The sequence below is a fragment of the Mesorhizobium sp. B2-1-3A genome, assembly GCF_006442655.1.
In the GTDB taxonomy this organism is placed as follows: Bacteria; Pseudomonadota; Alphaproteobacteria; order Rhizobiales; family Rhizobiaceae; genus Mesorhizobium.
Window position 1 is genome coordinate 505865 of sequence record NZ_VFWK01000005.1, and the last position, 55803, is coordinate 561667.

The window sequence follows — 55803 nt, forward strand, 5'->3', positions numbered from 1 at the left end:
AGTTCCGCTGCATATTCAATGGCGTTGACGGCAGTCGGCGCGAGGCTGGAATGGGCGCTTTTGCCGGCGATCGTGGCCCGGAACATGCCGCCGCCCTTGTGGCCGATCACGACCTGCATGCTGGTCGGTTCGCCAACGATGCAGAGCGCCGGCTTGATCGGCATGGCGGCGATGCGGTCGATCAGGCTGCGAACGCCCGTGCAGCCGAACTCCTCATCGTAGGAGATCGCGATATGGACCGGAACCTTGAGGTTGCGCCGCACCAGACCGGGAACGGCGGCGAGCACGATACCGATGAAGCCCTTCATGTCGCAGGCACCCCGACCGTAGATGCGCCCATGCGCTCGGCTCAGCACGAACGGATCACTTGTCCAGGCCTGCCCGTCGACCGGCACCACGTCGCTATGCCCCGAAAGGATGACGCCCGGCACATCGGCCGGGCCGATCGTCGCCCACAGATTGCCCTTGGTGCGGTCGTCGTTCCAGATGATGTCGCAGGCAATCCCGTGTCGCGCGAGATACGCCTCCACATAGAACAGAAGATCGCGGTTGGGATCGCGCGACACCGTCGGAAAGCCGATGAGGTCGCCGATCATGGCGATGCTGTCGTCCACGGCGCCGGCGACAATCGTCATCGCATCACCCGGCCGAAAGCCTGAAGACGGGAAGCGGCGGCAACCCGTCGCGCCGCCGCCAGGCGACGGTCACGCGGTCGCCGATCCCTGCGCTTTCCGCCTCGATATTGGTCAGCAGCCTCGGCCCCTCGTCGAGATCGACGAGTGCGAGAAGGTAGGGAGGCGCCAGATCCTCGCTGACCGGTATGCGGACCGTGGTAAGCGAATAGATCGTGCCGCTTCCCTTGGCGTCCACCCATTCGAGCCCGGTCGCCTCGCAGGAAAGGCATAACGGTCGCGGATAGAACTGATGCGACCCGCAAGCAGTGCAACGCTGCACGGTCAGACGCCTTTCCACGCAGGCCTGCCAGAACGGCTCGGTGGTCGGGTCGGCCGCGCCGAGATCGGAGAAGGAAAGATCGTCAGTCACGCGCGAGCACCACGGTCGAGGCTGTCGAGAAGGCAAGGCCACCGGTGCCATGCGCGACCGCGATTTCGGCACCGGGAACCTGACGGTCGCCGGCTTCGCCGCGCAACTGGTGCACCGCTTCGATCAAAAGGAGAATCCCAAGCGCACCCGGATGGCAATAGGAAAGGCCGCCGCCGGAAGTCATGCTGGGCAGGCTGCCGCCGGGCCTGAGGCGGCCTTCCGAGACGAAAGCACCCGCCTCGCCTTTCCCGCAGAAGCCGAGATCCTCCAGATAGAGCAGCACGGCGTGGGTGAAATTGTCGTAGGGCTCGAACACGTCGACATCGCCCGGTTTCACGCCGGCCATTGCGAAGGCGTCACGGCCGGAGGCCACACCCGGCGTCACCGTCAGGTCGGGGCACTGCGCGACGTGCCACTGGACATGGCTCTCGCCGGCACCGAGGACGCGCACTGGCCGTTTGGCGGCATCACGCGCCCGGTCCTTGCGCGCCACCACGATGGCGCCGCCGCCGTCGGTGACCAGGCAGCAGTCGAGCTTGCGCAACGGATCGCACAGCATGGGCGAAGCCATCACCTCCTCGATGGTGAGGGGATCGCGGATCCAGGCCTTTGGGTTGAGCCCGGCCCATTGCCGCGCCGCGACGGCGATCTCGGCCAGATGCTCTGGCGTGGCGCCGTACTGGTGCATGTAGCGCGCCGCGCTCAGCGCATAGTGACCGATCGGAAAATGGATGCCGTACGGCGTCTCGAACTGCGCGGAGAGCGAACCATCCAACGCAGCAGCCGCCTTCTTGCGGTTTCGCCGGCTGCGCTGACGCGAGGCATAGGCGATGAGCGCGACATCGCACCGGCCGGTCGCTATCGCCGTCATGGCATGGTGTACGAAAAACTCGAAAGAGGCACCACCCATATCAGACGATTCGGCGTAGCGCGGCCGCACCCCGAGATATTCGCCAAGCTGGACGGACCCCTCCTCGCCCATATAGTTGGTGAAGAGCGCATCGACGTCGCGCAGGCCCAGCCCGGCTTCTCCCAGCGCCTCCTTGGCGGCCAGCGCCACCATCGACAGCTCGCTCTGATCCAACACCTTTCCAAGGGGCGTCTCGGCGGCACCGACGATATAGACGGGTGAAGCGGTCAAGATGTGAGACATGGATCATCCCAATCCTGGAGACAGGGGCTCGCCATGCGAACGACGTAAAGCGCTATTTCAGATCCGACGTCCAAGGAGTTGTCCTCCAACCTTTTCAGCCTTCAGCCGCTGATGCACATCGCGGACGGCGCCTAAAAAATGAGGCCGCGCTGGCTCACCGCTTGCACGCGGCAGCGAAATCAGAAATCATACAACATGAATATGAAGTCAATATCAATTTTTATCGTGACTACTCGATCGCGCTGGATGGACTCTCGTGTGGTTTTGGATTTTGAAGCTCTTGAACGCTGATCCCGTCAAACAACAGGGACTTCAAATCCACCACACCAGCGCCGAATAATGATAAACGGACACGCTGGCGCAACACCACCGGGCAGAGGATGATCGCATGGCAGTGAAGGCGCAACAAAAGGCGGCGCCGGCCGGTAACGGCAGCAAGGCCGAGAAGTATGCCGAGCATCTGGCCGTAGGGATGACCTCGCGGTCTTTCGCATCGAAAGGCGACAGGACCAAGTATCGATTGAAGATTGCCGCGGCGCAGGCGCTCGAGGAGATCGGCTATCAGGACGTGAAGGTCTCGGACATCTGCACTTATGCCGACGTGGCATTGGGAACCTTCTATGTCTATTACCGCGACAAGAACGAGATCGCCATCGAGGTGGTGCTGGACTTCGTCGAGCATTTGTATGATCGCGCACGCCAGGTCGGACGCGGCACCGGCGAGTTCGACGCGATCTTGAACACCAACAGGTTCTTTGTGGCCGCCTATCGCGTGAATGCGGGGCTTATGCAGTGTCATCTGCAGTTGCAGAGCCAATTGCCGGAATTCCGCCAATTGTGGCGGCCGCGGCACCAGACGTGGATCGAAAATCTCGCCCGGTCGATCTCGCGACGCGGCAACTACAAGGAAGACATGCCGGGATCGGCGGTCGCGGTGGCGCATGCGCTGGAGGGAATGGTCTTCCACTACCTCTATGCGGTGATTGTCAGCCGGGACTCGCTCTTCGACCAGGAAGGCCTCTCCGGTGACGAAGACCTCGCGCTCATGCTGTCGACGCTCTGGTACCGGGCGGTCTATTGCAAGGATCCGCCCGGGCGCTGATCGTTCGCCGGACGAACGCCTGTTTGTCCAGTCACGGTCAGTGGTTTGACACCAGGTAGCGTTTGACCGCTGCCGCAAGCCGTGAAACGCCTTCCTCGAGCACCGCCGGCGCACTTCTGGTGAAGTTCACGCGCATCGCCGATCGGAGTTTCGCCGCCGGATCGAAGACGCTGCCCGGCACGAACGCCACCTTGGCGTCCAGTGCAAAACCATAGAGGGCGTCGGTGTCGATCGCCCCATGGCGCCCGCACATCCACACGAACATGCCGCCGGGAGGCATGTCCCATTCGAACCACTCGCCAAGCTCGGCATTCGCCGCCGCGCAAAGCGCTTCGCGCCGCTGTCTGTAGTGGCGCACGATCGACGGCACGTGATGGGTCTCGAAACCGGATTCCAGAAGTTCCAGCGCGATCGCCTGCGTCAGCATCGAACTGCTGATGTCGGACGATTGCTTGGCGAGCGTCAGCGCCTGAATCATGTCGCGCGACGCAATCGTCCAGCCGACACGCAGTCCCGGCACGATGCTTTTCGACAGCGTTCCGAGATACACGACAGGCCCCTCGTAAGGTCCGTCGCGCTCCATCCGCCCATGCAGCGCAAGGATGCTCGGTCCGGCTGCGCCGTCAAATTGCAGCGGCAGGTAAGGATCGTCCTCGACGAGCCAGATCCCCGCCTGCATCGCCTTTTCCAGCAGGGCCTGTCGCGCCGCCGTTGATACCAGGGCACCGGTAGGGTTAGAATAATTCGGCACGGTATAGATGAACTTCGCCAGGCGCAGCGCATCGACACCGGTCCCTCCCGGCGCAGACCAATCGAGTGGCTCGTAGACGGGAAGCCGCGGGCGCCAGGCATCGAGCGCACCGACATAGGTCGGGAATTGCGCAACGACCCGGTCGCCCGGATCGATTAGTACCTTACCGAGAAGATCGAGCCCCTGCATGGCGCCGGTCGTCAGAAGCACGTTCTCGATCGTGAAGGTGCGGCCCGCCTCGCGGCTGATGCGCTCGGCGATATGCTGGCGCAGCGCCGGAAACCCTTCGATCGGACCATATTCCAGCGCCATGGAGCCCGAGCGTGCCATGGCCTTTTCGCTCGCCTCGGCAATCGCTGCGGCCGGATAGAACTCGGCGGCCGGCAAGCCGCCGGCCATGCTGATGAAATCCGGCTGGATCCCCATCGCCATGAATTGCTGGGTGATGCTGTTGCTTTGGGAAACCCACCGAGCGAATGCGGGACGCGGCGAAGAAGCTGCGGTGCGAGGTGCCATCTGTCGCCATCCCTGCCACGACTTTCACTCTTCCGCGATCAGACTCGGGGCAGAGATTTGTCGATAAAAATGATATTGACCTCATATTCATTTTGATGTCTGTTGTCAAACATTGGACGTGACAAGGGCTGCGGGAGGGTGAGTGCCGGACCATTCAGTTGGTCAGGCGCCGGAGCGACCTTTGCAGACGACAAGCGAGGTGGACGTGCGCGATCAGATGGCACCTTTTTTCTGCGAACGCGCGGTGGTCGCGGCATCATCGGACAGGCTGTCGTAATGACGAAGCGCCGGCTTGAAGGACGAATCGCGGTGGTGACTGGCGGGGGTCGGGGTCTTGGCCGCTCCTATGCGCTTGCGCTGGCCAGGCACGGAGCAGCGGTTATCGTCAACGATCTCGGTGCCGACCTCCACGGGCAAGGGCGCGACGTATCCCCCGCCAACGCGGTGGTCGCCGAGATCATCGCGGACGGCGGTAAGGCGATGGTGAGCGGCCACGACGTCGCGGACTGGAGCGAGGCCCAGGCGCTGATCGGGATGGCCGTCGAGATATTCGGCGGGCTCGACATCCTGGTAAACAATGCCGGTATCCTGCGCGACCGTCTGTTCGCGAACATGTCCGAAGACGAATGGGACGCAGTCATCCGTGTCCATCTCAAGGGCCATGCGGCGCCGGCGCGCCACGCCATGGAATATTGGCGCAACGAGACCAAGGCCGGCAGACAGGTCGCCGCGTCGATCGTTCACACGACCTCGCTCGCCGGGCTGGTCGGGAGTTTCGGCCAGGCAAACTATGCGTCGGCGAAGCTCGCGGTGATCGGACTGTCGCGCACGCTTGCGCTCGAAGGCATCAAATACGGCGTGCGCTCCAACGCCGTTTCCCCTTCGGCCCGCACGCGCATCGAGACGTCGCTGCAAGCGCCGCCAGACGGCGTGTTCGACGTCTTTTCGCCTGACAATGTTTCGCCACTGATCTGCTGGCTTGCGCTGGAAGACTGTCCAGCGACCGGACAGGTTTTCCAGGCCTATGGCAATCGCATCGAGGTGATTGCGCCAAGCGCCATCGAGATCGATCTGCGCACGGATGGGCGCTGGCAGATCGAGGATGTCGAGAAGGCGTTGAACCACAGACTACCCAAGCTTCCGCAACTGGGTGATTTCGTCGAAGGACTCCCGTTATGAATTCAGGCTCCCCAGGGCACGTCAAGACCAAGGCACCGCCCATAGGCATGTCACGTGACTCCGAGGAGTTCCGCACCAGCAGCCACAGGCTGGCGCAGTTCGCACGCTCGGTCGATGACGAAAACCCGCGCCATCTGGCAGGTGAATTCGCGCCGCCCGTTTTCTCCCATGTGCCCGTCATGCAAAGCATGGTCGAGGTGCTGGACAAGCTGACCGGCGACTTCGTCCTGCATGGCGAGCACGATTTCTTCTTTCATGCGCCGATCGTGCCCGGACTGCGGCTGCTCACCGCCTCGACGCTGACGAGCGTGCGCGGCACCCGTGCCGGCACCACCTTCGTCATTCGTTCCGAAACCGTGACGCACGACGGCAAGGCGGTCTGCACCCAGTACAGCACCTGCCTTGTCCGCGGAGAACCTTCCGATGCGGCACATGGCGAGACGCCACCTGCGCGACCGGTGATCGCAAAGACGCAAGGGGCCTCGGTGCAATACGGCCTGACGCCCGACCAGACCCGCCGCTACGCCGATGCGGCGCGTGATTATTCCGCCTACACGATCGATCCGGCCGTCGCGGCCAAGGCTGGATTTCCGGCACCGATCGTGCACGGAATGTGCACCTTGTCCTTCGCCGCCCGCGCTGTCGTCGACGACCATTGTGGCGGGCAGACGCCGAGGCTGAAGCGGCTCGGCTGCCGCTTCGCCCATCCGCTTTTCCTGACGCCCGGCCAATCGATCACCGTCGACCACTGGGCCGGACAGGACGGGCTTGTCGGCTTTGAGGCTTCGGACTCCGCCGGCAACATCGTGATCAAGAACGGCTACGCACAGGTGTCTTCATGAGCGGCCCGATCGCCACACAAGCAGCGCGCATGGAACTCGGCGTCTCCAACATTCCGCCGCGACCATCGACCTGGATCGGGCACGAGAACGTCGCACCGGAGTGGAGCGGCGTTCCCCATCAGACGGTCATCGAGATCGTCTCAAAGGGCTGCCTTGAAGATCCCGAGCGTCCCGCGATCATCATCGATGGCGGACCGATCATGACCCGGCGAGAATTTCTCGACCGCTGCCAACGATTTGCCGGATATCTGAAACCGCATGTCAAGGCTGGCGACCGCGTCGTCATCATGCTCGACAACCGGCTCGAATTCATGATCGCGCTGTTCGGCATTATAGCCAACCGCTGCACCATGGTGTCGATCGCGCCAACCGCGATGCAATACGATGCGGGCCACATCGTGACGGACGCCGCGCCGACGGTGGCGATCGTCGGCAAGCCGCAACTGCCGATCATGGAGGCCGTGCGCGGCAATTCGCCGGCACTGCGCCACATCGTGTTGGTCGAAGGCGACGAACCGGACGGCCTTGCAGCGTATGAAAACGCGGCCGAGCCCCTGGATTTCGCCACGGTCGAATGCAAGCGCGAAGACATCATCACGGTCTACTATACATCCGGCACGACCGGCGCGCCGAAAGGTTGCATGCTGCATCACGGCTGGTGGCTGCGCGTCATCGATGTCGACCTTCGACTTTTCCGGCGCGGCTGGCAGGACCGGCAGCTCTGCTGCCTGCCGTTCTATTACGCGGATCCCGCGATCCAGCTTCTCACCTCGCTCGCCTCGCGCGGCACGATGGTCGCGATGCGCCGCTTTTCCGTATCGCGCTTCTGGGACGTGGTGACGACTTATGACGCCACCGAAATCCTGTCCATCGCATCCATTCCCGCGTTGCTGATGAAGGGTGAGCCCGGACCGGCCGAGCTGGACCACCGCATTCGGCTCGCCATCCATGCCGGCCTGCCCAAGGAGCTCCATGCCGAAATGGTGAAGCGCTATGGCTTCCACTGGCACAACCAGTACGGCAGCACCGAGGGTGGCGTGATGAGCCGCGTGCCCGACCACATGGCGGACGAACTCGTCGGCACCGGCACGATGGGCGTCGAGCCGCCGGGCGTGACGATCCGGCTCGTCGACGACGAGGACAATGACGTTGCCGAAGGCGACGCCGGCGAATGCCTGATCGGTGGACCGGATCTCTATGCCGGCTATCTCAACCGGCCGGAGACCACTGCCGAGGCCAATCGTGGCGGCTGGTATCATTCGGGGGATGTGGCGCGCCGCGACGAGCGCGGGCTGCTCTACTTCGTCGGCCGCAAGAAGGAGATCATTCGCCGCTCTGGCGAGAACATTTCCGCGGCCGAACTGGAAGGCGTCCTGCGCTCCCACCCCCAGATCATAGACGCGGCGGTCGTACCCGTGCCCGACGAGCTTCGCGGCGAGGAGGTAAAGGCATACGTTCAGGTGAGGCCGGGCGATGACCTGTCTCCCGAGACGATCGTCGAGTTCTGCCGGGCCAATCTGGCGGCCTTCAAGATCCCGCGCTTCATCGAGATTCGCGACACCGACTTCGAACGAACCCCATCGATGCGCGTTCACAAACAGTCGCTGCTCAAGGAAAAGCCGGACCTGCGTGTCGGGTCGTGGGACCGGGAGACCGGGAAGGTGCAGATATGACGACACCTCCCGAACCCGGCGCCCCGCAGCCCTGCGACCTGCTGATCACCCACGGTTATATCCTGACCATGGACAAGCAGCGAACGGTCTATCCCGATGGCGCGGTCGCGATCGTGGGAAACAGGATTGTCGCGGTCGGCACGACCAACAAGATCGAGACCGAATGGACCTCCAGCCGCAAGATAGACGCGGCCGGCGGCGTGGTGCATCCGGGCTTCATCGACGGACACTATCACGCGGGCCTGCATCTCAGCCGCGGTTCGATCACCGACAATCCCAATCCACCGAGGGAGGAAGGCGGCGCCGGGACCGGCGTGTTCACACGCTGGATGAACGCCGTCGAGGACGAAGACGAATATGCCAGCGCCCTGATGGCCGCCGCCGAAATGGCGCGCAACGGCTTCACCGGCTTCGTCGATGCCGCAACAAGCTATTCACCGGACGCCATCGTCGAGGGTGCGCAGGCCGTCGGCATCCGCTGCTCGGTTTCCGACTGCATGCTGTGGGACATCGTCGGCGGCGAGCCGATGGCGGCCGATATTCCCCGCGCGCCATGCGATGCGAAAAGGGCGCGCGAGGGACTGGGTGGCCAATTGAAGCGCAACACGGACGAGGACGGTTTGGCGCGCGGCCACGTCGCCTTGTACGGCTGCGGCAGCGCCTCCGAGGAATTGATGCAGGCGGCGAAAGCGCTCACCGATCGCAGCGGCGCGGTCTTTCACCAGCACCAGAATCTGATGGTGGCGGATGCCGACTACGACAAGGCACGCTTCGGCAAACCGGCTCTGGTCCATTTCGCCGAAAAGGGCCTGATCGGCCCCAACAGCTTCTTCACACATATGAACATTCTGGAGCCGAGCGAAGTCGACGCGATATCGGCGACCGGCATGGGGCTGGTCTGGCATCCTGGCAATTTCATGTATTACGGCATCTCGCAGACCGGTCGAAGCCGCTTCCCGAGCCTGCACAAGTCGGGCACCTCGATCGCCTTCGGAACCGACATTGCAAAGGCATGGGCGTTCGGCGATCTCGGTTTCATCGCCTATCTCGTCAGCCGCGAATGGGGTGAGTATCTGCCGTCGCAGTCGATCCTGGAAATGTTCACGCTTGGCGGCGCGCGCGCGCTCGGACTGCCTTCACAACTCGGCAGCATTGAGGTCGGAAAAAAAGCCGATGTCGTCGTGCGCAGCAACGATCTGCCGGACGCCCAACCCAACGTCGACGTTGTGCGCCAGCTCGTGCTCATTTCGCGAACCAAGGCGGTCGACACAGTCGTCTGCAACGGCGAGATGATCGTGCGTCATGGGCGGCTGGTGAAGCTCGACGAAATCGAGATCTACAGGCTGGCAAGACACTCCGCCGAGCGTGTGGCCAAGCGCGCCGGCATCGCACAACGAGCCGTCTGGCCGCTTGTCGCATGAGGCATTGAACAGTGATCCGCCGCAACCGAACCTGAAATCCAAGGCAAGATGACCCTCGTCCGATTCTCCAACGTCACGAAATCATATGGCCTAGTCAGGGCCATCGACGATGTTTCGGTCACGGTGAATTCCGGCGAGTTCACGACGATCCTCGGGCCTAGCGGTTCCGGCAAGACGACGATGCTGTCGCTGATGGCGGGGATTTCGGTCCCGACGTCGGGCCGTATCGAGATCGGCGACCGCGAGATCACCTTCGTGGCCCCGGCGCAGCGCAACATCGGCCTTGTGTTCCAAAGCTATGCGCTCTTCCCCCACATGACGATCTTCGACAATGTCGCCTTTCCTTTGCGCGTGCGCGGCGTGGGGACCTCCGAGCTCCGCGACCGCGTCGCTGACGCGCTGCGGCTTGTCCGGCTGACGGATTTCGGATGGCGAAAGCCGCACCAATTGTCGGGCGGCCAGCAGCAGCGGGCGGCGCTCGCCCGCGCGGTCGTGTTCCGGCCGGACATCCTGCTGCTGGACGAGCCGCTGGCCGCCCTCGACCGCAAGCTGCGCGAAGAGGTCCGATCCGAAATCCGCGACCTGCAGCGCAGTCTCGGCATCACGACCATCATGGTGACGCATGACCAGGAAGAGGCGCTGTCGATGTCGGATCGCGTCGTCCTGCTTGCCAACGGCCGGGTCGAGCAGACCGGAACGCCCAGCGAAATCTATCATCGGCCGACAACGCGTTTCACCGCGGGCTTTTTAGGCATGGCGAACTTCCTCGAAGGCCGGTTGCGGGCGGACAACGAGATTGTCGGCGACGACGGCAGCCTCTTCCCGTGCGATGCGCCGGCCGGACGGGTGCGGGATCGCGTCTGCGGCATGATCCGTCCTGAAGACATCCGCGCCGACAATGACAGCGGTTTCGTCAACGGTACGGTCAGGGACGTCGTCTTCCTCGGCGAGACCGTCCGTTACGATGTCGAACTCGATAATGGGCGCCGCATGAAGGCAAGCCTGGCGGGTTCGCGCGGACCGAAGCCCGAAGGGTCCAAGGTGTGGCTCTCATGGGATCCGGCGAGCGTCTGGATATTGCCTGAAGGCACGGGAGGTGTCGCAGCGCAATAGAAGTCGCCGTGACAGAGCGGCTCGATCTCATTCCATCTCTGTCGATCCAAACGGAACAAAGGTGATGAAAATGAAAAAATTATTGGGGAACATCTCACTTGTTTGTGCCATCGCGTTGATCACCTCGACGCAGTCCATGGCGCAGACCAGGGAACTTCACATCATGAATTCGGGCGGCGAGTATGGCGACGCGCTCGACAAATGCGTCAACGGCCCGCTTCTCAAGGACGCCAGCATCAAGGTGATCACCGAGACTCCCGGCGGCTATGCAAAGATCGCCGCACAGGCGAAATCCGGCGTCATCACCAACACGGTGACCGACGGCTCGACCGGCGACATGTATCGGCTGGCCGCCGAGGGCCTGCTCGAGCCGATCGACTGGGCGAAGCTCAATCCCGAGCCCATGTTCGACGAAGCGAAGAATGCCAACGGCTTCGGGGCCAGCTACTACTCAACGATCATGGCCTGGCGCAAGGACGCCAAGGCACCGCAGAACTTCGTCGACTTCTTCGACACGGAAAAATTCCCCGGCAAGCGGGCGCTGCCGGACTATCCCGAATTCGTTCTTGCCTTTGCGGCCATGGGCGATGGCATGACGCCCGAGGACGTGCAAAAGGGTGTCGACCTCGATCGCGCCTTCAAGACCCTGGAGCGGATCAAGAAGGATACGATCTGGTGGCAGTCGGGCGCTCAGCCAGCCCAGTTGCTGAAGGACAACGAGGTCCAGTACGCAATCGCATGGTCGGGCCGCGTGCTCGGTCAGGAAGGCGTGGAGTCGACCTACAATCAAGGCATGCTGGACATCTCGTGGTGGATGGTGGCCAAGGGCATTTCGGAAGAACAGCGCGACATGCTCTATGCCTGGATGAAGTTGCAGAGCAACGCCGAGGTGCAGAAGTGCATACTCGACTTCTTGCCTTATCCCGGTCCAAGCCCGCAGCTCGAGAAGATCGTGACACCTGAAGTGCTCAAGACCTTCCCGACATCAGCCGAGAACAAGAAGGTCCAGTGGCTGATCAATGGCCAGTGGTGGTTCGACCACGCCGCCGAGGTCGAGAAGCGCTGGAACGAATTCAAGTTGGCGCAGTGACGAAGACCGCCGCGAAGTCATCCATGTCCGATGCTTCGATCGCCCTCGAGGACGCGACGACCCGAAAGGTCGCCGCGCCCTTGCGCTCGTTTTTCCGCTCGAAACTCGATCTCGTCGTACTCCTGGCGCCGATGGCGCTGCTCATCCTGGCGGTCTTCGATCTTCCGTTGCTGAACACCGCCTACTGGAGCATCGACGATTCGAAGACCGGCACGCTGACCACCCGGTTCTATAGTGATTTCGCGCAGTCGAACGTCTATTCCCACGTCATCTGGCGCACGCTCGTCGTGGCGCTCGAGGTAACGATCGTCACGGTACTGCTCGGCTATCCCCTCGCCTATTGGACAACCAGGCTCCGGCCTCGCCTGCGCATGCTTGTGCTCGGCATCGTCGTCATGACCTTCTGGGTCTCGATCCTGGTGCGCACCTATGCCTGGATCGTGATCCTCGGCAATGGAGGGCTCGTCAACAAGACGTTGCTCAGTCTCGGGCTGACCACCCGCCCCGTCGAATTCCTCTACAATGAGATCGGCATCCTGATCGGCATGGCGAACGTGCTGCTGCCTTTCCTCGTCCTGCCGCTCTATGCGGCGATGATCAAGGTCGACGGGCGGCTCATGCAGGTGGCCGAAACGCTCGGAGCAAGCCGCACGCGGATCTTCTGGCAGATTTTCTTCCCGCAGACGCTTCAGGCGCTTGCCGCTTCCGCCATTCTCATCTTCATTCTCAGCCTCGGCTTCTACATCACGCCGGCGGTTCTCGGCGGCGGTCGTTTTCCATTGATCTCCAACATGATGGACCTGCTCATCAATCGCTTCGCGCAATGGGAAATCGCGGCGGTGATCTCGGTGGTGCTGATGACGATCACGCTTTCGCTCTATGCCGTCTACCAATGGCTTCGCGAGCGAGGTCAGGTATGAAGCGTACTTCCTTCTCAGATCTCTGGCTTGGGGTTGTCGGATCGGCCGTCCTGATGTTCCTTTGCCTACCGGTGCTGATCGTCGCCCCGATGTCTTTTTCGGACGCGAAATCACTGGAGTTTCCGCCGGCGGCGCTGTCGCTGCGCTGGTACGAGAGCTTGTTCGGCAATCCGGTCTGGATCGAGGCGGGTACGAATTCGCTCGTTCTCGCAACGCTTTCCAGCAGCATAGCGCTCGTCTGCGGAACGCTCGCTGCCTATGTCCTGGTACGCGGCGATTTCCGGGGCAAACGCTTTCTCGAAGCGAACTTCATGGCGCCGATGATCCTGCCCTCCATCATCACGGCGGTCTCGCTTTACATCTTCTTCGCGCGGATCGGCCTGCTCGGCACGTTCTTCGGCCTCGTGCTGGGCCATACGATCCTGGCGGTGCCTTACGTCGTCCTGATCATGCAGGCGGCGTTCAGGAGCTTCGATGTCCGCATCGAGCAGGTGGCGGCAACGCTCGGCGCCTCGCAGCTTCAGATCCTGACGCGGGTCGTGCTGCCGAACATGGCGCCTTCGGCGGCGGCGGCGTGGATATTCTCCTTCGTCATGAGCTTCGACGAGGTGGTGGTGACGCTATTCATCGCGGGAACCCACATGACCATCCCGAAGCGAATGTTCAACGAATTGGTCATACAGATCAATCCAACGATTACGGCCGTTGCGACGCTGCTGATTGCCTTCAATATTCTGGCGCTGGCGGCGCTCTTGCTGCTCACCCGTCGCAACAGCGCCTTGCGGGAGGGCATGACATGATCGTGGCCGGCGATATTCTGGAAGAATGGGATTTCGTTGTCGAGGCCGGCAAGGTCCACGAGTTCGCGCGCGCGGTACAGGATGTCCATTCGCAGAATGCCGACATTGCTCCGCCGACCTTTCCGGTGGTCGCCTCGGCGGATTTCGTGGAGAGACTGATCACCAGCATGCTCGGCCTCGATCGCTCGCGAACGGTTCATGGCGGGCAGGATTACGAATATTTCGAGCCGATGAGATCCGGCGACCGGCTTCGCTGTCGTGCTCGCATGATGAGCGACGAGACCAAGACGGGACGCCGCGGCGGGTCGATGCGGGTGATAACAACCGAGGTCGAGTTCATGTCCGCGGCAACCGGCAATCTGGTTTGTCGCGAGACCATGACAACGATCGAAAAAGCGGCGATCGAAAAGTCAGGAGAGCAGGCGTGACGCTGCGGCCGCGCGAACCCGTCGTCTACGGCCCGCTGACACGCAGCGACCTTGTTCGCTATGCAGGCGCGTCGGGTGATTTCAATCCACTGCACCACGACCATGAGTTCGCGGCGAAAGCCGGACTGCCAGACGTCATGGCGCACGGCATGCTGTCCGCCGGAATGTTGGCCTCCGCGCTGACGAAGTGGTTCGGGCCTGGCAGCGTCCGCCGCTATACGGTTCGCTTCCGCAGCCCCGTGTGGCCGGGTGACGTGCTGACCGCCCATTGCCGATCCATCGATGTCCTGGCGGGAGGGACCGGTGGGCAGACAGCGGACCTGGTTGTCGAGTTGCAACGAGGCAACGGCGACGTCGTTCTTTCGGGAACGGCACGCGTGCTGACCGCCAATATTGTTGGCGATGCGCCTCAGGCATGTTCAGAGCAAGCGCGCTCGGCGCGCGTGGAAAGTCAGGAAGGTACATGATGACCGTCAGCGCCATATCCGTGCGGCCCGCACAGGCCGAAGATCGCGCGGCATTCCTGAACATGTGGCGTGACTTCGTCTCGCTCGCGCCGGGCGAGCCCGGCAATCATGCCATGGGCGAGTGCAACTGGGGCCGGATCATGGACCCCGCCTCAGGCCTTCGCTGCGTTGTCGCGGTGGACGCGCAAGACGTACCCACAGGCTTCACCCTCTTCTTCGCCTTCCCCTTCACCTGGAGCAATGGCGACGCCTGCTACCTGCAGGACATCTATGTGGTTGCCGAGAGCCGCGGCCAGGGCATAGCCCAGGCGATGATCGCCCATCTTCGTCAGCTCGGGCTGGATGCCGGCTGGTTCAAGATCTTCTGGATGACCCAGTCGGACAACCATGCGGCCCAGCGCCTCTATGACAAGGTGGCCAAGCGCATGGATTACCTGCGCTATGATCTGAATGTGGGCGATCCGTGAGCGCTGCGAGGCACATCTGACCAGGGGTCGGATCCGCTATTGAAAGCAGGCGCCGGAATGGCGAGAATGAGCATCAAGAGATCGAACAGGGCGACCAAGACCTAACAGAACCAAACCGAAGAAATCGATGAACATCTGGCAGAATCAGGATCTCTTCTCCGCGAGGCTTCGCGAAGCCTGTGCACGCCATAAATCGATCTCGAAGGTCTGCCGCGATCTTGGAATAAACCGCCAGCAATTCAACAAATATCTGTCGGGGTCCTCGTTTCCCTCGGCAAACAATCTCGTCCGCATCTGCGGCTATCTGGATATCGACGGCTACGGCAGCGGCTTGGCGACATCGTCGAGGCGCCAAGCGCCGGGCGGTCACGGCACCTCGGGTCAATTGCTGCTGGGATCTTTCCTGGAGCGGATAAACGAAGCCAATCCCGATGCGCGCCGCAGGATCGAGCGTTATGCGGGCTACTACCATTCCTATTATCTGTCGCCTGCCTATCCGGGGCAGATTCTCAAATCCATTTCGCGCATCCATGAGAAGCAGGGGCTCTTCTTCGACAAGACACTGGAGCGGATAGTCGACAGAAACGACCCTTACAAAAAACTGCGTTCCCTGCACAAATACAATGGCGATGTATTGCATACGAATGATCGCCTCTATGTGCTGCACCAGACCATCGGCATCCATCAAACCCTGTCGATGGTGGCATTCTATCCATCCTATTCCCCGACCCCGCGGATTCTGTCCGGTGTCTTCGTCTCGGTATCAAGCGGGCCTGGACGCCAGCCTTTCGCGTCGCGCGTCGTCTATGAATATTGCGGCATCGCTCCCGATTTGCGCAGGATGATCTCGGCCTGCGGGCTTTACCCGGTCGGCAGCGGCGAGATCAGCGACGAGATCGCCAAACGGCTGGACAACCATGTCGATGCGCACGACACCGTGCTGCGCGCCATGGAATACTGACTGCCTGTTCCAGCCTTCCCGCGGCCCTTCGCTTGTTTGAGCGAATGTGAGCGAGCGAATTGCGCCGACTAGCGAAATTGTGCGGCGCACAAGCATTCGATACCGTCCGATCCGCAACTGACCTCGACCGGAAGGGTATCACTCGCCATGACCGCGCGCCCGCGCATCGCCATCGCCGGATTGCAGCACGAAACCAACACGTTCGCACCATTCGGCGCGTCTTACGGCGACTTCGTTCGTGCCGATGGCTGGCCCGAAATGACGACCGGCGATGCCATTCTCGATGTCTTCTCGCCGCTGGCCATCCCGATTGGCGGCTTCATCCGCGCGGCGCGCGATACGTGTGACTTCCTGCCGCTCGTCTGGGCCTCCGCGGAGCCCTGCGGCTTCGTCACCGACGACGCGTTCGACCGCATGTCGACGATGATCTGCGAGGGCATTGCGCAGGCCGGCGGACTGGACGCCGTCTATCTCGACCTGCATGGCGCGATGGTCGTCGAATCCCATGAGGATGGTGAAGGCGAGCTCTTGCGCCGCATCCGGGCCATTACCGGGCCCGATCTTCCGATCGTCGCAAGCCTCGACCTACACGCCAATGTCACCGCCGCGATGGTCGAACTGTCGGACGCGATCGCGCTGTACCGGACCTATCCGCATATCGACATGGTGGAAACCGGCCAGCGCACCTATGCGCTCCTGCGGCAGCGGATCCAGCACGGCAAACCGTTTCTCAAGGCATTTCGCAAAGCGCCTTTTCTTGTGCCGCTCGCTGCACAATGCACTGATCTTGAACCCTGCCGGGGCCTTTACGCCGGCCTGCCGGGCACGCCGGCCGGTGGCGTCCTGAATGTCGACCTCGCCATGGGCTTTCCGCCGGCCGACATTGCCGAATGTGGCCCGGCGATCGTTGCTTACGGAACCGGGGAAGCCGCGGTGACGGCCGCCGCCGACGAGCATTTCGGTCGGCTGCTTGCGGCCGAGTCTGTGTTCGAAGCCCCCATGGTCAGCCCCGCGGCGGCAGCCGGCTACGCGGCCTTGCATGGCCGCAAGGGCACGCCGATCGTGCTCGCCGACGTTCAGGACAATCCAGGGGCCGGCGGTACATCCGATACTGTGGGATTGTTGCGCGCCATGGTCGACGCCGGCTTACGTGACAGTGCGCTCGGGCTGTTGTGGGACCCCGAAACGGCACAAGCGGCGCACGATGCCGGCGTTGGAGCCGAGATCGATCTCGTGATTGGCGGCCGCTTCGGCTACGATCCGGAACCCTTCGCCGCAACTGTGCGTGTCGAAGCGCTTTCCAACGGAACCTTCACTTGTCACGGCGCCATCCTCGGCGGCGTCACCGTGTCGCTCGGGCTCATGGCGCGCCTGCGCATCCTTGACGAAAGGTCGGATGTCCAGGTCGCGGTCTGCAGCATCCGCTACCAATGCCTCGATCAGGGCCTGTTGCGCGCCGTCGGCATCGAGCCAAGCGAACAGGCTGTCATCGCGGTCAAGAGCACCATCCATTTCCGCGCCGATTTCGAACCGATCGCCCAGGAAATCATCATGGTCGAGGCTCCTGGAGCGAATTTCTGCCGGAACGATCAGGTCGTCTACAAGAACCTGCGTCCCGGGGTGCGGCTCAGCCAAGGGGGTTGAGCCAAGCCATCCGCTATCAACGAAGAATGGGAGACAACAATGAGACGCATGTTTCTGGGACTCTGCCTCGCGGCTGCCATGCTGTCGGTGCCCGCGCTTGCCGATACGCCCGCCAACACGCTGGTGGTGGCCAAGGCCATCGACGATATCGTGACGATGGATCCAGCCGAGATCTATGAGCTCTCGAACTCCGAAATCGCGGTGAATGTCTATGACCGTCTGATGGGCCTCGAGATTGGCGACATGAAAACGCTGGTGCCAAAAGTGGCCGAAAGCTATTCGGTCAGCGATGACGGCAAGACCTTTACCTTCAAACTGAAATCGAATTTGAAGTTTCATTCCGGCAACCCGGTGGCCGCCGAGGACGTCGCCTTCTCGCTGCAGCGTGTCATTCTGCTCAACCTGACCCCCGCCTATCTGTTTCAAGGCCTCGGCTGGACCACTGACAACGTCAAGGACATGGTCAAGGCAGTCGACCCGTCGACCGTGAGCATCACTGTGTCGGAAAAATACGCGCCGACCTATGTCCTCAACCTCATGAGCACGGTGACCTCATCAATCGTCGACAAGAAGGAGGCGATGGCGCATGAAAAGGACGGAGATCTCGGCCATGCCTGGCTGAAGACCAACTCCGCCGGCTCGGGCGCCTACAAGATGCGCTCCTGGAAGGCAAACGAGTCCGTGATACTCGAGGCCAATCCCGGCTTTCGCCTTGGCGCGCCCAAGATGGAACGTGTCATCATCAGGCATGTACCCGAAGGCGCCACCCAGCGCCTGCTCGTAGAAAAGGGCGACATCGACATCGCGCGCAACCTGACGCCCGATCAGATCAAGGGCATCGAAGGTAACACCGACCTGGTGGTGGGGACCTTCCCCAAGGCGACGATCTACTATCTCGGCCTCAGTCAGAAGGTGGAGGCCCTGAGGAACCCAAAGGTCCAGGAAGCGCTGCGCTGGCTTATCGACTACCAAGGCATGGCGGACTCGTTCCTGAAAGGCCAGCAGCTCGTGCATCAATCCTTCTGGCCCGCCGGCTTCTACGCCTCGCTGGAAGACAATCCCTACAAGCTCGACCCTGCCAAGGCGAAAGCACTGCTTGCCGAAGCGGGCTATCCGAACGGCTTCGAGATCGGGCTCGACGCAGGCAACACCCAGCCTTTCACCGCCATCGCCCAATCGATCCAGTCGACATTCGCGCAAGCCGGCGTGAAAGTCACGATCAACTCCGCCGAGATCAAGCAGGTGCTGACCAAGTACCGGGCTCGCCAGCATGACATGATCTACATGTACTGGGGACCGGATTATCTCGATCCGAACGCGAACGCCGACAGCTTCGCCAACAACCCCGACAACAGCGATGCTTCCGCCTCGAAGCCGCTTGCCTGGCGCAACAGCTGGGATATCCCGGATATTTCCAAGGAGACGCGCGCGGCACTTCAGGAAAGCGACATCGAAAAACGCAAGGCGATGTATCTTGACCTGCAGACAAAGCTGCAGAAATCCGGCCCATTCATCAATATGTTCCAGGAAAGCGAACAGACCGTCATGCGCAAGAATGTGAAGGGCTTTTTCTCGGGGCCGAACGCTGACCTCGTATTCTACTATGACGTGACCAAGTAAGCGTTCGGGATCGCATCGCGGATGGCCACTGACATGACTTCGACGGGACGCGCGGTTGCCAGCTGGCAACCGCGCGTCGCCGAGCTCGCTTACGAACTTGTCCGCTTTGCCGGCATCCTGGCCCTTACCCTGCTCGGTCTGATCTTCATAACCTTCATCATCGGGCGCGTGGTCCCGATAGACCCGGTCCTTGCCATCGTCGGCGACCGCGCGCTGCCCGAGACCTATGCGCGAGCCAGACAAGAACTCGGCATCGACCTGCCGATCTATCAGCAATTCTGGATATACCTCCTCAAGGTCGTGCAGGGCGATTTCGGCACCTCGGTGATGACGTCGCGTCCGGTGCTCTATGATCTGGCGCAATTCTTTCCAGCGACGCTCGAGCTCGCCACCGCGGCAACGCTGATTGGCGTCGTCGTCGGTATTCCACTCGGTGTCGTTGCCGCCACGCATCACGGTCGATGGATCGATCACGTCACACGCGTCGTCGGCCTCGTCGGCTACTCGATCCCGATCTTCTGGATGGGCCTTGTCGGCCTCCTTGTCCTTTACGCCTGGCTCGGTCTCGTCGCTGGACCGGGCAGGCTCGACATCGGCTACGATGGCCTGGTCGAGCCGGTCACCGGGCTCATCACTATCGACAGCGCGATGTCCGGTGACTGGGATGTGTTCGCCAATGCGCTCTCGCATCTGGTGCTGCCAGCGAGCCTGCTCGGTTATCTGACACTCGCCTATGTTTCGCGCATGACGCGAAGCTTCATGCTGGCGCAGCTCAGCCAGGAATACATCCTGACGGCGCGCGCGAAAGGCATGCCGGAACGTCGTGTGATCTGGCGCCACGCGCTTGGCAACATCGTCGTGCCGCTGATTACTGTCGTCGCGCTGAGCTACGCGTCCTTGCTCGAAGGAGCGGTGCTGACCGAGACGGTGTTCGCATGGCCGGGGCTCGGTCTCTACATCACCCGCTCGCTGTTCAACGCCGACATGAACGCCGTACTCGGCGGCACCATGCTGATCGGCGCGATCTTCGTTTGCCTCAACGTATTCTGCGACCTGCTCTACCGGCTTCTGGACCCGAGGGCACGAATATGAGGGCGCGCGCATGACGGCACGCGAATGGCTGCTCACCGACACGCCGCACTCGCGGCGACAGGCCTCTGTCGGTCACTGGTATCGCAACTGGCTGGCTTTTCGTCTCAACCCCCTGGCGATGATCGGCCTTGCGATTGTCACACTGCTGATTCTGGTCGCGGTCCTCGCCCCGGTACTGCCCTTGCAGTCGCCGACCTTGCAATCGCTTGCCACAAGGCTCCAGCCGCCCGGGTCCGAGCACTGGTTCGGGACCGACGAACTCGGCCGTGACATCTTCTCGCGCGTTGCCCACGGCGCACGCATCACCCTCACTATTGTCCTTATGGTGGTGGTTATCGTCGTGCCGGTTGGGCTTCTGATCGGCACGGTGTCGGGCTATCTCGGCGGCCCTGTCGACGTCGTGCTGATGCGCATCACCGATATCTTCCTCGCCTTCCCGCGGCTCATCCTGGCGCTGGCCTTCGTCGCAGCGATCAGGCCCGGCCTGGAAAGCGCCATCATCGCCATCGCGCTGACCTCATGGCCGCCTTACGCGCGCATTGCCCGCGCCGAGACGATCACCGCGCGCAACACCGATTTCGTCAAGGCGGCGAGATTGCAGGGCGCCTCGGCCTTCCGCATCATCTGGCACCACATGGTGCCACTTTGTGCCGCATCGGTCATCGTGCGCATGACGCTCGACATGGCGGGCATCATCCTGACCGCCGCGGGCCTAGGCTTCCTCGGATTGGGAGCGCAACCGCCAACGGCGGAATGGGGCGCAATGATTTCAACGGGGCGGGACTATCTGCTCGACCAATGGTGGGTGGCGACCATTCCAGGCATTGCGATCTTCATCGTCAGCCTGGGGTTCAACCTGCTCGGTGACGGCTTGCGCGACGTGCTGGACCCCAAGCGGACATGAGTGCGCCGGTCCTGGACGTCGCAAACCTGCGTGTCACCTTCCCGACCCATCATGGGGACGTGGACGTGGTGCGCGGCGTCAGCTTCACGGTTGGACGTGAAAGATTGGGCATCGTCGGTGAATCCGGCTCCGGCAAATCACTGACCGGGCGCTCGATCTTGCGGCTGGTGCCACCCCCTGGACGAGTGAGTGCCGACAAACTGTCGTTCATGGGACAGGATCTCCTGAAGCTGTCGGAAACCGAAATGCCCAATATCCGTGGCAAGCGTATCTCAATGGTGCTGCAGGATCCGAAATTCTCGCTTAATCCTGTCATGAAGGTCGGCCACCAGATCGAGGAATCCTATCGCCGGCATGTCGCCAACAACCGCCGTCAGGCGCGCGAAAGCGCGATCGAGGCGTTGAAAGCAGTGAAGATCCGCGATCCGGAAACGGTCTACCACCTCTATCCGCATCAGCTTTCCGGCGGTATGGGACAACGCGTCATGATCGCCATGATGCTCATCCCGGAACCGCAATTGCTCATTGCCGATGAACCGACATCCGCTCTCGATATGACGGTACAGCTTCAGGTCCTAGCCATACTGGACGACCTCGTCCGTGAACGCGGCATGAGCCTTATCCTGATCAGCCATGACCTTGGTATGGTCTCTGCCTTCTGCGACCGGGTGTTGATCATGTATGCCGGAAAGGTGATCGAGACCGTGAAGGCGAGCGATCTCGATAAGGCCCAGCACCCCTATGCGCGCGGCCTGATGGCTTCGGTGCCGCGCCTCGGCGACGACCGGGCGGAACTGCCCGTCCTGCAGCGCGATGCCGGCTGGGCGAAATGAGCGAGCCGATGATCCGGATCTCCGACCTTTGCGTCAGCTTCGGCAAGGGCGCAAGGCGGCTAGCCGCCGTGCGCAACGTATCGTTCGATGTCGCTCATGGCGAAGCATTCGGCTTGGTCGGCGAATCCGGATCGGGCAAATCGACCGTGCTGAATACCGTCGCCGGCTTGATCGACGCTTATGCCGGTGCGGTCAGTATTGACGGCACGGAGGCGCGGCCTTCCCGCAGCCATGCGCAGCGTCGCCTCGTGCAGATGGTGTTCCAGGATCCTTATGGATCGCTGCATCCAAGACACACGATCGACAAGGTGTTGTCGGAGCCGGCCCGCATCCACTCCCTACCGGACATCGAGCAGCGGGTTGAACGTGCCTTGGCCGATGTCGGGCTGAAGCCCGAACATCGTTTCCGCTTCCCGCATCAGCTTTCCGGAGGACAGCGCCAGAGGGTAGCAATCGCCCGAGCGATCATTCTGGAACCGCGCGTGCTTCTCCTTGATGAGCCGACATCCGCACTTGACGTCTCGGTGCAGGCGGAGGTCCTCAATCTGTTGCGGCGGCTGCGGCGGGAACGCGGCTTCACGACCATCATGGTAAGCCATAATCTGGCGGTCATCGCCTACATGTGCGACCGGATTGCGGTGATGAACGGTGGACGCATTCTGGAAACTGGAACTAGTTCCGATTTGGCACAAGGGAAGTTTCAGCACGCCTATTCGCGCCAGCTCCTGCGGGCAAGCGGCGGCTATGACCGCGCACTCCTGGAGGATCTCTGGCAGGAAGTCTGAGATAAACTCGATGACGCGGCATGCCCAATCGAAATCTCGGAAGGACAAGGGCAAGCAGGAGGCCAAGAATTTCAAGGCGGAGGGGTAAGACTGCGGCCTAAAACACGATTGAGTAGACCGGTCGGGCCGGCTCGCTCCTGACCCTTCTTGGTCAGGGCATGCTCAGCGTCCCAAGGGCGTGACGACAGCGAGACAAGCTCGTCCTTGTAGACCACCCCCCGCCATGTAGTTTGCGATGATGCGCGACGCGATCACGTCGCGAGCCTCCGCGGTTTGGTCATCCAGGTGGGGACGGTCGGTAATGCCGCGGCAGTTGTCGAGATGTTTGATGCCAGTCCATTATCCTTTAACGGGCTAGTGACCGATATTCGTTTAGGAAACGGTAAATCCAGGTGGGAAGTAGCCCGGTACATACGGCAGTCGAACTCGACCATACCAGTCGTCTACATCAGCGGAGATAGCGGAAAGTATTGCGGCGCCGAAGGAGTGCCGAGCAGCGTCACGATCGCCAAACCGTTTGCGATGGTCCAGATCATTACGGCACTTTCGACGCTTTTGAATCAGCAATTGCCTGCCGGGCCGCAGCCAGACCCGGGAACATGTCGCGCGCCTCGAAGAGATCTTCCAGATCATCGACAAGAAGCCACAGGGAAGACTTGCGCTGCGATTGTCGGCATTACCGATGAGGGCGCCGAGATTATGCAGGAGTAAAAGGGGACCCCAGCTCTTGATGCCGCCTGCTGGCGGTCGCTCAAGCCGTTGAGCACTAAGACATCCCGCATTATGGTATGATGAAGGCCTGGGCAACCGAACTCGGTCTGGACGAGGCCATCTCGCTGCTGGAGCTTACACTTGGTGAGGAAAAAACGACTGACGAAGCGCTGACCGCGCTTGCTGTATCGACGGTCAACGTCGCCGCCGAGGTTGCTTAGAGCAATATACCCCCGCCCCGACCTCACCGCGTCGGCGCTGCAACCGGCGGGAACAAGCACAAAACGAGGAGTGCATTCCATGGTGGTCAGTATCGAGCAGACCCTGGCGGACGCGATACTGGCCATGCGCATGGTACGTAAATCCATCGACGACCATGGTCATCTTGAAGCAATGATTGACTTCGACAGGGTGATGGAAAACGCAATTGAAGAAGCCGAGAAACAACTGACCAAACTGCAGGCGTCAGGACCGTCCTGATTTGTGGCTGCGGATTTCAATGATTTCGGTTTTGATAGGGTTGAAGCCGGATCCGCATGTCGGTGGATCAGCTTCCATTTACCGCTGTCGCGCCGGAAAATCTCGGTGATCCGCAACTTCATCTTGGTAGGATGCTCTCCGATCTTGCCATCGAAAACCTGGAATCCGGTCCAAAAGGCGATCTCCTGAGAGGCCTGCAACACCTTCAGTTTCGTCTCGCTGCCGGGCGAGAATTCATTTGCATCGCTGTCATAGCGCGCGGCGACGTTTGCGACGCCGGAAACCGAACCGCCGGTCGGCGAGACGGTTGCTTTGCGTTCACTAGCGACGATCGCATCCACCAGGCTCGCGTCGCCGCTTGAATAGGCGGCCGCTATCTTTCCGGGCTGCGCCATGAAGTCGTCGAAGCCGCCATCCCGCTTAGCTCGACGGGGAGATTGTTGGCCAGTTTCTTGAGATTCCCGGGCGCAAAAGGCAGCACGCGAGTTAAAGCGAAGGCGGACGTTTGGTTCGTAAATTCCGAACTCAGGGCGTGCTTCCGCCAAGGGCCGAGGCCTTTCTTGTGATGCCACGTCACCCCCCGCAAGCACTATGTGGTCGCAGCTTGGAACCAAGCTTTGTCAGGGAGGTTGGGAAACATCGATCTCTGAAACCAAGGAACGGCTATGAAAAACAACCTTCGTTTGGCGGCCCTGTCGCTCGCCACAGCAATGGCGCTTGCACTTCCGGCGTTAGCCGCGGATACGGCGCAGGACTTCGTTACGAAGGCCGCCGTCGGAGGCATGTTTGAAGTCCAGTCGAGCAAGGTCGCACAGGACAAGCTTCAGGATCCAAACCTGAAGGAATTCGCCCAGAAGATGATCTCCGACCACGGCGCCTCCAATGCAAAGCTCGAGGGTATCGCCGGAGAACAGAAGCTCCAGGTACCGACTGAACTCGATGCACCTCACAAGAGTGATGTCGACAAATTGCAGTCGGCCGCAGCACCGGTAGATTCGTCCTATGTCGACATGCAGAAGGCGGCGCATGCGGATGCCGTGAGCCTATTTGAGTCCTACGCGAAGGATGGCGACAACGCCACGCTGAAGTCATTCGCATCGGAAACCTTGCCCACGCTCAAGATGCATCAGGAAATGATCCAGAAGGTCGCGACTAGCGCGCCGGCTTCCGACAGCGCCACACCAGCGGTCACCAGCAGCGGCGAGACAAATCCCGCGGCGCCCGTTCCCGGCGCAAACAGCTTTACCGAAGCCCAGGCCAAGACGGCGATTGAGAAGGCTGGATTTGCGGACGTCTCTGCCTTGACGAAAGACGACAAGGGCATCTGGCGCGGAACCGCAAGCAAGGACGGCAAGTCCGTGCCGATCGCGCTCGACTATCAGGGCAACGTCGTCGCCGGCACCAATTGATCAGAAACGAGGAAAGATCCGATGAAAACCGTTACAGGACTGTTCGATAATTATGACGACGCCAACGATGCGGTGGGCGAACTTGTATCCACTGGCGTGTCGCGCGGCGACATCAGCATCGTGGCCAACAACGCGAGCGGCTGGCACAAGGGTGACGATACCGAAGCTGGAGAGGACGCGGTTACCGGCGCTGGCGTGGGTGCCGTCATTGGTGGAGCGGGCGGCCTGCTGACCGGTCTCGGCTTGATGGCCATTCCCGGCGTGGGGCCCGTCGTTGCCGCGGGCTGGCTGGCAGCAACTGCGGTAGGTGCAGTTGGTGGCGCGGTTGTCGGTGGCGCTGCCGGTGGCATCATTGGCGCAATGACAACGGCCGGCGTCCCTGAGAACGATGCCCATGTTTATGCCGAGGGCGTTCGCCGTGGCGGGACGCTCGTCACCGCGAAGGTGGAGGATAATCTTGTCCCGAATGCCGAACAGATCCTGAAGCAATACAGATCGGTCGACGTCGCTCGCCGACGCACCGAGTACGAGGCTGGCGGCTGGACCGGGTTCGATCCAAGGGCCGACGTCTACACCGAAGATGAGCAGGAACGAGCCAGGGCTCGACGCGACCTCTGATCGTCAATTGAGGGACGACCTAAGGTCGCCCCTCAAATCTATACCGCAACGCCGATCGTCCCACACGCGGAACCTCTCATCTGCGGATGACTTGTTATGGGGGTCCGCATCCGTCGCTTGGTCCCGGTGTTTACGCGACTTACGTGGCAATGTGCTCCCCAACCATGGTTCACAGCGAGGTTGTCATGCCAATAACCGTCAACGGATCGGACGCCTCGATTCCAGAAGATCCGCGGGGATCGCTCCTGGACGGGCTTGGCCGCTCACCAGCCGCTTGGCAACATCAATCGCGCACGGCGTGACACGTATTTGCACTCATCTGATTTCCGCAGCCGCACCAATGGCTGTCCGATCCATGAGCCCGGACCAGCTGGGTAACCGCAGGGTCGATGCAAGGTCAGGAGTTGAGAGTTGCCCAACAGTCTTTTAAGCGGCTTGGAGGGCTCTGGTGGCATTTCCATGTGTGCGCGTTTAAGAGCAACCTTTTGACATACGACACGGCGGTCGGTTCCGGATGTTCATAAGGGCCGACGATGACCGATCACCCGCCGAGGCTTGTGAGGGGGACTCTGAGCAACAGGGACAAACCGTCGCTTTGCCAATCCCTTGAGATCGTCCCGCCTAGCCCGGTCAACGCAACCTTCTCAAGCGTTGTACCAAATCCTTCACGGGAGGTCGGCTCTTCAGATATGAGCGCCCCACGCTCTTTCCAGGTTACGTCGAGAAAATTGTCAACCGCAGCAATCTCTACTGTCAGTCGACCATCGGGTGAGGACAGCGCGCCATACTTCGCCGCATTGGTAGCCAGTTCATGCAGCAGCAGGGCCAGTGTCGTCAAAGCGCTGCCGGAGAGTGACACGTCTGCGCCGCTGATCGCGATTCGCGATGCATGCGCGTGTTCGTGCGGCTCCAAAATTGCCTTGGTCAAGGCGATAGCCGTCGTGGTTGCTTGCGTGATCTGATCGGCGCCGAGATCTGGCAGGGTCAGATCGTGTGAGCGCGCAAGCGCTTGCAACCGCGCTTTCAGGTCAACCGAAAATTCTTGGACTGTCGTAGCGGTTCTGGCACTGAGCGAGATGATCCCGGCGGTAACGCTGAAGAGGTTCTTGATGCGGTGATTGATCTCGCGCAGAAGCAACTCCTGCTGCGCCCTTGCATCCTTGTGATGAATTATGTCGTGTCTCAATGTAACCAGAAACTCGTCCTTGCGCTTTCCGGCGTCCCGCAACGCCTCCGCCTGCGCTTCGAGTTCGTCACGCTGTGCGGCTATCTGCTGGCGCTGTCGGTAGAGTTCGAAAAACACATCCGCCTTGCTGCGCAGGATGTCCGGTTCGATCGGTTTCTGGATGAAATCGACGGCACCTGCTTCGTAGCCCTGAAACCGTCGGTGACCATCGGCGCTTCCGGCAGTGACAAAAATGATCGGGATGCGTCGGGTCCGCTCGTTCCCGCGCATCAATTCGGCCAACTCAAAACCGTTTAGGCCGGGCATCTGCACATCGACGAGTGCCAGGGCGACATCATGCTTGAGCAGCAGTTCAAGGGCTTGATCTCCAGACCTGGCCTTCAACAGGACAAGGTTGTCTCGGCGCAGCAGCGCCTCAAGTGAAAGGAGATTCTCCTCTAGATCGTCGACCAACAAAAACGAGACAGGCGGCATTGTCGGGATTAAACCTCTCGCAGATAGTCTGCTATGGCGCTGAGTGACATAACGCTCGCGCCCGGACACATTTTGATGGCTGCTTGCGGCATCGCCGGCGCGAATGCGCCATCCGGATTTTGAACGATTGCAAGCCCGCCGGCCTCTACCACGGAAAGCATCCCCCTTGCGCCATCATGATTGGCCCCAGTCAGGATGATCGCGATCAACGCCTCGCCGTAGGCATCGGCGGCGCTCTCGAACAGGACGTCGATCGACGGTCTTGAAAACAAAACCGGTTCGTCGCTGGAGAGAGAAAGACCTTTGTCGACTTCGATCAGGAGGTGATAGTCGGGAGGGCCAAAATATATGGTTCCGCCAACGATCCGTTCCTTGTCCTCGGCTTCGCGTACCGGCAGTCGGCACTTCGCCTTGAATAGGTCGGCAATAACGCTACGCCTGTCAGGCGGGACGTGCACGACCACGATCACCGGTAGTTTGAAACTCGCCGGCAATGCCGGCAGGATGATCGACAAAGCTTCGAGCGCTCCGGCCGAAGCGCCTATCACGATTGCTTCAGGCTGGCCTGCCATCAGTCGGCCCGTCTCTGATAAATCTTCTCGTCGCGCACAAAATCCACGAAGCCGCCCGAATGCGCTGAAAACCGCAGGCTTTCCTTGGCACCAAGCCCGAGGAAACCCTTACGGGCCAGGGAGTCCTCGAATAGACCAAGCGCGCGATCCTGAAGCAGCCGATCGAAATAGATCAGGACGTTGCGACATGAGATCATGTGCATCTCGCCGAACACAGCGTCCGTGACGAGACTATGGTCGGAGAACACCACGTTTCGGCGCAAGCTTTTATCGAACGACGCCCCGCCATAGGCGGCCTTGTAATAGTCAGATAGCGAGGATTTGCCGCCGGATTTTCGATGGTTCTCCGTGAACAACGGAATCCGGTCCAAGGCAAAGATGCCCGCTTCCGCGGCATGCAGCGCGTCCTTGCTGATATCGGTTGCGTAGAACAGGGTCCGGTCTTCAAGCCCCTCCTCGCGAAAAAGGATGACCATCGAATAGAGCTCTTCTCCCGCACTGCAGCCGGCAATCCAAAGCTTGAGCGATGGGTATGTTCTCAAGTGAGGCACGACCTTGTCGCGGATCGCCTGGAAATAGCTGGGATCGCGAAACATCTCGCTGACCTGAACAGTCAAATATCTCAGTAATTTCTCCAGCATTTCGGGCTGATGCAAAAGGCGTTCCTGCATCGCCGAGAACGTGGCAAACCCCAGCTGTTCGCGCGCCTGTTTGAGGCGCCTTTTTATGGAAGCCATGGCATAATGACGGAAATCGTAATGGTATCTTGTGTATAACGCTTCCAGCAAAAGCCGGATCTCGATGTCTTCGACCTTATCTGTTGCCAGTGCCTCGATCACTTGGGCATCCAGACGCGCACGAGGGACAAAAGCTTTTCGACATCGAGCGGCTTGGCCATGTAGTCATTGGCACCGGCATCGATGCACCTTTGTTGATCATCGGGCATGGCTTTGGCGGTCAACGTAATGATCGGCAACTTCTTCCAGGCGGGATTTTTGCGAATCTCTCGGGTGGCTTCCAAGCCATCCATGACAGGCATCATGACATCCATAAGTACCAGATCGACGGCTGCACCCTCTCGACTGGAGAAGCGTCGTAGCGCCTCCAGGGCCTCGCGACCGTTGCGCGCGATCTCGACAACGGCACCGCGCGGCTCAAGGATGTTGGTCAGCGCATAGACATTGCGGACATCGTCCTCGACGACGAGGATTCGCCTGCCCTCGAGCAACGCATCTCTGTTCCTCGCCCTGCGGATCATCTTTTGCTGTTCATCCGGAAGCTCCGACACAACCTGGTGCAGGAACAGGCTGACTTCATCCAACAGCCGTTCCGGCGACTTTGCGCCCTTGATGATGATCGACTTCGAGTATTTGCGCAGTCGGTGTTCGTCGTCGGCCGATAACTCGCGCCCGGTGTAGACGATAACAGGCGGGTACGCATAAGCGGTTTCGCCGCTCATTGTCTCAAGCAGCGAATAGCCGGAGGCGTCGGGCAGAGACAGGTCGAGCACCATGCAGTCGAACGTCTGTTCCTTGAGCAGTTCAAGGCATTCGGCCGCAGTGCCGGCAGTGACGGTTTCGACGTCATGAGACGTCAGCAATTTTGCCATGGCTTCGCGCTGAACCAGATCGTCTTCAACGATGAGCACCCGATGCAGGCGCTGCGACAGCTTGGCCTCAAGCTTCTGCAGGACTTCGACCAGCTGTTCGCGCTTCACAGGCTTGAGCTCGAATCCGATAGCCCCCAGCATCAACGCCGCTTCCTCATGGTCGTCTGCCGAAACGATGTGAATCGGGATATGACGGGTCGTGACGTCGTGTTTGAGCCGGTCCAGCACTGCCAGCCCTGACTGGTCTGGCAATCCCACATCCAGCACGATGGCATTTGGCATGAATTGCTTGGCAAGTGTCAGCGCTTCTTCGGCCGTACCTGCGACGAGCGAGCGGAAGCCCATCTCGCGTGAGAGGTCGCGCAGGATTGCCGCGAAGCTATCGTCGTCCTCAATCACCAGTAGGACGCGTTTGGTGTCGGGCGTGGCGTCGCGATCGTCGGCGACCTTACGGGACTTTGCGGCGGGCGTTGGGCCCGGCAAGTCAAGACGTGGGAGGGATGGCACGTTAGGTACAACCGCCGCGGCTTCGCGAGACGCGACTTTCGCCGGATCATAGGAAACCGGCACGGTAACCGTGAAGGTGCTCCCCTCTCCTGGTTGGCTTTTCAGGTCGATCGATCCGCCCAACAGCCGGGCAAGCTGACGCGAGATGGAAAGGCCAAGACCGGTACCGCCATACTTGCGGCTGATTGTACCGTCGGCCTGATGAAAAGCCTCGAAGACGCTTTGCTGCTGTTCCTGCGCAATGCCGATACCAGTATCGGAAACCGAGAACGAGACACGTCCGCCACCAGCCGGCTGGATTGAAAACCGGACTTGGCCGGCTTCAGTAAACTTGAAGGCATTCGAGAGAAGATTCTTGAGCACCTGTTCGAGACGTTGGGGGTCGGTCTCGATGCTTTCGGGCATTTCTGGCGCCACGTCGACGGCAAAGCCGAGGTTTTTGTCCTGGGCCACGGGCGCGAACATCTGCCTTATGTTGTCCGCAAGACGCTGTATGGCCATCGATTCTGGCCTGATTTCCACATGCCCGGCTTCGATTTTTGACAAATCGAGGATGTCATTGATCAGGTTGAGTAGATCATTCCCGGACGACTGGATCGTCTGCGCATATTTCACCTGCTCGGCGCTGAGATTGTCGTCTGGATTGTCTGCCAGAAGCTTTGCCAGAATCAGTGAAGAATTAAGCGGCGTCCGCAACTCGTGCGACATGTTGGCAAGAAAATCCGATTTGTACCGGCTGGCTTGCTCGAGTTCGCGTGCTTTGAGTGTGACGGAGGCGTTGGCACTCTCAAGATCGTCTCGTTGAGCCTCCAACTGTTGCGCCTGCTCCTCGAGCTGAGAATTGGTCTGTTCAAGCTCGACCTGCTGTTGCTCGAGCCGCGCGGCCGATTCCTTGAGCGCGCGACCCTGTTCCTCAAGTTCCTCGTTGGAGACGCGTAATTCCTCGCTCTGCGTCTGCAGTTCCTCGGACTGGCGTTGCGTTTCCTCAAGCAGGTCTTGCAGCTCACCGCGATAGTTTGCTGACCGTACCGCGATGGCCACGGCCTCCGAGGCCTTTTCGAGGAGCGTGACAACGCTGCTGTCTATAGCCTTAAGGAAACCGAGCTCAATGACCGCGTTGACGACTCCATCGACGCTCGCTGGTGCTATGATGAGGTGCCGTGGCTTGTCCTGACCAAGCGCCGAGCCGAAGGCCAGATAGCCTTCGGGCACATCACTGACCAGCATTGAACGGCCGCCTGCCGCCGCTTGGCCCATCAGGCCTTCCCGTTTTCTGAACTGAGTCGTAACGTTTGCGTTTTCAGGAACGCCGTACGTGGCAGAGCGTCGATAGACGTCGCCATTGCCGACAAAGATAGCTCCCGCCACAGCGCCGAGATAATCCGCAAGAAACTCCAGAATGCTGCTGCCAAGCTGCTCCAAAGGCTGGTCGCCGATAATCGCCGCTGATAGCCCAACCTGGCCGTTCTGGAGCCACTCTTCGCGCCGGCGCGCCAGCGTTGCTCTGCGCATCAGGAACCCAATCACTGCGGTCAGCAGGATGCCGAGGACTCCTGACAAAAGGCCGCCGGCCAAAGCAGTCTGCTGAGCTGAATTCATTTCAGCAAGGCGCTTGGCGCGAAGTGAGGCCTCCTCCTGCGCCATCGCCGCCAGTTGCGCGCGTATGGCATCCATCTCGATTTTGCCGCGATCGGAATTGACGACGGCCAAAGCCGAGTCAAGGTTCTGGGAGCGTCGGAGATCGATCGTCTGGGCGAGTTCGGCCAATTTGGCTTCGACATGGATCTTTAGCGCTGCGACCGATCGTTCCTGGGCAGGGTTACCGCGCGTGAGCTGCGTGATCTCGTTGAGCTTGACCGGGATCGACGCCAATGCCGCGTTGTAGGGCCCGAGATAGCGTTCGTTGTTGGTCAACAAGAAGCCGCGCTGGCCGGTCTCGGCGTCCTGCGCGCTGGACAGCAGGCCGTCCAGAGCAACAATCACGTCATACGACTGGACGATCTTCTGATTGCCTTCGCGAACGGCCTGAAGGTTGAAGTAGGCAAGGATACCGCTGGCGAGGAAAAACACCACGGCAACCAGAAGCCCCATTGCGACAGCGGGTTCAAAGCCCAGCGCGTGGTCGCGTCTGCCGGGAGCTGAGCTACGTTCCATGGTACGGTCTCGACAGGTTCAGTTTGCAGACGCCGCGCGGAGCGGCCGAAGCCTTCCTAAAGCGAAACCAGCACGATTTCGATATCTTATGAGAAACTCTGGGTACGGATGAGCGATTTTGTAACCGCCGTCCGCGACGCCGAGAGATGGTGCGGCGACATGTCGAATCAAGAGACAGCTATATGAATCGCACCTGCTAGGCCGCGCATTTCATCGCTGTGAAAAGGCCTTCATGCCCTTTTTGATGGCTCGACGCGCTTCGTCGGCATCTTGCCACCCTTTGAACTTGGTAACCTTGCCAGTGCCGATGACGGATGAGAGAAAGAATTGCTCAATCTCGTGCCGCAAATCGTGTCGAGCAGGAGATCAGGGTCAGGTTCGCGGACGTCTGGCGTCCAGGCCGGTGCAGCGGTGGGGAGCCCATGGTGCGGTAGTTTCTTGGCCAGCCGAACTCCTTTTGGTAATCGCGGGGGGTGGCGGCGCGCAGGCGGAGCAAATTCGCCGGGTAGAGTCGATGCGTCGAATCCGGGTCCCATATCAAATGAGAATGCGGATTTCTCCAGCCCGGCGTAGTCCAAGCTTGGAGGGCTGGAGGAGGAACTGATGGACCTCAAGAAACTCGTGGCTGACCTTTCGCAATCGCTTTTGCGCCGACGCGCCGCATCGCCGGCTTCAATGGTGCCTCTAAAACCGGTCGTCGACAATCGCCTCAAGGCGAGACAGACGCCCGTATACCGACCGCCGAAGCCACATGCGCCGCGGGCATCAAACATGTAGGACGCCGGAGTCTGGGGCATGCGTAACCCAGCCGCCTACGATTTTTGAAGCGTGATAGCCTCCAGGGAACCTCCCTGTTGTCAGCGGGTTGATTTGCGTCGCTTTTTCGCAACCGGATCAAATCATGCTTAAAGAGACTTCCCAACCCGCCCGTCCTATCGTCGAGCGGCACGCCATACACGCACTGCTTGTCCCCTTCCCCATTGTGTGTTTCACCGGTGCGCTGCTTACCGATATCGCATACTGGCGAACGGCCGAGATGATGTGGGCTGATTTCTCGGCCTGGCTGTTGAGCTTTGGGCTGGCACTCGGGGTTCTTGCAGCCTTGGCGGGCCTTTTCGATTTCTTCACCAACCGTCTGGTGCGGCAGCGTTCGCGCGGATGGCTGCACATGGTCGGCAACATCGTGGTGCTGGTGCTCTCCGTCCTCAACGCCTTCGTCCACAGCCGCGACGCCTGGACGTCGGTCGTCCCGACGGGACTGACGCTTTCTGCGGTTGTGGTGGTCTTGATGATTTTCACCGCATCGATTGGTCGGTCCCTGGGAACAACGGAAGCGGCGGGAGTGGTCCGGTGATGCTTTTTTCCATGCCGTCCAAAGGAATTCTGCACGCCACAACCGCCATCCTGTTAAGCGTCACCGCTCTCAGTCTGATCGGCTGCAGCGATGATGCAGCCGATCCCAGCACGCAAATTGGTCCAAACCCGGCGCTGCCAGAGCCGCAGCAATATCTCATTCCGCCAATGAACCTTGCCAAGGTCATCGGCTGGTCCAACGATGAAACCCCAACGGTTCCGCAGGGTCTGCAGATCCATGCCATGGCGAGCGATCTTTCGCACCCGCGATCGCTTTACACTCTTCCCAATGGCGACGTCCTGGTGGTCGAATCACAAGGTCCAGGCAGCGAACCGATCAAGCGGCCGAAAGATCTGATCATGGGCTTCCTGCAATCGCTCGCCAGTTCCGGTGGTGGCGGTGAGAAAAGGCCGACCAATCAGATCACATTATTGCGAGATGCGGATGGCGACGGGGTTCCCGAAACCCGAACGGTGTTTCTCGATCACCTGAACTCGCCATTTGGCGTAGCTTTGGTCGGCAATGATTTCTATGTCGCCAACACCGATGCGATCGTCCGCTATCCCTACACATCCGGCGCTACGAAGATCACGGAGTCGGGAACTGTTTTGACGCCGCTGCCTGGTGGCCCCATCGATCACCACTGGACAAAAAGCCTCGTCGCCAGCCGTGATGGCACGTTGCTCTATGTAGGCGTCGGCTCGAACAGCAACATCACCGAGAACGGCATCGAGGCGGAAAAAGACCGCGCGGCGATCTGGGAAGTTGACCGGGCAACGGGGCGATCGAGGATCTTCGCCAGTGGCCTGCGCAATCCAAACGGCCTCACCTGGGAGCCGAAGACGGGCGCGTTGTGGGCCGTCGTTAACGAGCGCGACGAACTCGGCCCGAACCTGGTTCCGGATTACATGACCTCGGTCAAGGATGGTGCCTTCTACGGCTGGCCCTACAGCTACTATGGCCAGCATGTCGATCCAAGAGTCATGCCGCAGCGACCTGACCTTGTGGCCAAGGCGATACCGCCTGATTACGCGTTGAGTTCACATGTCGCGCCGCTGGGCCTAGCCTTCTACACCGGCAGCGCCCTACCCCAGGTTTACCAGGGCGGCGCTTTTGTCGGTGAGCACGGCAGTTGGGACCGGCCCGCCCTCAACGGCTACAAGGTGGTCTTCGTGCCATTCAAGGGCGGGCGTCCAGACGGCATGGCTCAGGACTTCGTGACCGGCTTTCTCAACGGGAAGGATGAAGCACGCGGCCGGCCAGTCGGATTGGCAGTCGACAAATCGGGAGCGTTGCTGATTGCCGACGACGTCGGCAACAAAGTCTGGCGCGTCACGGCCGCAACCAAATGACCGTCGTCGCCGGCGATCGTTTCCTGATATGGTAGCCCGATGCATGACGCATGGTCTTGGGTTTCCGGTGTTCTGGCTCCGCAGGGACCGATTGCCGCCAGCGAGTTGAAAATCCTGTTCAACGCAACAGCGATCATGCTGACCGTGGTTGTCCCGGTGATTGTGCTGACGCTAGCCTTTGCCTGGTGGTTTCGGGCCGGCAACAAGAGTGCCCGACGCCTGCCGGACTGGTCGTATTCGGGGCGCATCGAACTGGTGGTCTGGTCAATCCCGACGCTGATCGTCGTTTTCCTCGGCGGCATTGCCTGGCTTGGCAGTCATGACCTTGATCCTTATCGCGAGATTCAGTCGAAGACCTCGCCTCTGGTCGTGCAGGTTGTATCGCTCGATTGGAAATGGCTGTTCATTTATCCAGAGAAGAACCTGGCCACCGTCAACGAGTTGGTGGTTCCCGCCAACACGCCGGTAAACTTCCAGCTGACATCGGCCAGCGTCATGAACAGCTTTTTCGTGCCGCAGCTTGGCAGCCAAATCTATACCATGCCGGGTATGACGACCCGACTGAGCCTGAAGGCGGACAAGAGGGGCATATTCCCGGGGTTCTCCGCGCAGTTCAGTGGTTCGGGTTTTTCTGATATGCGCTTCGATGTGGTGGTCAAGGCCAGCGATGAATTCGAGGCTTGGGTCAACGCCAGCCATCAGGCCAATAGCGTTTTGGATCAGGCAAGTTTTACCAACCTTTCCCAGCAGAGCTCCAACGTCGCGCCGGCGCGCTTTGCCGCCGTTGAGCCAGGGCTGTTCAACAGCATCGTCGTCGGCAGCGCCCACGCCGCACACGCGCAGGCGATGCAATCCGGCCACATGCCAGACATGGGAGAGTGATCGTGTTCGGCAAACTGAGTTGGAGTGCCATTCCCTTCGACCAGCCGATCCCGCTTGCCGCTTCGCTGCTGGTGATCGTTGCGATGTTCACGATCGCCGGCCTTGTCACATGGCGCGGCTGGTGGGTCTATCTGTGGCGGGAATGGATCACCAGCGTTGACCATAAACGCATCGGTGTGATGTATGTCGTTCTGGCGCTGGTTATGCTGCTGCGCGGCTTCATCGACGCCATAATGATGCGCACGCAGTTGGCATTGGCCGCAGCGGGCGCCCAAGGCTATCTCACCGCCGACCACTACGACCAAATCTTCTCGGCGCACGGCACGATCATGATCTTCTTCGTGGCGATGACCTCCATGGTCGGGTTGATGAATTTCGCGGTGCCCTTGCAACTGGGTGTTCGCGATGTCGCCTTCCCTGTGCTCAATTCGGTCAGCTTCTGGCTGACTGCGGCCGGCGTGCTGCTTGTCAATCTGTCATTGGTGGTGGGCGAATTCGCCAAGACCGGCTGGCTTGCCTATCCACCGCTGTCGGAGCTCGCCTATTCGCCAGGCGTCGGCGTCGACTATTACCTCTGGGCGCTGCAGATATCGGGCATCGGCACGCTGCTGTCCGGCATCAACCTCACCACCACCATCCTCAAGCTGCGTGCCAAGGGCATGGGTTACATGCGTATGCCGATCTTCTGCTGGACGGCGCTGGCGTCGAACCTGCTGATCATCGCAGCCTTTCCGATCCTCACCGCGACCTTCGCCATGCTTTTGCTGGACCGCTATCTCGCCTTTCATTTCTTCACCAACGAACTCGGCGGCAACGCCATGATGTACATCAACCTGATCTGGGCCTGGGGTCATCCGGAGGTCTACATTCTGATCCTTCCAGCCTTCGGAGTGTTCTCCGAGGTTATCGCGACCTTCTCGGAAAAACCTCTCTTCGGCTATCGCTCGATGGTCATCGCGACGATGGCCATCTGCATGCTGTCGTTCATGGTCTGGCTGCATCACTTCTTCACCATGGGCGCCGGCGCCGACGTCAACGCCTTCTTCGGCATCATGACCATGATCATCGCGGTTCCGACGGGCGTGAAGATCTTCAACTGGCTGTTCACGCTGTATGGCGGCACTATCCGTTTTGAAGTGCCGCTCTACTGGGCTCTGGGCTTCATGGTCACTTTCGTCATCGGGGGCATGACCGGCGTCCTGCTGGCCATCCCGCCGGTCGACTTCGTCACCCACAACAGCCTGTTCCTCGTTGCCCATTTTCATAACGTGATCATCGGCGGCGTGCTGTTCGGCACTTTCGCCGGCTACACATTCTGGTTTCCGAAGGCGTTTGGGTTTTCGTTGCATGAAGGCTTGGGCAAGGCGATCTTCTGGTGCTGGTTCATCGGCTTCTATCTCGCCTTCATGCCGCTCTACGTTCTCGGCTTGATGGGCGCTACGCGGCGTATGCAGCACTATGGCGAAGCCGGCTGGCAACCGCTGATGATCGTGGCACTTGTTGGCGCGGTGGTGATTGCCGCTGGTGTTCTCCTCACCATTGTCCAGCTTGCGGTGAGCATCCGCGGTCGCGAGCAGCGTCGCGACGCCAGCGGCGATCCCTGGAACGGCCGGACGCTGGAATGGTCGACGCCCTCTCCGCCGCCGCCATGGAACTTCACAACAGCGCCCACTGTCGATGGGCTGGATGCATATTGGACGACCAAACAGCAGGCTGGTTCCGAACATAAGGGTAATGCCAAAACTGGTCCCATAGCCATACCGAGAAACAGTCCAGTCGGCGTGATCCTGGCATTCTTCGCCGTCGTCGCCGGCTTCGCACTGGTCTGGCACATATGGTGGCTGGCGATTGTAGGCCTGGTCGGTATCCTTGCCGCGTGTCTGGCTCGCGCTTGGCAAGTTTCGACAGACGAAGACATATCGACCGAGGCGATCGAGACATACCGGCACAGCTCTGGATACCAGCCATGACGCAAGGCGATGTCGTGGTCGCAGCATCAAATCTGGACCCGTCCGCGCAACCCTTGTCGCAACGCGGTCCAGCTTCAGCCGACACGGTCGTACGTTTCGGCTTCTGGCTGTTTCTGTTGAGCGATGTCGTGGTGTTCGCAGCGCTGTTCGCAGCCTACGCCGTTCTTTCCCACCAGACAGCCGGCGGGCCGACCGGTTTGCAACTTTTCGAGCGCGGCCGAACGTTCCTCGAGACGGCGTGCCTGCTCACCTCGAGCTTGACGTGCGGTGTCATGTCGCTCGCCGTACAGCGCCGCAGCACCTCTCTGGTCTATGGCTGGGCAGCGGCAACGTTTGCGCTTGGATGTGTTTTCGTTGGGTTGGAAGTTTCGGAATTCGCCGGCCTGATCACTGCTGGTGCCGGACCGACCCGAAGTGCATTCTTATCAGCTTTCTTTACTTTGGTCGGCGCGCATGGCCTGCATGTCAGTCTCGGCCTGTGCTGGTTGCTGGTGATGATGGCGCAGGTCGCCACACTCGGCTTCCATCCCATGGTCATGCGCAGGCTGCTTTGCTTCAGCCTGTTTTGGCATGCGCTCGACATCGTCTGGATCGGTGTTTTCACCATCGTTTATCTAGGAGCCCGTTGATGCGACAGGACGACAACGCACCGAGCAATGACCGCGCACCCGGCGAGCACCGCGACGGGCGACAGAGCGTCAGAACCTATTTGCTGGGCTTTGGCCTGGCGGTGGTGCTGACGCTTGCATCTTTCTGGGCCGCCCAGACGGACCTTGTTTACGCACCAGCCGTGCCCATACTTCTCGCCGCCTTGGCTGTCGGACAAATGGGGGTCCATCTGGTCTTCTTCCTGCACATCTCAAGCGGGCCGGAAGACACCAACAACATCCTCGCCCTGGCGTTTGGGGTTTTCGTTGTTGGTTTGATTGTATTCGGGTCGATGCTGATCATGGCGCACCTCGACGCGAACATGCTGCCGGTCGATCCGTCAATGTCAATGTAGCGACGTCCCAGCGGTCAGGGTGTTCGGCGTCAGAGAGATCCTCGAAAAAGTAGCAGTTCGGGATCGCCGTCGCCAAGACGGCGCGACTTGTTTCGGTCAAGTGACGGTGTCGATTGGCCGGATTTCGATCTCGCTGTATCCAGGCATCGGGTTCGGACATCGCTTCACCCAAGCAACAGCGTCAGCCATGTCTTTCACATTCCAAAGCCAGTATCCGGCGACCAGCGAACTCGTATCATTGAAAGGCCCGTCGACTACCGTTCGATCAGTCCCATCGAAGCCAACGCGCTTTCCTTCGGAAGAAGGTCTAAGGCCATTGCAGTCGCTCGGTTTCATGATGCCAGCCCTGACGAGTTCGTTGTTGAACCCGCCCATCTCCTTGAGCATTTGATCCATCTTATCCTTCGGTACGGATTCGTTCTCGCTATCGGTCGTCGCCTTTACCAGAACCATCACGCGCATCGAATTCTCCTTTCCCAACATATTCCCAGACCTGCCCCTGGCAAGTTGTCACCTCGGCGGTTCGGCAAGGGTGATCTGGTTTCCGTCAGGGTCGTTCAGTTTGGCAATTTTGCCGAAGCTGCCTTCCCTCTCACCACTCAGCCGAAGCCCAACGGCCTGCAGCGATGCGCGAGCGTCGGCCATATCTGGCACGACGATCGTGCAAAGGCTTGACCCTGCGTTTTCGCCGTCTTTGAAAATCTGGATGTTGGCCCCTGCCACGTTTCTCCATTGGATCAGGTTTTCCATGGGTCGGTCGTCCGGGCCACGATCGAAGAGCTTCGTGTAGAACTCTTCGGCCACAGCAATATCAGTGGCCGCGAGTGCCGCGTAGATACCCTGAATGCGCATGCCGGTCCTCCTGTGCTTCGGCATCAATTCGAACCCACTCTAAAGGTTCCGGCGGGCGCTATTGATGGAACCCGCCACGGGCTTCCACGTCCGCCGCATGACAAACCTTCGACAATTGCTGACAGAAGCAGCGCGGCCTCGAGGCCGGCTGCATTCCTAATACTTGGAGGCTTCACCGGGAGCTGGGTGGTGTTCGAACCCGAAACGCTTGATTGGCACGGCATTGCCACGCTGGTCACCTGGGCGATGACGCTGTTTATCCAGCGGGCAGAACACCGCGAAACGCAAGCCCTGCAGGCGAAGCTAGACGAGTTGATCCGGGCAAGCGACGCGGCGCGGGATGATATTGCGGAAATCGACGAGCGAGAGCCCGTGGAAAGGATACGTGGCTCGACGCGTCCTGCGAAGCCGGCCCCTGCCAAGCAATAACAGCCGTCAACGGCACGTCGGTGGGCGTCGGAAAGGTAGGCGATTCATTTCGGCGGCTTGCGGTCCAGCTTTTTAAGCAATGCCCTCATGTCGTCTGGGATCCAACGTTCGGTGCGGAACAATGGCAGCGCGCCTAAATGCCGTCGCATGATTTTGTTCGTCAGCTGTCGCCGAAGCAATTCAGCCAGCGTTTCATTATTTTGCGGATCTAAAGTCTTGCCCGTCAACGTCGCTGCTGGGCCTTCCCTTCGGCCCAAATCGTTAGTCATGTGGCTGGGATGGTCGGTTGGCCTGTGAGTCAGGCAGAAGCTCTGCAGCCAGCACTGTCTCGGTCAGGTACGCCCTAACATCACCCACTGCATCTTTTATATTATCCAGCAGAATGCCACGACGCTCGGCATCGGCAATACACTCATTTGCGAGCGCCTCAGCCGCAGTATGGGCAGGGCGCTTCGGCGGCGCATCAGCGGCATGGTCTTATCCATTTACGTACGAACTGCATTGTCGTGTTGACCAAGATATCCTTCTAATCGGCCAGATTTGCCTCGATCCCGACATCATTTTCCGTCGATTGCCTCCGAGATGTGTGAGAACGCATCTCTCAAACGAAAGATGCGTGCTCACAGGCGGCCGCTTCCTACATGCGTGGTCGGTCGTGACGGTTCGGTGCTTAGCTTATGCGACAAAATCAAGTGGTGGTTTTTTCGCTCGGCGGAACCTCATGGCTATGAACTGGTTTGCAAATCGCAGCAGTCCCTCCGCTGCGACCGGAGAATTTCGTTCGTCGGCCCGCATCATCCCCCAGGCGGCGCGGGTTTGAAAGCGCGGGCCGGAATCTTTTAATATGTGGGGATCGTGTGGGAGAAATTTCCCAAATTTGCATTGCGTTTGTGCTCCTGGTTTACCTGTTTTTCACTGCAATTGCATGAACGCGGATGGAACCTGCGTCGCTAGGCGAGGTTGTCAGATGCGACAGGTTCTTCAGCGGTTCCTGGTCGCGACCGAGAGATAAATCTTGGTCGGCCCGCGTCTTCTGCCGAGGTGCGCGGGCCATCCGCTTTTGAGGGTGGCTGATGATGATCCAGAAAATATATGAGAACAAGGCGCGACAAGGACGCTTGGGTCGCCCGGTTCTATTCGTTCTCCTGGGCGGATTATTGCTCGCTCTGATTGCTTGGGGTATCGCCGAAACATACGGCGAGAAAGCCAAGTCGCCGGGCACGCAAGAAGGCCGAGGGAGCGGCACCGACTCGCCCGGAGAACCGCCAGCTCAGAATGACCCTATAAAAGCGAAAGTCGCTGGGTAGCCGGAAACGAACGAAGTGCGTTGATGCTTAGATGCAAATCCCCCGGCGCGACGGCCGGGGGCTTTAGACAATCTCGTTGCAACAACAAATGATAGCAGTTTCCGGATTTATATTTTCGGAACAACGCGTTGCTGATTTCATTTTGGTCGACCGAAACCCGGGAGGCTTGAATGGCACGACGGTCAATGGACAAGGAAAGGATCTCCAGAGCGGATCGCGAGTCCAGGCTGGTTATAGAGACGGAGCGGGAAGCTCGCGATGCGAAGACAGCGCGTCTGCGCGAACTGCGCCTGCAGCAAGAGGCCATGGCCCCAAAAATGCAGCAGCTTGCTCCAACACGCCGCGCACCCGCATCTAAACGCCCGACGCGGCGCGTCATCGAAGTCGACTGACAATGACTACCCGGGGCATTAATTTCCTCGACCGGTGGATCATCAACAATGTCCCCGAGACAGCTAGGGCTGATGTCGTCTCGATCGATGAGCTGACCCACAAGCTGTTCGCAGATGCCAAAGCAATCGGGATAAAGCGCGCTGAGATAGATGAGGAGGTCGATAGTATCTATCGCACGATCCTCGACGCAATTGTGCACTATGACGCTGGAAATCCCGAATGAGCTCGCGCGGCATCGACTTTCTGGACAAGTGGATGGCCGAGCAACTTCCCGAAAACGTGACGGATGATCCTGTCTTGATCAGCGATCTCGCAGATTGTGCAATGAGGGCAGCTGATAAGGCCGGCATCCCTATCGGCGAGATCAGCGAGGAAGTGCGCAGCGTATTCGAGGTCATTGCGGAAGCCTTGGACCACCGTGAGGGCGGCACGCCCTGATGACACAACGCGCGATCCGCTTCCTGCATCCTTGGCTGGATCGCAACGATCTGCTCGACGGTCGTCCAGTCGATGACGGCGAAATCTCTGAGCTCGCCAATCGGCTTTTTACCGAAGCCGAGGCAGAGGGGATCAGCGACAAAGAGATTTCAGAAAAGCTGGCACGAGGTCCACAAGAGCCTTATCGACATCATCCGTCGCCGCCACGCTCCGCCCGCGCGAAGGCAATAGTTAGCCGCGGCACCGCCGGACGTCCCGTGCCAAATGGGCCAAGTGGTGACCGCTATTGATGAAGGTGGTAGAGCTTACTGACGATCTTCCACTCTCCGGTGATCTTGAGAAGGGAAAGATAGTCCGTGAACCGCAAGCTCCCGAACTCGGTCTGTACCTTGACGGTGGCTGCATCATTGGTGAGGTCGATCGAACCAATCGCCGAACTTGGCTTATCGTTGGGGACAACAGCCGCGCCGAGCACCTCGGCGACGTATGCGTCGACGGAAAGCCATTCCGTCGCCCCCTGATAGTTGCCGATAATCGAGGCCGCGTGATGAAATGCTGCTCTCAGTCCCTGCTCGTCAGAAGTGGAAATGGCCAGGACGTAGCGTTCAACGGCAGCCTTTATCTGTTTTTCGTCGGCCTGTGACATTCTAAAGCAGCTCCCACTTCCCTAACGCGTAACGGTCAGGCCATGGATTGCGGTGGTATTTCTCGACCCGTTCCCGACACGTTCCCATTCTGGTCTTCCGCAACGATAGGCCGGTGATCTTATGAGTGGCCGGGTCTTCGTCAAGACGACAATCGCTGACGTGGTATGGGGCTTTGAGTTCGGGCATAGCTGCGGCATCGAGCGAGGTGCTGTCGCGTGTTGGCGGTCGCATTGGATCTCATGTCGCCCGGAAGCTTGGTTGACTGGGTCCAGTAATCTCATACGCACTTGGAACAGAACTGCCGCGATAAAAAGCCTTTATCCTCGGAGACAAGGCACACATGTCGTTGCGCTTATCGAGGCAATTGCTGTCGTTTTGAGATCGCGCCGAGTGCGCCGGCCCAGAACGAAATTCTATGGTTCTTCTAGAGCTTTCCCTTCTTGGCCTTCGCAAAGCCCCGATCCGTCGCGATGAACCGCGCAAGCATCGGGACGACCAAGCGCAACGGATCTACGGATGATTGCCCCGTCTCTCTGGCTAGGATCTCCGCGTAGCTGACCAGATCGCTATGCAGCGGCGCTGGCAGCTCAACCGTAATCTTGACCGGCTTGTCGTCGGTGATCGTCGCGAGCTTCAGCTTGGCCATCTCAACCTCTGTATGGTTCAAGAACAAGGTCGCGGGTAACGAGCACGCGGACGGGAAATCCAGGTCGGATCGTAAGCGTCGGCGCGATAGCGAGCTGCCGTTGAACGACCTGCTGGCCTACCTGGCTGACGCTATCGGATGCACCGTCGCGCAAAGCGCGCACGATGTCGCTGTCGTGGCCGGACGAACCGGCCTGCGCGCCAACACTCAAGACAGTCGACAGCGCCGCAGCCTTGAACAACTCGCCCCAGTGATAGTCGACGCCATCCTCCAGGCCGGCATAGCCCTGAGCATCCGTGCCGGGCTGACGCTCGAGAACGATGGAACGTCCGTTGGGAAAGATCAGCCGGTTCCAGACGAGCAGCACGCGGCGCTGACCTGAACCAATTGCGTTGTCGTACTGCCCGACAATACGGGTGCCTTGCGGGATGAGCAGCGCGCGGCCGGTGGGACTGTCATAGACATTTTCGGTCACCTGGCCGGTGATCTGACCGGGAAGGTCCGACCGGATACCGGTAATCAGCGCGGCAGCAATCACGGCACCGGCCTGAAGCACGTAAGGCGACGCGGGAGGGATCACTTGATCCGGGGCCACGGTACGCCGATCTGCGGCGGCCGACAGGAAGGAAAGCTGCCGGTCCTGCCCATTTGGCTGACCGACCTGATCGGCAAGATCGTTTACGGCAGGGTTGGTCGTTTCGGCCGTCCTCGTATTCTCCTGCCCTGTCTGGAAGAAGACGCGCGAGGTTCTTGCCGCCTCCTCCTCGGCCCGCCGGCGTTGCTCGGCTTCGTCAACGGCGGGGCTCGCTATCGAGGGTGGCACGACGGCCTCTCCCTTGTTTTGGGCATCGAGGATCGGCCGGCCAAGATCGCCAGGCAGCGGCGGCCCGAGGACCGGACCGGTATAGTCGTGCGGCAGGCGTGCCAGTCCGTCGGCGGGTGGCCGGTTGGAGGTAGGGTAGAGCTCCGCACCCTGCTTGATTATGTTCGCGTCCTGGAGAGCGTAAATCAGTGCGCTCCCGACACCGAGCGAGGCGAAGAAGCCGATGCCTGCGAGCATCTTGCGCGACAGACGTGTCACGCGCGGCGGGTCGGGGCGAAGCCGCATGGGTTCGACGGCGATGTCCTTCTCGTTCATGGCTGCACCGCTCCTCCGCGGGTTGAGTTCGGCGCCGTCCATGCGGCGCGGTCGCCCAGCCTGCGCCATAACCTTTCCGTTCTTCCGCCGTCGGTACGAACGATCCTTACCGTCTGCTGCCGCTTGCCCGCGCCAAGACGCAGTTCGGCAGCACCAAACAGGCGGTCGACGATCAAGACGTTTTGATAGACGCGACTGTTGGCGATTTCAGCTTCGCCGTCCGGACCGATGACGAAAATCGGCGGCATCTCGCCCTGCACGATGCCGCGCGGAAACTCGACGTAAACTCTGCGGCCGTCGTCATAGGCGCTTACCGGCTTCCAGGGTGGGCTGTCGCCGGCAAGGCCGTAGCGATAGTTGCGTGCTGCAGCGTCCGGAATGACCGGCGTTGTGGCGATGCTCTGCATAAGCCCCGCTTTCGCAGACGGATACGACCACGCAACCGCAGGCATGTAGGGCTTCGCCCCTGCCCGCAGCTCAAGCATGTAGCTGCGCCGGTCCGTGGCGATGACGAGGTTGGTCGTGATGTCGGCCCGCGAGGGTTTCACCAGAACGTGGACGCGCCGGGCAATGCCGGAGCCGCTTTCGGTATCGCCGATGATCCAGCGCGCGGTATCGCCGGCGGCGATCGGACCGTCTCCGGTCAGGCTCTCGCCCGGCTCGAGCGCGATGTCCGTTATCTGGCCAGGCGCGGCGTAGACCTGGTAGAGGGCTCCCTCGCTCCATGGATAGACCTGAATGGCATTGTAGTAGCCTTCCCGGCGCGGCTCCACGCGCGCGGCAGCGTTTGCGTTCTCGACGCGCGCGGCCGGCGTTTCGCCGTTAGCGCCGCCTTGCGCGGGTGCCCAGCCCGGCGGCACGCGCAGAGGTTTCGGCGTTTGCTCCGTCGCGGCGACTGGTGCCGGCGGCAACGGCGCGACATAGGCATCGTAGGTGATCTTCGGCGGCTTCTTCAAAGGCGTGGCGCAACTCGCAAGCAGTGCCGCCCCCGAGACCAGCACGGCCGATAACAGGCTTCTTGTGACAATCGTACCGGCAACAACACGCAATGTCGTGGTCATTGGCTCATCTCCCGCGACCAGTCGATGGCGTTGACGTAGATCCCGAGGGGATTGGCGCGGAGACGTTCGGCGTCATTTGGCATCTGCGTCACGATTGTCAGGATCGCAGTCCAGCGCTCGGTGCTCGAAAGCTGGCCGTTTTCATAGCGACGCTCGACCCAGGCGACACGAAAGGAGCTCGGCGAGGCCCGGATGACCGACGAGACCTCGACCGCGACCTGCTGCTTGCCGATCCTGGAGAAAGGGTCGTTGGCGCGCGCATAGTCGTTGAGCGCCGCAGCGCCCTTGTCGGTGGTCCAATCGTAGGCGCGCAGCCAATCCTGGCGCAGGATGATGGGATCGGCTGGGATGGAGCGCACTTGTTCGACAAAGCGGGCGAGATGCCACGCGATCTGTGGATCGGTCGGCTTATAGTCGGCGATCGCGGGCGCGGTCGCTTGCGCCTGGCCCAACGCATCGACTTGCACCACCCAAGGCACGACAGTGCCGCGGCCGAGTTGCCAGACCAGGGACGTGGCGAGGCCTGCCGACAAGAGGAGCGACCCGAATGCCATCGCGCGCCAGTTCCGTGCCTGCACGCGAGCCGAGCCGATGCGCTCGTCCCAGATCTGTTCTGCTTTCTGATAAGGGGTTTCAGGTCGAGGGGTCTTGCCGTAGTGGGTGGCGGGGCGCCTAAAAAGTTTCATGGATCATTCGCCTTCACTAAGAGAAATCGAAGCGCCCGCGCCATGGCTGTCGCCGGCGCGCACCGCGTGAGCAGCGGTCTGGGCGCCGTGGGCGAGGCGTTGAGAGCGATGCAAACGTCTGGCCCATTCGGGCTGTCCATGAGTTCCGGATGGCTTGCCCGCGCCGGACGCAGGAGCCGCGGCGCCGCCGATCGTGCCCATGGTCGACGAACCGCCGGTGATTTCGACCGCCGAACTGGCGCCGGAGGCGAAGTCTGACTTAAGCGATTGACCGGTGTTTGCGGCGGCGCGCCTCAGGGGGGATATTGCTGCCGCAGCGCCAGCGCGCGCAATGCCGCCCACGCCCGAGGCGATGCCTGCCGCGCCAGTTTGGCCGGCGGCGCCAAGCGCATAGGCGGCGGAAGCGCCGCCAGCGAATGCGTTACCGGCACGCGTGGCCGATGCCGCTCCCGAGAATGCGGTTGTCCCACCTCGCGCTGTCAGGCCTGCTGCGCCCAAGCCAGCGGCCGCCGTGCCGCCCGCGGCAAGACCAGTGGCGACGGCCGCACCAGCGCCAAGCTGTGGGCCGCCTGACACGATGCCGTTGGCAATGCCAGGACCGAATATGCCGAGCCCGAGCAGCGACAGCGCCGCCAGCACGATCGCCATGGCCTGGTCGATGGTGAGGCTCTCGCCGCCGAAACCTTGGGTGAATTCGCCGAAGAGCGTCGATCCTATGCCGATGACGACGGCAAGCACCAGAACCTTGATCCCGGACGAGATGACGCTGCCGAGCACGCGCTCGGCCATAAAGGCAGTCTTGCCGAAGAGACCGAAAGGGATCAGCACGAAGCCGGCCAGCGTCGCCAGCTTGAACTCGATCAGCGTCACAAAGAGCTGCACCGCCAGGATGAAGAAGGCGAGCAGGACAAGTGCCCAGGCAAAGAGCAGGCAAGCGATCTGGATGAAATTCTCAAAGAAGGAGACGTAGCCCATCAAACCGGAGATCGCCTCGAGCAACGGTCGTCCGGCGTCGAGGCCGGTTTGCGCCACCTTGCCGGGATGCAGCAGGTCCTGTGCCGAAAAGCCGGTTCCACTCGCCTTGAGACCAAGACCGGCGAAACTCTCAAATACGATTTGGGCGAGGCTGTTCCAGTTGGAGATCAGGTAGGCGAAGACACCGACGAAGAGCGTCTTCTTGACGAGCCGCGCAAGAATGTCGTCATCAGCGCCCCAGCTCCAGAACAGCGCGGCAAGCGTCACATCAATGACGATCAGCGTTGTGGCAACGAAGGCGACCTCGCCGCCGAGCAGCCCGAAGCCGCTGTCGATGTAACGGGTGAAGGTGGCCAGGAATTGGTCGATGACGCCGGTGTTGCCCATGTCTACTGGCCCACGCGCTGAGGAGCATCTGGCGATCGCGAGAAGGCCGGCCCGCCTGTCGAACGCTCCGACGGCTCTCCGAGACCGAGGAAGCGATCGCGCTGCTGGACCCACAGTCGCGCACATCCATCGTCGCGCAGAGCAGCCTCGCCGAGCGCCTGGCAGTGGCGCAGACCGTCGCGCACCGGGTCCGGCATCAAGCCTGCGGTTGTGTGCACACCCTCGCCCGCCGGCTTGTCCTGCTTCCGGCTCATACCGAGCGCAGCCGCGGTGACGGCGGCCGCAACAAGGATGACAGCCGCCGTACGAGCGAGCGTTTTGCCGTCCATGGACGTCGACCTCAGCGGTTGAACATCTGGACCGAGTTGGCCTGGTAGCCGGAGCCTGGCGCCAGGAAGCGGCGGCGTTGCTCACGGCCCTGATCGACCGCGGCAGCGCGTTCGGCCTCGCTCAGAGCCTGGGCGCGGCCATTGGCGGCGACCACAGCGGTCAGGTCCGCGAGCTGCTGCCCCTGGAGCGCAAGAAGCTGATTGCCGGCTTGCGTCGCCTGCAGCGCTCCTGTCGCCGACTGGCTCGCGTCTACCAGCGCCGACATCTGTGCGCGGCCGGTCTCTATATTTCCAACCACACCGGCCTGGACGCGCATGGCGTCCTGAAGGCCGCCCACCGTGTTTTGCCAGCGCGCGCGCGCATCGGTGACGAGATCTTGGTCGGATGCAGAGAGCGAGACGCCGCCGTATTGCTGCTGAAAGGCCTTGTCGACCTGCTGGACGTCGAAGGCGATGTTTTGTGCTTGCCCGAGAAGCTGTTGCGTGCGCTGTACCGACTGTTGCAGTTGCTGCAGCGAGGACAAAGGCAGGCTGGCCAGGTTGCGCGCCTGGTTGATCAGCATCTCGGCCTGGTTCTGAAGCGAGGTGATCTGGTTTGTGATCTGCTGCAGCGAACGCGCGGCCGTCAGAACATTCTGCGAATAGTTCGATGGATCAAACACGATGAAGGCATGAGCCGGCACAGTCATCATCGGCGAGAGAGCGACCGGCGCGGTGAGCATCGCCGCGGCCAGAAAAATGGCGCGCGGGCGGTTTTGACGAACAGTCATGATTGAGGATCCTTTTCAGCTTCGGCAGGGGTCAGGTCAGGAATAAGGTCGGCAGCCCAGCCGACGCCGCGGGCACGCAGCCAGGCCGCCAGGAAGCCGTCGCGGCCATGGTCGGCGATGATGCTGCCGATCAGCGCCTGATCGCTCTTCGCGGACGCCGCGCAAAGTGCCAGCCCGACTTCCGACAGGCCGAGCTCGAACAGACGGTTGCCGCGACGGGACTGGCAGTAGTAATCGCGCTTGGGTGTTGCTCGCGCCAGGATTTCGATCTGGCGGTCGTTCAGGCCGAAGCGTCGATAGATGGCGGTGATTTGCGTCTCAATCGCGCGCTCGTTGGGCAACAGCAACCGGGTTGGACAGCTTTCGATGATCGCCGGCGCGATCGCCGAATTGTCGATATCGGCAAGCGACTGGGTGGCGAAGACGACGCTGGCGTTCTTCTTGCGCAGCGTCTTCAACCATTCGCGCAACTGCCCGGCAAACCCCTCGTCGTCAAGGGCAAGCCAGCCTTCGTCGATGATGAGCAGCGTTGGCCGCCCGTCGAGCCGGTCGCCGATGCGATGAAACAGATAGGACAGGACCGCCGGCGCGGCCTGCGTGCCAACCAGACCCTCGATCTCGAACGCCTGCACGGATGCCTGGCCGAGGTGTTCGGACTCGGCGTCGAGCAATCGGCCGTGCGCGCCTCCGACACAGTACGGGCGCAATGCCTGCTTCAAGTCACTGGCTTGCAGAAGGACGCTGAGCCCGGTGATGGTGCGCTCCTCGACGGGAGCCGAGGCAAGCGACGTCAACGCCGCCCAGATATGCTCCTTTGCATCGGGGGTGATCTGGATACCCTCACGCGTCAGGAGCGAGACGATCCAGTCAGCCGCCCAGGCGCGCTCGTACGTGTCGTGAACCCGGGCGAGTGGCTGCAGCGAGACGGAGGCGTCCACGCCTTCGGTAAGGTGCCCCCCGAGATCGTGCCAGTCGCCACCCATGGCGAGCGCCGCGGCGCGGATAGAGCCGCCGAAGTCGAAGGCGAAGATCTGAGCGTTGCGGTAGCGGCAGAACTGCAGCGCCATCAGCGCGAGCAGCACCGACTTGCCGGCGCCAGTGGGGCCGACGACCAGCGTATGACCGACATCACCGACATGAAGGACCAACCGGAACGGGGTCGAGCCTTCGGTCTTGCCGTAAAGCAAGGGAGGACTGACCAGATGCTCGTCCCGTTCCGGCCCCGCCCACACGGCAGAAAGGGGCATCATGTGGGCGAGATTGAGCGTTGAGATGGGAGGCTGGCGGACATTGGCGTAGGCGTGCCCGGGCAACGAGCCGAGCCAGGCGTCGATGGCGTTGACGGTCTCGACAATCGCCGTGAAGTCGCGGCCCTGGATGACCTTCTCTACAAGCCGCAATTTCTCGTCGGCGACGCGCGGGTCGGCATCCCAGATGGCGACGGTCGCGGTGACATAAGCCATGCCCGCCACATCGGCGCCAAGCTCCTGCAACGCGGCGTCGGCGTCCGCCGCCTTGTTGGCGGCGTCGGTGTCGAGGAGAGCTGACGCTTCGTTGGTCATCACCTCCTTCAGGATCGAGGCGATGCTCTTGCGCTTGGCAAACCATTGCCGCCGTATCCTCGTCAACAGGCGGACAGCGTCGACCTTGTCGAGAAGGATGGCGCGGGTCGACCAGCGGTAGGGGAAGGCCAGCCTGTTGAGGTCGTCGAGCAAGCCGGGTGTCGTGGCGGTCGGGAAGCCGACAATCGAAAGCACGCGAAGATGCTTGTCGCCAAGCCGCGGTTCGAGCCCGCCGGCGAGCGGCTGGTCGGCCAGCAGCGCATCGAGATAGATCGGCGTTTCGGGGACGCGCACCGGATGCCGCTTTGTCGAGACGGTCGAATGCAGGTAGGTCAGCGTCTCGCCGTCATCGAGCCAGCGGCATTCCGGCATGAACCCGTCGAGCAGGGACAGCACGCGCTCTGTGCGATCAACAAAAGCGCGCACGATCTCGCCCGGATCCGCGCCCGACTGGTCGCGCCCCTCATAAAGCCACCCCTCGGCGCGGGTGACGTCTTGCGGCGGCGGCAGGAACAGCAATGTGAGAAAGTAGCTCGATACGAAATGAACCCCCGCCTCGTCGAAGTCGGCTTTGCGCTCGGCATCGACGAGGCCGGAGGCCGCGTTGGGGAACTGGCTCTCGGGATAGGGAGCGGCCTCGTGCCGCTGCGCTTCGACGAAGATGCTCCAGCCCGAGCCGAGGCGACGGAAGGCATTGTTGATGCGCGATGCCACAGCGACCAGTTCCGCCGCGACAGCGGAATCGAGATCAGGCCCGCGAAACCGCGCGGTGCGCTGAAAACTTCCATCCTTGTTGAGCACGACGCCCGGCGCGACGAGCGCTGCCCAGGGCAGGAAGTCGGCAAGGCGGGCAGCGGTCCGGCGGTATTCGGCAAGGCTCATCATGGCGGCGCCCTCAAACCGACAGATGTCCGGGGAGCCGCAGGTGCCGGCGCCCAACCTCGAAAAACAGCGGATCGCGCCTTGCGGCCCATACCGCGGCGAGATGTCCAATTGCCCAGATGAGGAGGCCGGCCAGCCACAGCCGCAGCCCAAGGCCGACCGCGCCCGCCAGCGTGCCATTCAGGATCGCGAATGCGCGCGGCGCGCCGCCGAGCAGGATTTGCTCGGTCAGCGCCCGGTGGACGGGCACCGTCCATCCCGGCACTGCATCAAGCTGTTCGAAAGCGCTTTTCATCAGATCAGCGCTCCGCCACCGAACGAGAAGAAGGACAGGAAGAAACTCGACGCCGCGAAGGCGATCGAAAGGCCAAAAACAATCTGGATCAGCCGCCTGAAGCCGCCCGAACTGTCGCCGAAGGCCAGCGTCAGGCCGGTGACGATGATGATGATAACGGCCATGATCTTGGAGACCGGCCCCTCGACCGACTGCAGGATCTTTTCGAGTGGCTGTTCCCACGGCATTGAGGAGCCCGACGCCTGGGCACTCGACGCGACCAGGAGATTGACGGCAAGGGCGACGGCGGCAGCTGCGGCCAGGTGGCCGTGGCGGCGTGCAAGGCGGCGGATCATGGAGTTTCTCCCGGGTTGATCGGCGTGGCTTCAACAATGCGATAATCGCCATCGGTGCCGAGACCCTCGACCCGGACGAGCTCGATCAGGCGTCGCGCGGCGCCACGTCCGGCGAGGACGGCGACGAGGCCGATCGTGTCGGCGATCAACGCACGCGGGACAGTGATGACGGCTTCCTGGATAAGCTGCTCGAGGCGGCGCAGGGCGCCCATGCCGGAGCCCGCATGAAGGGTGCCGATACCGCCGGGGTGCCCGGTTCCCCATGCCTTCAAGAGATCCAGGGCTTCCGAGCCGCGCACCTCGCCGATGGGAATGCGATCGGGCCGCAGGCGCAGCGAAGAGCGAACCAGGTCGGCGAGTGTGACGACACCGTCCTTGGTTCGCATTGCGACAAGGTTGGGCGCGGCGCACTGCAGTTCGCGGGTGTCCTCGATGATAACAACCCGGTCCGTTCCCTTCGCCACCTCTTCGAGCAGCGCGTTGGTGAGGGTGGTCTTGCCGGTCGACGTGCCGCCGGCGACAAGGATGTTGGCGCGCCCGGCAACCGCGGCGCGCAAGATCGCGGCCTGACCGGCCGACATAATGCCCGCCGCGACATAGTCATCGAGCGTGAACACGGCCACGGCGGGCTTGCGGATCGCGAAGGCAGGCGCTGCGACGACAGGCGGCAGCAGGCCCTCGAAACGCTCGCCGGTCTGCGGCAACTCGGCCGAGACACGCGGGGAACGGGAATGGACCTCGGCGCCGACATGATGGGCGACCAGGCGCACAATCCGCTCACCAGCGGCCGGCGCAAGTATTTCCCCCGTATCGGCCAAACCTTCCGAAAGCCGATCCACCCAGATGCGGCCATCCGGGTTCAGCATGACCTCGATGATCGCGGGGTCGTCGAGAAACCGGGCGATGGCGGGTCCGAGCGCGGTGCGCAGCATACGCGAGCTGCGCGCGCGTCCTTCGGTATCGTTGTGCGCCATAGCCATCCTGTCCCCGTTTGGACCGGGAACACGTCGAACATCGCTCCGGTCGGGGACGATCAAAAGAGCCCTGGAGCGGTCCGATTCAACAGGTTTCAGCCGTCATCGTAGCGTAGCGTGCAATGACCGGCCAACGGCGATGTCGACGGCCGTAGCGTTATTATATGAACTTTAGCAATAATATGTACATGTTTATTGACATCTGACTCCGACGCGGTTTATGAGAGAGCCATCGATGGCTTGCCCCTACAGGCGATCGTTCTTTTCAAGGCGCGGAGGATTGCCATGAGGTCCGGTCCGGAGGGCGCGATTTCTGAGCGCAAGGCCGCCTTTCTCAGACACGCCGAGACGATACCGACATCGTCGCCTCCCCTTTCCGCGAAGAGTGGTGGGACCCCGTGAGCATGCTCGACATCTGGCTGGGCATTCTGCAAGGGCTGGGCATCACCGCTGAGGTCACCGCCTATGGCCTGGTCTTTGCGGTCCCCTTCGCGCTCGTCTTCGGCGTCGCGCAGTTTCTGACCACCGGCATCACCCGCTTTCTGGTTACCGCCGTGATCGAATTCTGGCGCAGCTCAGCGGTCGTCGTCCTGCTCTTCATTTTTTATTACGTGCTGCCAGTGATGGGGATCACTCTATCGGCGCTGACCGTCAGTGCATTGGTGCTCGGCCTCAACGCCGGCGGCTATGCCAGCCAGGCGGTTCGCGCCGGGCTGCAATCTCTTCCGGCCGGCCAACGCGAGGCGGGCATGGCGCTCGGCCTCTCGCGCCCGGCGATCCTGTTTCTGATCGAACTGCCGCAGGCTTTGGTCGCCATGAGCCCCACCTTCGTCAACAACCTTATCCAGCTCGTCAAGGCGACTTCCCTCGTCTCGCTGGTCACGCTGACGGACATGACCTTCCGGGCCAAGGAGATCGCGCAGACCGAATACGACCCGGTCGCGATCTATTCGGCGCTGCTGCTGGCCTTCTTCGTCGTGTGTTATCCGATCGCGCTTGCCGGCCGCTGGCTCGAGGCGCGGGTCAATCCTGAAAGAGGAACGCCGCGTGGGATTTAACTTCGACTTCGCACTATCGACCATCCCGACGATCATCGGGGCGATCGGGACCACCCTGCTCGCAACGGTCTTGAGCTGTATCGGGGCTTCCGCACTCGGCTTCACTTTCGAAATGCTCCGCCGCAGCGGCGGTGCGCCTGGCCTCGCCGTCCGCTTCCTGATCGACTTCATCCGCTCGACGCCGGTTCTGGCCTGGCTCTATTTCCTGTATTTTGTGCTGCCCTTCTACGGAGTCCGGCTTGGCGCCATGACGGTCGGCGTATTGGGGCTGAGTCTCTATTACAGCGGTTATCTGGCGGAGGTGTTCAAAGCGGGCATCGACGCGATCCCGAAGGGCCAGCAGGAAGCAGCCAGAGCGTTGTCGCTCACACGCCGCGACACGGTCGTTTTCGTCATCGCGCCGCAGATGTTGCGCAACATCGCCGCCCCATTGGGCAACTATGTTGTTTCGATCCTCAAGGCGACGCCCTATCTCGCGATCCTGGCCGTGCCCGAAATGCTCGGACGCGCCTTCGATATCGCGTCCGAAACCTATCGCTACGCAGAGCCGCTGACCGTGGCCGGCATTCTGTTTCTCGCCCTGGCGCTGATCGTTGCTTATGGCGTGAAGCGCATCGAGCAGCGCCTGCTTGCAGCTGGACGTCGCTGATGCTCGCTCAAGCCCCACATCCAGTGCCGGCCGTTCAATCCATCCCTCATGTGCGGATCGACGGCCTCAACAAATGGTTCGGTTCCCTGCAGGTTTTGAAAGACATCGATCTGACGGTTGGAGCGGGCGCGCGCATCGTCGTTTGCGGACCGTCCGGCTCCGGCAAGTCGACCTTGATCCGCTGCATCAACGGTCTCGAGCCTTTCCAGAAGGGAACGATCCAGTTCGAAGCGGCAACTCTGGGAAAGGATGCCCGCGCTGCTGCAAAGGCCCGCCGGCAGACAGGCATGGTGTTTCAGAGCTTCAATCTGTTCCCTCACCTCACCGTGCTTGCCAACTGCACGCTGGCGCTGCGCAGGGTTCTCTTGAAACCGGCGCGTGAGGCCGAAGAGATCGCCATGCAGCATCTGACAGCGGTGCGCATCCCCGAAAAGGCGCAGGCCTACCCGGCCCAGCTCTCGGGCGGTCAACAACAAAGGGTGGCGATCGCGCGCGCGCTTTGCCTCAATCCGCGCATCATGCTGTTCGACGAACCCACCTCGGCGCTCGACCCGGAAATGATCAAGGAAGTCTTGGACGTCATGATCGCGCTGGCGGGAAGCGGCGTGACCATGGTCTGCGTGACCCATGAAATGGGTTTCGCACGCGAAGTCGCGGATGAAATCGTTTTCATGGACGAAGGCCGCATCGTCGAGCAGGCCACTTCCAAAGACTTTTTCTCAGCCGCCGCTCACCCCCGCGCCCGGCTTTTCCTGGATACCATCCTGAGCCATTGAGCGTCGATGCGTGCGGTCCCGGCGTGCCGGCAATCGGCGCGCACGCGCGCGCCGATTGAAGGAAGCGCCGAGCAGGTTACCACTCCGGGGCGAATGCGTAGCCGGCTGAGCGGACAGTTCGGATCACA

General features: G+C 61.1%; 59 protein-coding genes and 2 pseudogenes (2 of these 61 only partly in view). 36 read left to right on the forward strand and 25 right to left on the reverse strand.

The annotated features are described in order from the left end of the window. The 3 genes in view from argE to FJ977_RS22690 are tightly spaced (at most 4 nt apart) and all read right to left on the reverse strand, a layout consistent with a single transcriptional unit that may run on beyond the window. Positions 1-635: the 5' portion of an acetylornithine deacetylase gene (argE, locus tag FJ977_RS22680; protein WP_210243854.1), read on the reverse strand. The gene continues 559 nt to the left of window position 1, outside the view; 635 of the gene's 1194 nt are visible here — the first part of the coding sequence; the start codon lies at positions 633-635; its stop codon lies off the left edge, out of view. A gap of 4 nt (positions 636-639) precedes the next feature. Then, on the reverse strand, positions 640-1044 hold the full coding sequence (locus tag FJ977_RS22685; protein ID WP_210243855.1) for an OB-fold domain-containing protein: 405 nt from the start codon (positions 1042-1044) through the stop codon (positions 640-642). After that, entirely contained in the window at positions 1037-2197 is a 1161-nt protein-coding gene (locus tag FJ977_RS22690; protein WP_140774408.1) for an acetyl-CoA acetyltransferase, read from the reverse strand. The genes FJ977_RS22685 and FJ977_RS22690 overlap by 8 nt, the downstream gene beginning before the upstream one ends. A 388-nt stretch (positions 2198-2585) precedes the next feature. Between FJ977_RS22690 and FJ977_RS22695 the strand changes: the two genes are divergently transcribed. After that, positions 2586-3299, forward strand: a complete 714-nt coding sequence (locus FJ977_RS22695) for a TetR/AcrR family transcriptional regulator (protein WP_140774409.1) — start codon at positions 2586-2588, stop codon at positions 3297-3299. Positions 3300-3336: 37 nt separating this feature from the next. Here the strand turns inward: FJ977_RS22695 and FJ977_RS22700 are convergent, their stop codons facing one another. Then, positions 3337-4566 carry a PLP-dependent aminotransferase family protein gene (locus FJ977_RS22700; protein WP_140774410.1) on the reverse strand — a complete coding sequence of 410 codons (1230 nt, stop codon included), beginning with the start codon at positions 4564-4566 and terminating at the stop codon, positions 3337-3339. 276 nt (positions 4567-4842) lie between these two features. Here FJ977_RS22700 and FJ977_RS22705 point away from each other — a divergent pair, with 276 nt between their 5' ends. From FJ977_RS22705 to FJ977_RS22795, 19 genes and pseudogenes are all read left to right on the forward strand, one after another. Next, a complete protein-coding gene (locus FJ977_RS22705) occupies positions 4843-5745 on the forward strand; it encodes an SDR family NAD(P)-dependent oxidoreductase (protein WP_140774411.1) in 903 nt (300 codons plus the stop codon). A 47-nt stretch (positions 5746-5792) separates the two neighbouring features. Continuing rightward, positions 5793-6587, forward strand: coding sequence for a MaoC/PaaZ C-terminal domain-containing protein (locus tag FJ977_RS22710; RefSeq protein WP_181180028.1), 795 nt, complete (start codon positions 5793-5795; stop codon positions 6585-6587). Continuing rightward, complete coding sequence (locus FJ977_RS22715) at positions 6584-8260, forward strand: AMP-binding protein (protein ID WP_140774413.1); 1677 nt, start codon at positions 6584-6586, stop codon at positions 8258-8260. Before FJ977_RS22710 ends, FJ977_RS22715 begins: the two co-directional genes overlap by 4 nt. Continuing rightward, entirely contained in the window at positions 8257-9681 is a 1425-nt protein-coding gene (locus tag FJ977_RS22720; RefSeq protein WP_140774414.1) for an amidohydrolase family protein, read from the forward strand. The genes FJ977_RS22715 and FJ977_RS22720 overlap by 4 nt, the downstream gene beginning before the upstream one ends. Positions 9682-9729: 48 nt before the next feature. After that, complete coding sequence (locus FJ977_RS22725; protein ID WP_140774415.1) at positions 9730-10794, forward strand: ABC transporter ATP-binding protein; 1065 nt, start codon at positions 9730-9732, stop codon at positions 10792-10794. A 70-nt stretch (positions 10795-10864) separates the two neighbouring features. Then, a complete protein-coding gene (locus FJ977_RS22730) occupies positions 10865-11884 on the forward strand; it encodes an extracellular solute-binding protein (RefSeq protein WP_181180029.1) in 1020 nt (339 codons plus the stop codon). A gap of 23 nt (positions 11885-11907) precedes the next feature. Then, on the forward strand, positions 11908-12804 hold the full coding sequence (locus FJ977_RS22735; RefSeq protein WP_140774417.1) for an ABC transporter permease: 897 nt from the start codon (positions 11908-11910) through the stop codon (positions 12802-12804). Continuing rightward, positions 12801-13604 carry an ABC transporter permease gene (locus FJ977_RS22740; RefSeq protein WP_181180030.1) on the forward strand — a complete coding sequence of 268 codons (804 nt, stop codon included), beginning with the start codon at positions 12801-12803 and terminating at the stop codon, positions 13602-13604. The genes FJ977_RS22735 and FJ977_RS22740 overlap by 4 nt, the downstream gene beginning before the upstream one ends. Continuing rightward, positions 13601-14032 (forward strand): MaoC family dehydratase N-terminal domain-containing protein, encoded by a 432-nt coding sequence (locus tag FJ977_RS22745; RefSeq protein WP_140774419.1) that lies wholly within the window; start codon positions 13601-13603, stop codon positions 14030-14032. The genes FJ977_RS22740 and FJ977_RS22745 overlap by 4 nt, the downstream gene beginning before the upstream one ends. Then, complete coding sequence (locus FJ977_RS22750; protein WP_140774420.1) at positions 14029-14499, forward strand: MaoC/PaaZ C-terminal domain-containing protein; 471 nt, start codon at positions 14029-14031, stop codon at positions 14497-14499. The genes FJ977_RS22745 and FJ977_RS22750 overlap by 4 nt, the downstream gene beginning before the upstream one ends. Further along, positions 14496-14966, forward strand: coding sequence for a GNAT family N-acetyltransferase (locus FJ977_RS22755; protein ID WP_181180031.1), 471 nt, complete (start codon positions 14496-14498; stop codon positions 14964-14966). The genes FJ977_RS22750 and FJ977_RS22755 overlap by 4 nt, the downstream gene beginning before the upstream one ends. A gap of 127 nt (positions 14967-15093) precedes the next feature. After that, positions 15094-15927 carry a helix-turn-helix transcriptional regulator gene (locus FJ977_RS22760; RefSeq protein WP_140774422.1) on the forward strand — a complete coding sequence of 278 codons (834 nt, stop codon included), beginning with the start codon at positions 15094-15096 and terminating at the stop codon, positions 15925-15927. A gap of 147 nt (positions 15928-16074) precedes the next feature. Then, entirely contained in the window at positions 16075-17571 is a 1497-nt protein-coding gene (locus FJ977_RS22765; RefSeq protein WP_140774423.1) for a M81 family metallopeptidase, read from the forward strand. Between the two features lie 39 nt (positions 17572-17610). Next, positions 17611-19191: an ABC transporter substrate-binding protein gene (locus tag FJ977_RS22770; RefSeq protein WP_140774424.1), complete on the forward strand. Its 1581-nt coding sequence runs from the start codon at positions 17611-17613 to the stop codon at positions 19189-19191. A gap of 33 nt (positions 19192-19224) precedes the next feature. After that, the gene (locus FJ977_RS22775; RefSeq protein WP_246683265.1) at positions 19225-20283 is read left to right on the forward strand and encodes an ABC transporter permease; all 1059 of its coding nucleotides are present in this window, start codon (positions 19225-19227) and stop codon (positions 20281-20283) included. 10 nt (positions 20284-20293) lie between these two features. After that, positions 20294-21187, forward strand: coding sequence for a nickel transporter permease (gene nikC / locus FJ977_RS22780; RefSeq protein WP_140774426.1), 894 nt, complete (start codon positions 20294-20296; stop codon positions 21185-21187). Continuing rightward, a complete protein-coding gene (locus FJ977_RS22785) occupies positions 21184-22020 on the forward strand; it encodes an ABC transporter ATP-binding protein (protein WP_140774427.1) in 837 nt (278 codons plus the stop codon). Before nikC ends, FJ977_RS22785 begins: the two co-directional genes overlap by 4 nt. A gap of 68 nt (positions 22021-22088) precedes the next feature. Then, positions 22089-22805: an ABC transporter ATP-binding protein gene (locus tag FJ977_RS22790; protein ID WP_348643221.1), complete on the forward strand. Its 717-nt coding sequence runs from the start codon at positions 22089-22091 to the stop codon at positions 22803-22805. A gap of 586 nt (positions 22806-23391) precedes the next feature. Next, positions 23392-23737 (forward strand): annotated as a pseudogene (locus FJ977_RS22795) (DUF892 family protein); the annotation flags it as partial. A 159-nt stretch (positions 23738-23896) separates the two neighbouring features. Here FJ977_RS22795 and FJ977_RS22800 read toward each other — a convergent pair. Continuing rightward, positions 23897-24541, reverse strand: a complete 645-nt coding sequence (locus tag FJ977_RS22800) for a nuclear transport factor 2 family protein (RefSeq protein ID WP_140774429.1) — start codon at positions 24539-24541, stop codon at positions 23897-23899. A gap of 120 nt (positions 24542-24661) precedes the next feature. Here FJ977_RS22800 and FJ977_RS22805 point away from each other — a divergent pair, with 120 nt between their 5' ends. The 3 genes and pseudogenes from FJ977_RS22805 to FJ977_RS36355 all read left to right on the forward strand — a co-directional run. Further along, complete coding sequence (locus tag FJ977_RS22805; RefSeq protein ID WP_140774430.1) at positions 24662-25405, forward strand: DUF4142 domain-containing protein; 744 nt, start codon at positions 24662-24664, stop codon at positions 25403-25405. Positions 25406-25426: 21 nt separating this feature from the next. After that, a complete protein-coding gene (locus FJ977_RS22810) occupies positions 25427-26023 on the forward strand; it encodes a hypothetical protein (protein ID WP_140774431.1) in 597 nt (198 codons plus the stop codon). Between the two features lie 246 nt (positions 26024-26269). After that, positions 26270-26401, forward strand: a pseudogene (locus tag FJ977_RS36355) (catalase); the annotation flags it as partial. A 163-nt stretch (positions 26402-26564) separates the two neighbouring features. Here FJ977_RS36355 and FJ977_RS22820 read toward each other — a convergent pair. From FJ977_RS22820 to FJ977_RS22835, 4 genes are read right to left on the reverse strand one after another with little or no spacing between them, the layout of a single operon-like run. Then, entirely contained in the window at positions 26565-27683 is a 1119-nt protein-coding gene (locus FJ977_RS22820; RefSeq protein ID WP_140774432.1) for a response regulator, read from the reverse strand. A gap of 8 nt (positions 27684-27691) precedes the next feature. After that, on the reverse strand, positions 27692-28255 hold the full coding sequence (locus tag FJ977_RS22825) for a chemotaxis protein CheB (RefSeq protein WP_140774433.1): 564 nt from the start codon (positions 28253-28255) through the stop codon (positions 27692-27694). Beyond that, positions 28255-29094: a CheR family methyltransferase gene (locus tag FJ977_RS22830; RefSeq protein ID WP_246683267.1), complete on the reverse strand. Its 840-nt coding sequence runs from the start codon at positions 29092-29094 to the stop codon at positions 28255-28257. The genes FJ977_RS22825 and FJ977_RS22830 overlap by 1 nt, the downstream gene beginning before the upstream one ends. Beyond that, positions 29091-32525, reverse strand: a complete 3435-nt coding sequence (locus FJ977_RS22835) for a response regulator (protein WP_140774434.1) — start codon at positions 32523-32525, stop codon at positions 29091-29093. The genes FJ977_RS22830 and FJ977_RS22835 overlap by 4 nt, the downstream gene beginning before the upstream one ends. 901 nt (positions 32526-33426) lie before the next feature. Here FJ977_RS22835 and FJ977_RS22845 point away from each other — a divergent pair. Genes FJ977_RS22845 through cyoD form a run of 6 tightly spaced genes read left to right on the forward strand, consistent with a single transcriptional unit; the run spans position 33427 to position 39086 of the window. Further along, on the forward strand, positions 33427-33879 hold the full coding sequence (locus tag FJ977_RS22845; RefSeq protein WP_140774435.1) for a DUF2231 domain-containing protein: 453 nt from the start codon (positions 33427-33429) through the stop codon (positions 33877-33879). Between the two features lie 11 nt (positions 33880-33890). Beyond that, positions 33891-35231 (forward strand): sorbosone dehydrogenase family protein, encoded by a 1341-nt coding sequence (locus FJ977_RS22850; RefSeq protein WP_140774755.1) that lies wholly within the window; start codon positions 33891-33893, stop codon positions 35229-35231. Positions 35232-35270: 39 nt separating this feature from the next. After that, complete coding sequence (gene cyoA, locus FJ977_RS22855; protein WP_140774436.1) at positions 35271-36113, forward strand: ubiquinol oxidase subunit II; 843 nt, start codon at positions 35271-35273, stop codon at positions 36111-36113. Between the two features lie 2 nt (positions 36114-36115). Continuing rightward, a complete protein-coding gene (gene cyoB, locus FJ977_RS22860) occupies positions 36116-38083 on the forward strand; it encodes a cytochrome o ubiquinol oxidase subunit I (protein ID WP_140774437.1) in 1968 nt (655 codons plus the stop codon). After that, a complete protein-coding gene (gene cyoC, locus FJ977_RS22865) occupies positions 38080-38712 on the forward strand; it encodes a cytochrome o ubiquinol oxidase subunit III (protein ID WP_140774438.1) in 633 nt (210 codons plus the stop codon). Before cyoB ends, cyoC begins: the two co-directional genes overlap by 4 nt. Beyond that, a complete protein-coding gene (cyoD, locus tag FJ977_RS22870; protein WP_140774439.1) occupies positions 38712-39086 on the forward strand; it encodes a cytochrome o ubiquinol oxidase subunit IV in 375 nt (124 codons plus the stop codon). The genes cyoC and cyoD overlap by 1 nt, the downstream gene beginning before the upstream one ends. Before the next feature lie 96 nt (positions 39087-39182). Here the strand turns inward: cyoD and FJ977_RS22875 are convergent, their stop codons facing one another. Then, positions 39183-39548 (reverse strand): YciI family protein, encoded by a 366-nt coding sequence (locus tag FJ977_RS22875; RefSeq protein ID WP_140774440.1) that lies wholly within the window; start codon positions 39546-39548, stop codon positions 39183-39185. A 48-nt stretch (positions 39549-39596) separates the two neighbouring features. Further along, positions 39597-39938 carry a VOC family protein gene (locus tag FJ977_RS22880; protein ID WP_140774441.1) on the reverse strand — a complete coding sequence of 114 codons (342 nt, stop codon included), beginning with the start codon at positions 39936-39938 and terminating at the stop codon, positions 39597-39599. Positions 39939-40127: 189 nt separating this feature from the next. Here FJ977_RS22880 and FJ977_RS22885 point away from each other — a divergent pair, with 189 nt between their 5' ends. Further along, positions 40128-40367 carry a low affinity iron permease family protein gene (locus FJ977_RS22885; RefSeq protein WP_348643222.1) on the forward strand — a complete coding sequence of 80 codons (240 nt, stop codon included), beginning with the start codon at positions 40128-40130 and terminating at the stop codon, positions 40365-40367. A gap of 44 nt (positions 40368-40411) precedes the next feature. On the opposite strand, the gene FJ977_RS22890 is transcribed toward FJ977_RS22885, so the two are convergent. Continuing rightward, positions 40412-40594, reverse strand: a complete 183-nt coding sequence (locus FJ977_RS22890; RefSeq protein ID WP_140774442.1) for a hypothetical protein — start codon at positions 40592-40594, stop codon at positions 40412-40414. 1474 nt (positions 40595-42068) lie between these two features. Between FJ977_RS22890 and FJ977_RS22900 the strand changes: the two genes are divergently transcribed. Genes FJ977_RS22900 through FJ977_RS22910 form a run of 3 tightly spaced genes read left to right on the forward strand, consistent with a single transcriptional unit; the run spans position 42069 to position 42795 of the window. Beyond that, the gene (locus FJ977_RS22900) at positions 42069-42290 is read left to right on the forward strand and encodes a DUF768 domain-containing protein (RefSeq protein ID WP_140774444.1); all 222 of its coding nucleotides are present in this window, start codon (positions 42069-42071) and stop codon (positions 42288-42290) included. Beyond that, positions 42287-42505, forward strand: a complete 219-nt coding sequence (locus FJ977_RS22905; protein WP_140774445.1) for a DUF768 domain-containing protein — start codon at positions 42287-42289, stop codon at positions 42503-42505. The genes FJ977_RS22900 and FJ977_RS22905 overlap by 4 nt, the downstream gene beginning before the upstream one ends. Beyond that, positions 42505-42795, forward strand: coding sequence for a DUF768 domain-containing protein (locus FJ977_RS22910; protein WP_140774446.1), 291 nt, complete (start codon positions 42505-42507; stop codon positions 42793-42795). The genes FJ977_RS22905 and FJ977_RS22910 overlap by 1 nt, the downstream gene beginning before the upstream one ends. Here the strand turns inward: FJ977_RS22910 and FJ977_RS22915 are convergent. The 12 genes from FJ977_RS22915 to trbB all read right to left on the reverse strand — a co-directional run bounded on the left by FJ977_RS22915 (position 42789) and on the right by trbB (position 53198). Beyond that, entirely contained in the window at positions 42789-43151 is a 363-nt protein-coding gene (locus FJ977_RS22915; RefSeq protein WP_140774447.1) for a nuclear transport factor 2 family protein, read from the reverse strand. The genes FJ977_RS22910 and FJ977_RS22915 overlap by 7 nt on opposite strands. Positions 43152-43576: 425 nt before the next feature. Continuing rightward, the gene (locus FJ977_RS22920; RefSeq protein WP_140774448.1) at positions 43577-43798 is read right to left on the reverse strand and encodes a DUF2274 domain-containing protein; all 222 of its coding nucleotides are present in this window, start codon (positions 43796-43798) and stop codon (positions 43577-43579) included. A gap of 1 nt (position 43799) precedes the next feature. Next, positions 43800-44936, reverse strand: a complete 1137-nt coding sequence (locus FJ977_RS22925; protein WP_140774449.1) for a TrbI/VirB10 family protein — start codon at positions 44934-44936, stop codon at positions 43800-43802. Then, a complete protein-coding gene (trbG, locus tag FJ977_RS22930; protein WP_140774450.1) occupies positions 44933-45997 on the reverse strand; it encodes a P-type conjugative transfer protein TrbG in 1065 nt (354 codons plus the stop codon). Before trbG ends, FJ977_RS22925 begins: the two co-directional genes overlap by 4 nt. Next, on the reverse strand, positions 45994-46683 hold the full coding sequence (gene trbF / locus FJ977_RS22935) for a conjugal transfer protein TrbF (RefSeq protein ID WP_140774451.1): 690 nt from the start codon (positions 46681-46683) through the stop codon (positions 45994-45996). Before trbF ends, trbG begins: the two co-directional genes overlap by 4 nt. Before the next feature lie 3 nt (positions 46684-46686). Further along, entirely contained in the window at positions 46687-48045 is a 1359-nt protein-coding gene (gene trbL, locus FJ977_RS22940; RefSeq protein WP_140774452.1) for a P-type conjugative transfer protein TrbL, read from the reverse strand. A 2-nt stretch (positions 48046-48047) separates the two neighbouring features. Next, positions 48048-48374, reverse strand: coding sequence for a putative entry exclusion protein TrbK-alt (gene trbK-alt, locus FJ977_RS22945; protein WP_140774453.1), 327 nt, complete (start codon positions 48372-48374; stop codon positions 48048-48050). An 11-nt stretch (positions 48375-48385) separates the two neighbouring features. Further along, on the reverse strand, positions 48386-49144 hold the full coding sequence (trbJ, locus tag FJ977_RS22950; RefSeq protein ID WP_140774454.1) for a P-type conjugative transfer protein TrbJ: 759 nt from the start codon (positions 49142-49144) through the stop codon (positions 48386-48388). Then, positions 49141-51591: a conjugal transfer protein TrbE gene (trbE, locus tag FJ977_RS22955; protein WP_140774455.1), complete on the reverse strand. Its 2451-nt coding sequence runs from the start codon at positions 51589-51591 to the stop codon at positions 49141-49143. Before trbE ends, trbJ begins: the two co-directional genes overlap by 4 nt. 10 nt (positions 51592-51601) lie before the next feature. Next, positions 51602-51883 (reverse strand): VirB3 family type IV secretion system protein, encoded by a 282-nt coding sequence (locus FJ977_RS22960; RefSeq protein ID WP_140774456.1) that lies wholly within the window; start codon positions 51881-51883, stop codon positions 51602-51604. Beyond that, positions 51883-52218, reverse strand: a complete 336-nt coding sequence (locus tag FJ977_RS22965) for a TrbC/VirB2 family protein (protein ID WP_140774457.1) — start codon at positions 52216-52218, stop codon at positions 51883-51885. Before FJ977_RS22965 ends, FJ977_RS22960 begins: the two co-directional genes overlap by 1 nt. Further along, on the reverse strand, positions 52215-53198 hold the full coding sequence (gene trbB / locus FJ977_RS22970) for a P-type conjugative transfer ATPase TrbB (protein WP_140774757.1): 984 nt from the start codon (positions 53196-53198) through the stop codon (positions 52215-52217). The genes FJ977_RS22965 and trbB overlap by 4 nt, the downstream gene beginning before the upstream one ends. A 392-nt stretch (positions 53199-53590) precedes the next feature. Here trbB and FJ977_RS22975 point away from each other — a divergent pair, with 392 nt between their 5' ends. The 3 genes from FJ977_RS22975 to FJ977_RS22985 are packed head-to-tail and all read left to right on the forward strand — an operon-like array spanning position 53591 to position 55675. After that, the gene (locus FJ977_RS22975; protein ID WP_140774458.1) at positions 53591-54250 is read left to right on the forward strand and encodes an amino acid ABC transporter permease; all 660 of its coding nucleotides are present in this window, start codon (positions 53591-53593) and stop codon (positions 54248-54250) included. Further along, positions 54240-54899 (forward strand): ectoine/hydroxyectoine ABC transporter permease subunit EhuD, encoded by a 660-nt coding sequence (gene ehuD, locus FJ977_RS22980; protein ID WP_140774459.1) that lies wholly within the window; start codon positions 54240-54242, stop codon positions 54897-54899. Before FJ977_RS22975 ends, ehuD begins: the two co-directional genes overlap by 11 nt. Further along, positions 54899-55675, forward strand: a complete 777-nt coding sequence (locus tag FJ977_RS22985) for an amino acid ABC transporter ATP-binding protein (RefSeq protein WP_140774460.1) — start codon at positions 54899-54901, stop codon at positions 55673-55675. Before ehuD ends, FJ977_RS22985 begins: the two co-directional genes overlap by 1 nt. Positions 55676-55751: 76 nt before the next feature. Here FJ977_RS22985 and FJ977_RS22990 read toward each other — a convergent pair whose 3' ends face one another. Continuing rightward, a protein-coding gene (locus tag FJ977_RS22990) for a response regulator transcription factor (protein ID WP_140774461.1) crosses the window boundary here: on the reverse strand, positions 55752-55803 show its end. 647 nt of this gene lie beyond the right edge of the window; only the last 52 of its 699 coding nucleotides appear in the window; its start codon lies beyond the right edge, outside the window; its stop codon occupies positions 55752-55754.

Excerpts from the sequence above, each read along its gene's own strand:
- FJ977_RS22960 (WP_140774456.1), bottom strand. The coding sequence starts at position 51,883 with ATGAAAAGCGCTTTCGAACAGCTTGATGCAGTGCCGGGATGGACGGTG.
- trbB (WP_140774757.1), bottom strand. The coding sequence starts at position 53,198 with ATGGCTATGGCGCACAACGATACCGAAGGACGCGCGCGCAGCTCGCGT.
- FJ977_RS22910 (WP_140774446.1), top strand. The coding sequence starts at position 42,505 with ATGACACAACGCGCGATCCGCTTCCTGCATCCTTGGCTGGATCGCAAC.
- FJ977_RS22810 (WP_140774431.1), top strand. The coding sequence starts at position 25,427 with ATGAAAACCGTTACAGGACTGTTCGATAATTATGACGACGCCAACGAT.
- FJ977_RS22730 (WP_181180029.1), top strand. The coding sequence starts at position 10,865 with ATGAAAAAATTATTGGGGAACATCTCACTTGTTTGTGCCATCGCGTTG.
- trbL (WP_140774452.1), bottom strand. The coding sequence starts at position 48,045 with ATGGGCAACACCGGCGTCATCGACCAATTCCTGGCCACCTTCACCCGT.
- FJ977_RS22925 (WP_140774449.1), bottom strand. The coding sequence starts at position 44,936 with ATGAACGAGAAGGACATCGCCGTCGAACCCATGCGGCTTCGCCCCGAC.
- FJ977_RS22785 (WP_140774427.1), top strand. The coding sequence starts at position 21,184 with ATGAGTGCGCCGGTCCTGGACGTCGCAAACCTGCGTGTCACCTTCCCG.
- FJ977_RS22745 (WP_140774419.1), top strand. The coding sequence starts at position 13,601 with ATGATCGTGGCCGGCGATATTCTGGAAGAATGGGATTTCGTTGTCGAG.
- FJ977_RS22835 (WP_140774434.1), bottom strand. The coding sequence starts at position 32,525 with ATGGAACGTAGCTCAGCTCCCGGCAGACGCGACCACGCGCTGGGCTTT.
- trbJ (WP_140774454.1), bottom strand. The coding sequence starts at position 49,144 with ATGACTGTTCGTCAAAACCGCCCGCGCGCCATTTTTCTGGCCGCGGCG.
- FJ977_RS22765 (WP_140774423.1), top strand. The coding sequence starts at position 16,075 with ATGACCGCGCGCCCGCGCATCGCCATCGCCGGATTGCAGCACGAAACC.
- FJ977_RS22825 (WP_140774433.1), bottom strand. The coding sequence starts at position 28,255 with ATGGCAGGCCAGCCTGAAGCAATCGTGATAGGCGCTTCGGCCGGAGCG.
- nikC (WP_140774426.1), top strand. The coding sequence starts at position 20,294 with ATGACGGCACGCGAATGGCTGCTCACCGACACGCCGCACTCGCGGCGA.
- FJ977_RS22850 (WP_140774755.1), top strand. The coding sequence starts at position 33,891 with ATGCCGTCCAAAGGAATTCTGCACGCCACAACCGCCATCCTGTTAAGC.
- FJ977_RS22740 (WP_181180030.1), top strand. The coding sequence starts at position 12,801 with ATGAAGCGTACTTCCTTCTCAGATCTCTGGCTTGGGGTTGTCGGATCG.
- FJ977_RS22705 (WP_140774411.1), top strand. The coding sequence starts at position 4,843 with ATGACGAAGCGCCGGCTTGAAGGACGAATCGCGGTGGTGACTGGCGGG.
- FJ977_RS22770 (WP_140774424.1), top strand. The coding sequence starts at position 17,611 with ATGAGACGCATGTTTCTGGGACTCTGCCTCGCGGCTGCCATGCTGTCG.
- trbE (WP_140774455.1), bottom strand. The coding sequence starts at position 51,591 with ATGATGAGCCTTGCCGAATACCGCCGGACCGCTGCCCGCCTTGCCGAC.
- FJ977_RS22720 (WP_140774414.1), top strand. The coding sequence starts at position 8,257 with ATGACGACACCTCCCGAACCCGGCGCCCCGCAGCCCTGCGACCTGCTG.
- trbF (WP_140774451.1), bottom strand. The coding sequence starts at position 46,683 with ATGAAACTTTTTAGGCGCCCCGCCACCCACTACGGCAAGACCCCTCGA.
- FJ977_RS22845 (WP_140774435.1), top strand. The coding sequence starts at position 33,427 with ATGCTTAAAGAGACTTCCCAACCCGCCCGTCCTATCGTCGAGCGGCAC.
- FJ977_RS22905 (WP_140774445.1), top strand. The coding sequence starts at position 42,287 with ATGAGCTCGCGCGGCATCGACTTTCTGGACAAGTGGATGGCCGAGCAA.
- FJ977_RS22985 (WP_140774460.1), top strand. The coding sequence starts at position 54,899 with ATGCTCGCTCAAGCCCCACATCCAGTGCCGGCCGTTCAATCCATCCCT.
- FJ977_RS22820 (WP_140774432.1), bottom strand. The coding sequence starts at position 27,683 with ATGCCGCCTGTCTCGTTTTTGTTGGTCGACGATCTAGAGGAGAATCTC.
- FJ977_RS22805 (WP_140774430.1), top strand. The coding sequence starts at position 24,662 with ATGAAAAACAACCTTCGTTTGGCGGCCCTGTCGCTCGCCACAGCAATG.
- FJ977_RS22775 (WP_246683265.1), top strand. The coding sequence starts at position 19,225 with ATGACTTCGACGGGACGCGCGGTTGCCAGCTGGCAACCGCGCGTCGCC.
- FJ977_RS22710 (WP_181180028.1), top strand. The coding sequence starts at position 5,793 with ATGTCACGTGACTCCGAGGAGTTCCGCACCAGCAGCCACAGGCTGGCG.
- FJ977_RS22880 (WP_140774441.1), bottom strand. The coding sequence starts at position 39,938 with ATGCGCATTCAGGGTATCTACGCGGCACTCGCGGCCACTGATATTGCT.
- FJ977_RS22715 (WP_140774413.1), top strand. The coding sequence starts at position 6,584 with ATGAGCGGCCCGATCGCCACACAAGCAGCGCGCATGGAACTCGGCGTC.
- FJ977_RS22915 (WP_140774447.1), bottom strand. The coding sequence starts at position 43,151 with ATGTCACAGGCCGACGAAAAACAGATAAAGGCTGCCGTTGAACGCTAC.
- FJ977_RS22735 (WP_140774417.1), top strand. The coding sequence starts at position 11,908 with ATGTCCGATGCTTCGATCGCCCTCGAGGACGCGACGACCCGAAAGGTC.
- FJ977_RS22875 (WP_140774440.1), bottom strand. The coding sequence starts at position 39,548 with ATGCGCGTGATGGTTCTGGTAAAGGCGACGACCGATAGCGAGAACGAA.
- FJ977_RS22920 (WP_140774448.1), bottom strand. The coding sequence starts at position 43,798 with ATGGCCAAGCTGAAGCTCGCGACGATCACCGACGACAAGCCGGTCAAG.
- FJ977_RS22900 (WP_140774444.1), top strand. The coding sequence starts at position 42,069 with ATGACTACCCGGGGCATTAATTTCCTCGACCGGTGGATCATCAACAAT.
- FJ977_RS22700 (WP_140774410.1), bottom strand. The coding sequence starts at position 4,566 with ATGGCACCTCGCACCGCAGCTTCTTCGCCGCGTCCCGCATTCGCTCGG.
- cyoC (WP_140774438.1), top strand. The coding sequence starts at position 38,080 with ATGACGCAAGGCGATGTCGTGGTCGCAGCATCAAATCTGGACCCGTCC.
- FJ977_RS22965 (WP_140774457.1), bottom strand. The coding sequence starts at position 52,218 with ATGATCCGCCGCCTTGCACGCCGCCACGGCCACCTGGCCGCAGCTGCC.
- cyoA (WP_140774436.1), top strand. The coding sequence starts at position 35,271 with ATGCATGACGCATGGTCTTGGGTTTCCGGTGTTCTGGCTCCGCAGGGA.
- trbK-alt (WP_140774453.1), bottom strand. The coding sequence starts at position 48,374 with ATGGACGGCAAAACGCTCGCTCGTACGGCGGCTGTCATCCTTGTTGCG.
- trbG (WP_140774450.1), bottom strand. The coding sequence starts at position 45,997 with ATGACCACGACATTGCGTGTTGTTGCCGGTACGATTGTCACAAGAAGC.
- FJ977_RS22690 (WP_140774408.1), bottom strand. The coding sequence starts at position 2,197 with ATGTCTCACATCTTGACCGCTTCACCCGTCTATATCGTCGGTGCCGCC.
- FJ977_RS22725 (WP_140774415.1), top strand. The coding sequence starts at position 9,730 with ATGACCCTCGTCCGATTCTCCAACGTCACGAAATCATATGGCCTAGTC.
- FJ977_RS22755 (WP_181180031.1), top strand. The coding sequence starts at position 14,496 with ATGATGACCGTCAGCGCCATATCCGTGCGGCCCGCACAGGCCGAAGAT.
- cyoD (WP_140774439.1), top strand. The coding sequence starts at position 38,712 with ATGCGACAGGACGACAACGCACCGAGCAATGACCGCGCACCCGGCGAG.
- FJ977_RS22760 (WP_140774422.1), top strand. The coding sequence starts at position 15,094 with ATGAACATCTGGCAGAATCAGGATCTCTTCTCCGCGAGGCTTCGCGAA.
- FJ977_RS22695 (WP_140774409.1), top strand. The coding sequence starts at position 2,586 with ATGGCAGTGAAGGCGCAACAAAAGGCGGCGCCGGCCGGTAACGGCAGC.